The organism is Parahaliea mediterranea (genome assembly GCF_017255185.1).
In the GTDB taxonomy this organism is placed as follows: domain Bacteria; phylum Pseudomonadota; class Gammaproteobacteria; order Pseudomonadales; family Halieaceae; genus JAFKCZ01.
In genome coordinates this window covers 173,015-230,685 of the sequence record NZ_JAFKCZ010000004.1, presented here as the reverse complement: position 1 = coordinate 230,685, position 57,671 = coordinate 173,015, and the positions used below count along the sequence as shown (strand labels likewise).

Sequence of the window (57,671 nt, the reverse complement as noted above, 5' to 3'; positions counted from 1 at the left end):
CCCCTTCCTGGACTACGCCCTGGGCTCCGACACCAACAATCCCCCCGAGGAAATCGTGCCGCAGCTGGAGGAGGACCGCTACTACCGCGTCCTGACCTGGCTCACGGTGCCGATGCACTTCATCGTGCTGATCGCCATCGCCTGGTTCGTCGGCACCCAGTCCCTCACCGTGTGGTCGGTTTTGGCGCTGGCCATTACCGCCGGCAGCTACAGCGGGCTGGGGATCAATACCGCCCACGAACTCGGCCACAAGAAGCCCCTGTTTGAGCGCGTACTCGCGCGGATCGTGCTGGCCGTGCCGGCCTACGGCCACTTCTGCATCGAGCACAACCGCGGCCACCACAAGGACGTGGCAACCCCCGAGGACCCGGCCAGCTCGCGCATGGGCGAGTCCATTTACGCATTCGCCCTGCGCGAAATCCCCGGCGCCTTCCGCCGCGGCTGGGCGGTGGAGCGGGAGCGGCTGGCACGCCTGGGACTGCCGGTGTGGTCGCCGCGCAACGAAATCCTGCAGTCCTACGCCCTCAGCGCCGTGTTGCAGGGCGCACTGATCGTCGCCTTCGGCTGGATCATGCTGCCCTTCCTGCTGGTGCACAATATCTGGGCCTGGTTCCAGCTCACCAGCGCCAACTACATCGAGCACTACGGCCTGCTGCGGCAAAAGGAGGCCAATGGGCGCTATGAGCGCTGCCAACCGCACCACAGCTGGAACGCCAACTACATCTTCAGCAATATCGTGCTGTTCCACCTGGAACGCCACTCCGACCACCACGCCAACCCCACCCGGCGCTACCAGAGCCTGCGCAACTTCGATGACATCCCCGAACTGCCCAACGGCTACTACGGCATGTACCTGCTCGCCTATGTGCCCTGGCTGTGGTACCGGGTGATGGACAGGCGACTACTGGCGCTGCCCCACATCCGGGGTGATCTGTCGAAGGTCAATATCGCCCCCGACAAGCGCGAGGCGATTCTCGCCCGCCATGGCCAGGTCGCCGGCGTGACGGCCTGAGGAGGGATTGCCATGGCGTGCTTTCGCTGCCCCGGCTGCGGCTACACCTACGATGAAAGCCAGGGGGATGCCCATGAGGGCTACCCTCCCGGCACGCCATTCGAGGACTTGCCGGAAGACTTTGTCTGCCCGGATTGCGCGGTGCGGGAAAAGGGGGATTTCGAGCGCGCACGGGAGTAAGGCTCGGATGCGCGGGCACTTCCGGTACGCCGCTAGCGGTGCTCGCCGTCGCGGTAGTACCAGCGGCCACTGATCTTTTCAAAGCGGCTCAACTCCTGCAGGCGGAATCCGCGCCCGCCTTCCTTGCCGCGGGCGACAAACTCCACCAGTCCGGTATCGTCGCCCTCGCCGCCCAGCTCGGTGTGCAGTATCCGCAAGCCGATCCAGCGCTGCGCCGGGTCCAGGCGAACCCGCGAGGGGCGCGTGGAAGGGTGCCAGGTGGCGAGCAGGTAGTCGGACGCCCCCCGGGCAAAGGCCGTGTAGCGCGAGCGCATGAGCCGCTCGGCGGTCGGGGCGGGCTCGTCGCTGTCCAGGTAACGGCCGCAACACGCGGGATAGTCCGCGCCGCTGCCGCAGGGGCAGGCCTCATCCTGCGCAGGCTGTTTGCGAGCCATCACATTTCCCCCGCTAGCGGCCGGCGCATTCGCTCAGCCGACGTTATGGTAGACCTTCTGCACGTCCTCGACGTCGTTCAGCATGTCCATGAATTTCTCGAACATGGCCGCATCGTCGGCGGCAATCGGCGCCACCTCCTTCGGTACGAACTGGATCTCCTCCACGTCGAAGTCGATCTCGCCAAAGGCCTCGTTAAGCGCGCTGCGGGCCTTGGCGAACTCCGTGGGCGGGGTGAACACGGTGATGTTCTCGCCATCCGACTCGATGTCCTCGACCTCGACATCCGCCAGCATCAATGCCTCCAGCACTGCCTCCTCGTCCTCCCCCGGGAATACGAAAATCGCGCAGTGGTCAAAGGAGTGGCTGACGCTACCGGGGGTGCCGAGCTTGCACTTGGTCTTGGTGAAGCACTGGCGCACATCGCCAATGGTGCGGTTGGGGTTGTCGGTCAGGCAGTCCACGATCACCATGCAGCCGCCGGGGCCAAAGCCCTCGTAGCGGGCCGCCGCGAAGTCCTCTCCCGCGCCGCCCTTGGCCTTGTCGATGGCCTTGTCGATAACGTGGGTCGGCACCTGGTCCTTCTTGGCCCGCTCGATGGCGCTGCGCAGGGCCAGATTACCGTCCGGGTCAATCCCGCCCTGCTTGGCGGTGACATAGATCACACGCGCGTGCTTGCTGTAGACCCGGGCCTTCTGGTCCGAGGTCTTGGCCATGGAGTCCTTGCGGTTCTGGTACGCTCTGCCCATAGGTTGATACCCGTAAAATCGGGGATTTTACCCGAAAATCGCGAGCTTGCCATTCCTGGGAGGCGGCATACACGGCATGCCGCTGCTCCGCCGCGGCCAGACTGGGGGCCGTCAACCGGCAACTGGAGGCTATTCCCGGCCCATCGGCGGATATTGCCGACGGGGCCGGGAAACCGGCATCAGTCAGCCTGCCCTACCACTAGCGGCTGCGTCCAGGCCATTTCATAGTCGCCTTCCGCGTGCGGATTGTCGTGCAGCTTGCTTGAGGTGATTCTCGCGCGCACGTACAGCTCGTCGCCAGTGGCCCGATACACCGCGCTGGCGCCTTCGGTAACCTGTAATACCTGTCCAATATCGCGACTCCAGGTGCTCACCGTTTTGTGCAGATGATCGGTACGCGATTGGTGGGCATGGGGAACGACGGCGCTCTTCGGCTCGAGATCGGCGCCACGCATTGTGCCGACAAACTCGATCTTGTACTCAACCCCTTCTTCGGCGTCGATCTCAAGCGCGATGCGCTGCCCGCCGACCTCCAGGGCCTTCAGCTGGACTCCCGTGCTGTTATAGAAATCGCCGCGCTTGACCGCCGAGGTAATCTCGTTCGGCGTGAGCCAGCGCGAACGCACCATCATCCACCCGCGCCCCGGGTTGGAGGCATCCCCGCCCCAGTGGGTGTAATCGTGCGCGTCGTCCGTGGCCACGCCGTAGATTACGCTGCGCCCCAGCTCGCCCAGCCGCTTGGACAGCACGATGTCCCACAGCCGCTCACTGCTCTGGTGCAACGCGTCGCCGTGGCCATTCACGCCGGCATGGCCGTTGTACATCTCGAAGAAGCCCTCTCCCGGCTCGTGGTCGAGATTGAAAAAATCCTCTGCGGTCTGGGCGTAGTGGAAATTGGGGTGGTTGAGGTGCACGACCATGGGCTGGCCGTACTGCTCGCTTTGTGCGACCACGGCATCCAGGTTGTTCTGAATGGTGTCGGCCACGCTGCTGCCGCCCTGCGGCTCGATCACCTCGACAAGGTTCACGCCGCCCATGTGCACGGGGTGGCGCTCGAAGCGGTCGGTAATCTCCTCGCCCTTGATCAAGATAAACTCTCCGGGCTCTTCAAACAATCCACGAAACTCATCCAGGGTTTTCAGCTTTACCTGCAGCTCCCCATCGTGCTCGCGCGATTCCACCCAGGTCTCGCCAAAGCGCTCGAGATAGGTGTCGTAGGCCCTTCTCACTCTCTCGGGAGAACGACGCGGGGAATCGATGGAGTACCAGGTCTCCCCTTGCTGCATGACGTTGTGATCACTGATGACCAGGAAATCGTAGCCCTGGTCCTTGTACCATTCGGTGATCAACTCGGGCGGCATGTCGCCGTCGCTCCACCAGCTGTGGGTGTGGGTATTCCCCCGCCACCATTGCTGGGGCGGATCTTCGGCGGCCACGCCCGATACTGTCGAGACCAGCACGCATGTCACGGCGGCTTTTAGCAGTGTTTTCATAACAACCTCAATTGGCAATCCAAAAACGGCGGACCTGTCCCGCGCCGGCCAAATGCCAGCCCGACTCACCTCGCCCAACTGAAAAATCGATGGGCCCAAATCGCTGATACGAAATCTCCAGACCGCTTGGGTGATGAACAGCGTGTTCCATTCTCATGATGAATTTCACGGCGCGCATACTATCCACTCGAGGGGCGGGCTTGTGTGACTGTTGGGTTAATTATTTATGGCGGCACAATCAGTTGATGACCACGCTCTCCGCTTCGGTTCCCGCCATGCCGGCGACAGTCATACGCTGGAACGACAGGGCCACGGCCCGACGAATTCGCGGTTGGGTTTCGGGGACACCGGTCACCCCATCGGAATGATTCAGCGGGTCTGCCAGGAGTTTCTGTTACACTGTCCCCTTATTCTCCCAACCCAGCTTGGCCCCACGATTGGCAGACCTTCCTTTTTCCAACCTCTCCCTTCCCCGCGCCCAACTCGAAAACCTGGAGCGCCTGGGCTACCGGACAATGACCCCGATTCAGGCCGCCGCACTGCCCCTGGCATTTGCAGGCAGGGACCTGATCGCCCGGGCAAAAACCGGTAGCGGCAAGACAGCGGCATTCAGCCTGCCCCTGCTGGACAAGCTCAACCCCCGGGATTTTGGCACCCAGGCGCTGGTATTGTGCCCAACCCGCGAGCTGGCGACCCAGGTTGCGGATGAGATCCGGCGCCTGGCCCGCTACCGGCAGAATATCAAGGTCGTCACGCTCTGTGGCGGCCAGTCTATCGGTCCGCAGATCGGCTCGCTGGAGCACGGCGCCCACATTGTGGTGGGGACGCCCGGCCGCATTGGCGATCACCTGCGCAAAACGACCCTCAACCTGGCCCGGATCAAGACCCTGGTGCTGGACGAGGCCGACCGGATGCTGGAGATGGGGTTTATCGATGACATCCGCGCCATCGTCGAACACACCCCCGCATCCCGCCAGACACTGCTATTCTCCGCCACCTACCCGGAAGATATTCAAACCCTGAGCCGGCAATTCCAGCGCGAGCCCGAGCAGGTAAGCCTGGAATCGCTGCATGGCGAAGAGCATATCGAGCAACACTTTTTCATTTGCCAGAACAACCGGCAGCTCGAGGGTTTGGTCACCCTGCTTAGCCACTTTCACCCGCAGGCGGCGGTGGTATTTTGCAATACCAAACAGCGGGTTCGCGATGTCACCGCCCACCTCGCGCAGGCGGGCATCAACGCCCTCGCCCTGCACGGCGACATGGAGCAACGCGACCGGGACCAGGTGCTGATCCAGTTCCGGCAACAGAGCTGCAGCGTGCTGGTCGCCACCGACGTAGCCGCCAGGGGCCTGGATATCGACGACCTCCCCGCTGTCATCAATTTCGAGTTGCCGCGCAACGCCGAGGTCTACGTACACCGGGTGGGGCGCACCGGTCGCGCGGGCAAGGCGGGACTGGCGCTCAGCCTGTTCGCCGACACCGAGCGTTACAAACTGGACAGCATTGGCGACTACACCGGGCGAGAGTGCGCATTTGAGGCGATTGACACCCTGGCGGCAGGGGGCGACAGCATGCCCCCACCGCCCTTTGCCACGCTGTGCATCGCCGGCGGACGCAAGCACAAAATTCGCCCGGGCGATATCCTGGGGGCCCTTACCGGCGATGCCGGTATCGCCGGCGCCGCTATAGGCAAAATCCAGGTCACGGATTTCGCCGCCTACGTCGCCGTGGAGCGCGCGGAGGCCGACAAGGCCCTGGGCCGGCTGATCAACGGCAAAATCAAGGGCCGCAAGTTCAAGGTTCGCAGGCTGTAAATGAAGACACCAAAACGCCTGCGGCCGCTGGTGGAGGACGGCCTGATCGACGAAGTGATCTATCCGCTGATGAGCGGCAAGGAGGCCGACGTCTTCGTGGTGCGCTGCGGCGCAAACACCCGTTGCGCCAAGGTCTACAAGGATGCCGTAAAACGCAGTTTTAAAAAGGCGGTGCAATACACAGAGGGTCGCAAGGTTCGCAGCAGCCGACGGGCCAGGGCCATGGAAAAGGGCTCCCGATACGGCCGCAAGCACCAGGAAGAAGTGTGGCAGAACGCGGAAGTCGACGCGCTCTATCGCCTGGATCGTGCCGGTGTTCGGGTCCCGCGGCCCTACGGCTGTGTCGACGGCGTGCTGTTGATGGAGCTGATCACCGACGAGGATGGCGACGCCGCCCCTCGCCTGAACGATGTCACCATGTCCGCGGAACAGGCCCGCGAAGACCACGCACAAATCATGCACGATATTATGCGCATGCTCTGCGCCGGGCTGATCCACGGCGACTTGTCCGAGTTCAACGTACTGGTCGACGCCGGCGGCCCGGTCATCATCGATTTGCCCCAGGCCGTCTTCGCCGCCAACAACAATAACGCCCAGGCCATGCTGGTACGCGACGTGGCGAACATGACCCACTACTACGCCGCCTTTGCCCCGGAACTCAGGGGCAGCCGCTACGCGGAGGAGATTTGGGCACTGTATGAGGCCGGCGAGCTCCACCCCGACCTCCAGTTGACCGGGCAGTTCGAGCTTGAACGCGAAGTCGCCGATGTCGACGCGGTCCTGTTGGAGATCAAGGCCGCACTCGAAGAGGAACAGCTCAGGCAACAACGCCTGCGCGATGCGGACGAGGTGGACTAGCGCACAAGAGCGGCCCGGTCTGCGCACCGTCACAAGCCCCCCAGGCGATCAACCTGCTCCAAAGGCAAACAAACAGTTGCCAATCCCGGTTATAATTGCGTACCAGATAGGACCGAAACACGGCCTGCATTTCCACCCGGCAAGGGCAACTATCAGGGACTTCCATGAAACGCTACGAACAACTGGCCCAGGACATCGCCGATATGATCAAGACCGGCGTCCTGGCCGTAGGCGAGCGGGTACCATCGGTCCGACACGCCAGTAAAACCTACCGGGTCAGCCCTTCCACGGTGTACCAGGCCTATTACCTGCTGGAAAATCGCGGCATGATCCGCTCGAGACCGAGGTCGGGTTACTTCGTGTGCAGCCAGCCGCAACAAGCGGTCCCCAGGTCCAAAAGCTCGCCTCATACCCTGAAATTCACCGACGTCGACGTGAGCGAATTGGTATTCTCGGTTCTCGGCTCTCTTCGCGATCCCGATATCGTCCCCCTGGGGTCCGCCTTCCCGAACCCGACCCTGTTTCCCATGAGCCGTCTGGCCCGCTCCCTCGCCAACGCGACTCGAACAATGGACCTACATTCGGTGGTCGCCCACCTACCCGAAGGCAATCAGGACCTCCGCAGGCACCTGGTCCAGCGCTACGCCATCGCGAATGTCCAGGTGCCGCTTGAGGAAGTCGTTATTACCGATGGCGCCCTCGAGGCGCTAAACCTGTGTTTGCAGGCCATCGCAAAGCCCGGCGACCTTATCGCCATAGAGACGCCCGCTTTCTATGCCAGCCTGCAGGCACTGGAACGCTTGCAACTGAAAGCCATTGAGATCCCCGTTGACCCTCACGACGGCATCGACCTGCAAGTACTCGCCAAGGCATTGAAAAAGCACCCCATCAAGGCCTGCTGGTTTATGACCACCTTTCAGAACCCCATGGGCGCAACGCTAAGCGACGACAAAAAGCGGGAACTTGTGTCACTGCTTACCCGGCACCAGGTGCCGCTGATTGAAGACGATGTTTACAACGAACTGTACTATGGACGACAGCAGCCGAAACCTGCGAAGGCCTTCGACAGCGAGGGCTACGTGATGCACTGCAGCTCGTTCTCGAAGAGCCTGGCGCCCGGATACCGGGTCGGGTGGGTGGCGGCCGGCCGATTTTCGCGGCAAGTGGAGCGGCTCAAGCTGATGACCACGCTCTCTGCCTCCATCCCCGCCCAGCTGGCCGTGGCGGACTATCTGCAGTACGGCGGCTATGACCGCCACTTGAGAAAACTGCGACATACACTGGAAGTGCAGCAAAATCAGATGCGCACCGCGATAGACCACTACTTTCCGAAAGATACCCGCGTAACGCGGCCGGAGGGTGGATACTTCCTGTGGCTTGAACTACCGGAGAACGTCGACTCCCTGGAACTTTTCAACATGGCGCTGCAGGAGGAAATCAGCATCGCGCCAGGACCGATCTTCTCGGCAACCCGGACATTTCGCAACTGCATTAGACTGAACTACGGAAATCCCTGGGATGCCCGGATTGAACGGGCAATGAAAACGCTCGGCAAGCTCGCGAGTTCATTCTGATGCACAGTGCCTTTTCGCCGCCCGGCGAAAAGGCCCGCCGCCATCTGATACGGTAATATTTTCACCAACTGACCCTGCCCACTCCCCCCTGGATCAGCTAGCATCCGCGGAACATGAGCAAGTCCAGCGGGTAACAAAACCAGCCATGCAGAAGTCCTCCGATCAATCCGCGGTGAAACCTACCTTGCGGCAACTGGTGCAGAACATGCTGGCGGCCGGCCTCGGTGTGCAGTCACGACGTCACCGCGAAGCGGCTTTCCAGTCCACCAGCGCCACCCCTTTTATTATTGGCGGGCTCGTTTTCACGGCGGGCTTTGTCGGCACCCTGGCACTCATTGTCGCCATAGTCCTGCGCTGAATGATCACGGGGCAGGTACGCCGCCCTTCGCCGGCGGAACCTTTGCGACGGGGCAGTCGGCGTTGCGGGCGGCGGCGCTACCTACCGGCTTCGCCTGCCAGGCCCGGACGAACTGGCGAACCGCAACCGGCACCAGGCATGGCCTAGCCAGGCCATGCCGAGCAATACGGCGAAGCACACCAGATACAGGCCGGTTTGCGCCTGATCGTCAATAAGGTAGGCGCTGCAAAGGCGGGTGGGCAGGCTCTGGTAGAGAACCCCCGCATACACCAGCATCATCACGCTGTTCCAGACAAAGAACAGCTGGGCAACCAGCCCGGCCACAGGCATCGACACTGCCAGGGCAAACCCCGCCACTACCAGACAAACAGCTTTCAGCGCGTCCACCAGCAAGCTCTCGGTGGCGCTGTCCAGCGCGTTGGGGATCATCCAGGTCATCAGCATTGCGGCTGCAAGCGCCAGGCCGGGAATCCCCTCCCTGTTCCAGGGCAGCAGGCGCGCGTGAAAGCTCCTGGGCAACCCGTACGCAAGAGCCACACCGCCAACAACCAATAACGGGAACATGACCAGCATGTGGCGCGACATGCTCGATTCCAGCAATGTCCTCACGGCCGGCGTTATCAGTACAGCCGGTATGCTTATGCCCGCGAGAATGAGAATGAGCCTAGGCTTCATGCCGACGCCCTCGTGCGGCGCGCAGGGCCGCCAGTGGCTTCGCCAGATCAACAATGGCTTCCAGCTCCCCCCGGGCATTCACGATGTGATAGGCGCTGTTGTGTACAAACCCGCCACGCCCATCGTCGATCACCGTGACTCCGAAGCTTTCCAGCAAGACCGCAAGCTCCTGCCCATCCTGCGCCGCGGCGATCTGCCAGATATTGTCCCGGGCCCGCATGCGTTCACGGTAGTCGCGCAGCACCGCCGCGGTATCCGCCTGGGTATCAAAGCTGATACTGAGCAGCTTTACCCGCCCTTCCAGACCCTCATCCACGATCCGCTGCTGAAGCTGCCTGAAGTCATTTCCCAGGGTAATGCAGATACTCGTACAGCGGCTGTAGAAAAAACCGACAATACTGCGCGCGCCCTCATCGTGCAGCAGGTCCCGCAAGGACTGCCGCGCCCCATTGTCCATCCGCAAGCCGACATCAGGCACCGCCACGGGACGCTCGGAGACCGCAAGGCGGCGGGCCTGTTCGCTGGTCAGGACACGGAAGCCATCCGTCGCCCAGGCCAGCGTCCCGGTAGCGATACAAACAACAAGCAGGGAGGCCAGGGCGGTTCGCATCACCCATCTCCGAACAGGCTTTGCAACTCGCCTACAGACCAGGGCGTCGTGCGTTCTGACTGCGCCGCGCGCTCCGCGGTTACCGCCGATACATTGACCGCACCGGCGTCATTGCTCCAGGCGCCGCGAATATAGCTCGCCAGCGCGGCGATTTCCGCATCGCCCAGACTGTTGCCGAAGGGCGGCATCATGCCGTTATAGGTCACCCCCGCAACGCTGATCTCCCCCGACAGGCCGCGCAGCAGGATCTGCACCACCAGGCGTTCGTCGCCGGTCACCCACTCGGACCGGGCGAGGGGCGGAAAGACGCCGGGGATTCCCGCCCCCGAGGCCTGGTGACAGCTGGCGCAATTGTTATTGTAGAGCTGTTCGCCATCGGCCCCCGCCTCCGCCGCCACCGCGCTCGGCACAAAATCCAGTTGCCGCTGGTAGGGGCTGAACATTATGTAAGTGAAGCCCCAGCACACCAGGACAACCACCATCAGCTGCAAATATCGCGGTATCCCGCCATTCTGCTCGTGGGGCTCCGGCTTCTCCCGCCCCCTGGCGTCGTCATTCCTCGGGTCGATCATACTCTGTCACCTATTGTTGGGGCGCTGGATAGGTACGATCCAGCGCCAGTAGATAATTCACCAGATCCAGTGCTTCCGGCCTTGCAACGACGACACCTGTCCGAGGTGCGGCCCCCTCCGGCAGCGACACAAGACGCTCGCCTTCCCCGGCCTGTGCCTTGTGTTCGAAAAGAAACGGAAAGGCCGGCATGTTACTTCCCGGCACATAGGCGCGCGGCTGATACAGATGGCCAAGGTGCCAGTCGATGCTCGGTTGCCGCGAGCCGATATTGAACAGATCGGGGCCCGTTCGCATGGTGCCAAGCAACGGCGGCGCATCGTGTACATAGTCTTCCGGCACGGAAGGCCTGCCCCAGCCACGGGATCCATCAACGCCACTTTCGGTACCCCTGGGCTGCTGGCTGTGACAGGTCATGCATCCAAGATTGATATATTGCTGCCGGCCCCGAAGCTCGGATGCGCTGTAGGGCTGTAAGCCCTCGGGCGCCTTCAGTCGGTGCACCTCGGTATAGGGCAATACCACCATCGCCGAAGTCGCCAGGGCCATGGTGGTCAGGGCGCCTGCAATCAGTCTGTACGCGTTATCCATGTGGGCTCCTAAATCTCAGAGAGGGGAAGTGGCTTCACGGCACGCCGCCGCGACAGGCCCAGGCGCGCGCCAATCATCAGGCACAAGTGCCAGGCAAACACAAAATGCCCCAGAGTCATCAGCAATCCACCCAGCGAGCGGCCCTGCAGGTAGGGCCAGGTGACCGTCACCGAGTCAATAAAAGGACGTGACGCATCCAGCAAGGCCGTGCCCTGCAACCAGCCGCCGACGCTCAACAACATCAGGTACACCGCAAAACCGCCAACCACCAAATAGAAATGCAGCGATATCAACCGCGGCCTCGGCCACTCCACGTCCAGAACCCGCGGCATAATGAAATAGGCGGCGCCGAACAGCACCATCGCCACAAAGCCATACATGCCGAGGTGGGCGTGCGCCACGGTGAAGTGGGTGAAATGGGTGGTATTGTTGATAAAGCGCAGGGCCTGCATGGAGCCCTGCACCGAGGAAACGGTGTACATAACCGCCCCAAACAGCACAAAACGCAGTACCTGGGAGTGGGCCAGCGCGCCGAAGTGGCCGCGCATGGTCTGGTGTTGATTGACCGAGAACGCGATGACCGGTATCACCATCATGACGCTCTGCACGATTGAAAGCGTCACCAGCCAACTGGGCACGGGACCGCCAATCAGGTGGTGGGCGCCAACCTGCCCGTAAAAGAACGCCAGCGTCCAGAATCCCAGCAGGGACAGGTCATAGGAGCGGATGGGGCGACCGATGACCTTGGGCACCAGGTAATAGACCGCGGCCAGGGCCATGGGCGTGAAAAAGTAGCCCAGCACGTTGTGGCCGTACCACCAGTTCATCGTGGCGTACTCAATGCCGGTATGCAGGCCCGGCATTTTCGCCACCAGGTAGAGAATGGGAAACCAGAATAGCGCGGCGCCGATATACCAAACCGAAACGTAGAGGTGATCGACCCTGGCCCGGGGCAGCATCTTCAGCAACGGCACCCCGATCAATGCGCCCCCGATTGCAAACAGCACGCCGATTCGCCAGGGAATTTCCAGCCACTCCAGGGCCTCGTTACCGGAAGTGGCGATGTAAATCAGGCCGGCGGCCAGCCCGATATTCCACAGCACCGTGCCCAGATAGCTAAATCCAGCGCCGCGCAGAGGCGTGCGCAATAACCGTGGCAACATCCAGGTTGCCGTGGCCAGCGCGGCCATCGCTGTCCAGCCGTAGGCCACGGCATTCAGATGCACGATGCGGGTTCGGCCAAAGGTCAGCCAGGCTTCATTCACCAGCCAGTCCGGATGATGGAGCTTGATCGAGCTGATCAGGCCGAAAATGGACCCAACCAACAACCAGAATGTCGCGCTACCCCACAGCGCCAGGGCCACGCCGCGACTGGAACGATCGCCTTCGATGCGAACACTCATATCAGTCCGCGCATTGGGGTCGGCACCTGTACCGTCCGTCGCCGACAGGGAGTCTTGCAGGGCCCGTCGACCGGGCCTGTCTAGGGAGGGATCCTCCACCGTGCCGATCTCTCCCGGCTCGAAAATCACGTTTCCCCCGTCGGGCCTGGACTGTGTACCTCCCTTGCGCAGTGAAGCGATAAAAACGAAAAGACCCAGTATCGAGATGATGTAGGTACTGGCGAGAATAGCTGGAATACTCATAGAAAATTGCGTCGCTCGGATTCGATGGCGGCCAAACACTGGCCACCCCATGCCGAGGCGAAGAATAGGGTCGCCACCGCGAACAGAACAGATTCAGGTTTTGAATATTTAACCAGATCAGATGAAGAGAGGAGAAGCGGCGCCCCGATGGCCAGACGGCCCCTCGCCAGGCAGGACCCTACCGGCTTGCAGCCACCCGGCCGGTCGCCGGCGCGCGACGCAGCAACACAAAGCTGGCGCCCGCCGATATCAAGGCAATCACAGCTGCGGTTATATATAGCGATTCAAATCCCGCCCTGTAGCTGCGAATGGCGATCTCCGGATCAACCATTCCCCGGGCTTCCGGCGCGACAAAGCGACCGGTCACCGTGGCGCTGGTTATTTCGCGCGAAACGGCACACGCCTCACGCAAGCCGGAACAGAGCTGCGCGTGGAGCTCAACCTCGACACCCTCCGCCAACACGGCCGACAGGGCGGCATATCCAGCGAGCATGGCTACAAAGCGCGAAGTCGTACTCAAGCCCGAAGCCATGCCCCGTCTGGCGCCCGGCGCCGCTGCCATGATCGCTTTTTGTGTTTCCCCGTTAATCAGGCCGCCGCCCGCGCCGAGGACCGCCATCCCCGCGAAGACCGCCGGCAACGATGTCGCTGTTGCAAACCGGGCGAGAATCAGATTTCCCAGTGCAATAATCAACAGACCCAGGCAAAGAATGTGGTGCGACAGAAGCATCCCGGACAGCCTGCGCGCGGCGTATGGAAACAGGAACATGGACAACGCAAAGGGCAACACCGCCGTGCCGGACAAGTGGAACGGTACCCCCTGGCCAATCTGGAGGTAAAGCGGAAGCAGGGCCATCATCACCTGCGCGGCGGCGGAGTAACCGATCATCGCCACCACCGCACCGACAAAGGCCGGTGAACCAAACAGGCGAAGATCCATCATCGGCGCGCGAATCGCCCGTTCGGTGCGCGTAAAAAGCCACAATCCCAGTACACCGATCGCCGCGGCCAACAACGCTGTACTGCTCCACCCGGTGCGGGGTTGCTGGATGAGTAACCAGACCCAGGCGAACATGGAGACAAAGAAGAGCAGGCAACCGCGCCAGTCAAAGTCAGAGTACGCCCTCCGCCGCTCCACCGGGACCAGACGCTTTACCGCCAGAATCAGGCCAACACACAATGGAACAACCACCCGGAAGGCCCAGCGCCACCCCAGAGCGTGCCCCACGAGGGCGCTCAGGAGCGGCGCCAGAATCATCGACAGCCCCATCACCGCTCCCCAGGTTCCCCATGCCCTGGTAGCCTCGTCCGGAGCGAAAAAGGTATCGGCAATGGTCGCCAGCGCCGGGATCAATAGCAGTGCCGCGCCCGCTCCCTGCACGCCACGCATCAGGCACAAGGTGAAAATACTGGAGGCGAAACTACAGGCCAGCGCGCCGCCGCCAAATACCAGCAGCCCCGCCACAAGCAGCGAACGGCGGCCGACACGGTCAGCCAGCGCTCCCGCCGGCAACAGCAATGACGAAAATACCAAAAGAAAACTGCTCATGACCCACACCATTTGTGAGTCACCTTCCCCCATCTCCACCATGATTTGAGGCAGGACAATGGACACCAGGTTGGTATCCAGGATGGTGAGTCCGCAGATGGCGGATGTCGAAAGCAGTAAACCGCGCTGCCTGTTCATCGGCCTGTGCTGTTCCTCATCCGGTTCCGCGTATGAGTAAAAGCCTAGCGATGCCTAGGTGGCGAAAACAGACTCAGAACAGAATAAAAAGACAGGCACAGATTGGCGCCAGGTGGCCGATAAGGGCCTCATTGGCCGGCCAGGCGGTCCCCCGCAACATTCCTGGCCGCCAGGGAATCAAGTTTCAACTGGCGGATGATGCCGGTAATCATGGCCAGCTCCTGTTCCAGCAACGGCATTTTATCCAGGTCATAGGTGGACGCGTCAATATCGGCGCTATCCAGGAGGTCGCCGAAGTAGGACAACATGAACAGGGCCTTGTCGCCGCGGAACTCGCAGGTAATGCCCGAGCCCTTGGCCTGGGAGCGGAACAGGTCATCGAGGCCAATGATCCGCTCCATCATTGCCGGTGACAGGATATAGCGGGAGTACTGCTGGCTGGAGCCGTGAACTTCGTAACGATCCTCGAACTCCGGATTTTCCAGCGCTATCTTGTCGTAGGCCATCGGCGCCGCCAGCAGATTGCCGAGCTTGCCATAGTCCGCCCGGACCCTGGTATAGCCACCGAACTGGAATGGCATGGTAATCAGGAGGGCTCCGCCACGGTGAACGGTGGTAGTGGATTTACTCCCCTTGCGCTCGAGTTTCAGCTCACAAAACTCAAACCGAACGCCCTCCACTTCGCCCTGAATGTGGTCTTCACTGGTGGCGCGCGAGTACGAGGGCACAATATCAAACTTCTGGACGGCATCCAGGTCGATACAACCATCCCTGTTGTACTGGTAGTCGCCAAAGGCGCGCACCAGCACCGGCATCAGCTTTTCCTTGTACTGCCGGCTGTACTGAAGCTCAGGGTAGAATATCCAGACGGCGAAGCCACCGAGTACGAATAGGGAAAAAAACGTCGGCTCTCCCGACACCAGCGCAAGGAGGTCCAGCGCCACCGTCGGCAACCACAGTAACCAGCCGAGGCGCAGAGACCAGGTCTTGCGGCGATTCTTGCTGGCCAGTTTTTCCAGGCGAAACGTTTCCAAGGGCTCCAGCAGCGGCAATACATCGCGTTCGATGGTCTCCCGGAATTCCTCGGACAGGGCCGTGTTCCTCGCCTCGGGCTTTCGGTAGGCGGTCCCGTCGACAAGTTGCCCGATAGCCTCCTTCGCCTGAAAGAGGGACTGCAGGAAGCTCACGGCCTCAGGAAGTCATCGGCGTTAACCGGCGCGCGCTCCGCTTCCGCCACTTCAAAGAAGGGCATCGGCTCCAGTCCCATCAGCGCGGCAATCAGCGAGCCCGGGAAGATCTGGATGGCATCCCTGAAACGGCGTCCCGCGGCGTTGTAACTGCGCCTGGCCGCGGAAATATGCTCCTCGACATCCGCATATACCCGCTGGGCCTCCAGCATATTGGCGTGGGATTTCAAATCCGGGTAGTTTTCCACCGCCACCATCAATCCCGACAGCTTGTTCTCCAGCGCGGCCTCCAACTCAAACCGCTTCCCGGCGCCAGCGCTGCCACCTGCCTCCGCCGCTTTCATCACCTCGGTACGCAGCTGGGTAATTTCGCTGAGCAGGCTTTTTTCGTGCTCCATGAAACGGGCGGCGATTTTGAGGATGTTGGGAATCAGGTCAGTGCGCTTCTTCAACTGAACGTCAATTCCGGAGAAGGCTTCCTGGGCGGCGTTGCGGCGGGAAACAATGGCGGCATACCAGAAATACAGGAACAGCAAGATAACTACTGCAGCCACGACAAACCAATTCATAGCAACGCTCCTTGTAGCGCATGGACGGCGGCGCGCAGGTTATGGCTTTCGCCAAAACAGGTCAACCTTTAAGCTCAAAACGTCGCGAACTTCCGTTTCCTGTGGGCGACCCTAGCCTACCAGCGGCAACAACACCAGGATCAGGAAATTGGCCACCACGTAGCCGAGGACTCCGCACAACATGCCGGGGGCCACAAGGTGGTTCCAGCCGCGACTCGAAGCCACCGCCGCGGCGGTGGGCGGTCCGAGGATGCAGGCGTTGGATATAATGAGCAGGTCGGGCATGGACTGCCGGAACAGCCTGCCGATCAGAAAAAACAACAGCGCGTGCCCCGTGACAATAAACGCCGCCAGCCCGAGCACGCCGAGCATCAAGCCTCCCAGTGCGGACACCTGCGTGCTGGCGCCGATCACCGCGAAGAACAGGTACATTCCCGCCAAACCCAGACCCGGGGCAAGACTCAGCCGGCTGAAAAACCCGGGCCAGAGATTCGCGGCGGCCACCGCAATGCCGATCAGATACAGGTAAAACAGGCTCGACTGACCGCTGACGGCAACCAGGCCGTGGGCCGCGGCTACCGCCAGGACCGCAAACAGCACGCAATACAATAGCGAGAGCGGCACACCGAAAGCCGGCGCGGCCTTGTGGGCCGCGGATGCCGGCGCGGCGGCTTCGCTCTCGTCGGGCGCGGCGACAAACCCGCCATATATGGCGAGCAGCGCCAGGTAGCTGACACCCACTATGGCATCGGCCGCGAGCGCGGCGGCCACCAAATTCGGGGAGGACTCGGCCAGCGACTGGGACGCCGCCAGGAAATTGACCGAGCCGCCGATATAGGTGGCGACAAACACCGGCGCAATCGCCCTGAGTTCCGCGTCGTCACCGAGCGCCAGCATGGCGACCGCCCCCACCAGCAAAGTGGCTCCCGCCGCCAGCGCGAACATTGGCAGCAGGTGCCTGCTGGTCTGCCACAAACTGCGCAAATTGGCTTGCACCAACAGCAGCGCGATCGCGCCCGGCACCAGGTAGCCCATGACGCCCGCGCCCACCTGTGCTTCCACGCTCAACAACCCGAGATTGGACGCCAATAGGGACAGGATAATGATCACCACCGGCGCGGACAGGTAACGCCCCCAGCCCCGGCGGGACAGCCATTCGCCGGCCAGGCAAATCAATACCAGGCCGGCGATGGAAGCCAATGTGGCAGTAGTGATAGCTCTCTCCTCGCGCAGGTGCGCTGCTAGAACTGCGTGCTCAAGGTCAGGCCGATGGTCCGTGGGCGTATGGTGATAAACCGCTCCGGCGCGGAGGAGGACTCAGCCCCCGCATAGACCTTGCCGTCGCTATCGGCCGCGTTCTTCACGAACAGCGCGATTTCCGCCGGCGTGTTGGGTATCCGCAGTCCGGCGCGCAAATCCAGCACATGGTAGTCGCCGAAGCTGCGATTGACAGCCGCCGCGGTGTCAAAACGCGTGTCGCTCTCACCGGTGTAGCGATAGTCCATGCGCAAATAGGCATCGTCATACTGGAACAGCTCGAAACCGTAGCGCATGCCCGCGCTCACCTGCAGCGCCGGCACGCCCGGCGCGCGATCCCCTTTCTCCCAGTCGCTAAACATGACGTCTTCCTTCAGGCGGGCGTCGGTCAAACCCAGGCTGCCGTACACTTCCAGCGCGTCGGTGGCGGCGAAGCGGGATTCGAGTTCCAGGCCCATGCTGCGCGCGGATCCGGCGTTGGTACGGAAGGAGAACGAACAGCCCGGCAGCGACAGGGTCGTCTGCATGTCCTCCCAGTCGACATAGTAGACGCTGCCGTTCACTGTCAGGCGACGATCCATGAATTCGTTCTTGCTGCCGATCTCGTAGTTCCACACCGAGTCAGAGGCGAAGTCATCCGGGTTGGTCCCCTCCCCCAGCGCGGCGAGGTCCGCGGCACAGAGGTCGGTCGGCACGGTGGTGTTGACACCGCCAAGGCGGAAACCCTCGGCCACCTGGAGGTAGACCAGGCTGTCGTCATTGACCGCGTAGGACAGGTTGAATTTGGGCGTGACCCCATCTTCCTTCAGGCTGCCGTCGCTGCTATCGGCGCCGTTGTTGAAGACACCGGACGAGTAGGTGTCGTAGTCTTCCTCGAACTCGAAGTACCGCAGACCGATGGTGGCGGTCAGCGATGGCAGGAACTCGTAGCTGATTTCACCGAATACCGCGCGCTGCTCCTGCTCGATGTTCTGGGTGCCGTAGAAAGCCATGTCCGCGCCGGGCGCCCCGAGGGCGGTCGCCGGAACACCCAGGTAATCATCGATGCCGGGGACCGCGCCCAACTGGGTATAGTCGCGGGAACGATCCTGGTAGAACACACCCGCCACCCAGTTAAGCGGGCCTCCGCCGGCGGACGCCACCCGCAATTCCTGGGAGAAATCCTGTACCTCGGTGGTGTCCTCCAGCACCGCATCCGACTCGTAGCCCAGCGCCTGCGACAGCAGGTGTTCCAGGGAATTCCGGTTGACGGTTTCCTTGTCGAGGTAAGACGTCGACGAGGTGAGCGTGGCGCCGTCGAAGGCGTAGTTCAAAGTCAGGTTAAAGATATTGTTCTCGTCATCCAGGCCGTCGAAGGCCCGGGTGGCGAAGCTGTAGTCGCCGGTCTGCTCGGAGCGCGCGCCGGTTTCCAGCTGGTGCAGCATGTAGCTCAGGTTCAGGTCGAGGCGGTCGGTGATCTGCGCGCCCAGTTGCAGGCGGGCGCCTTCTGTAAGCTGGGTGTTAGCATTGTCCTTGCCGGTGGCGGTGTTGTCGAGGTAGCCATCGTAATCGCTGCGGTAGGCGACGGCACGCAGGGCCACGCGATCATCCACCAGCGGCAGGTTGATCGCGCCCTTCAGCCCGGAGTTGGCGCCCCCCTCCCTGGTATGGGAACCCGTCAGCTCGGCGGAACCTTCAAGCGTGTCGAAATTCGGTTTGTTGGTGATGATGCGAATCGTACCGCCCAGCGAACCGGAGCCGTACAGCGTGCCCTGGGGCCCCCGCAGCACTTCCACGCGCTGGATGTCGTAGAGGCCGAGGTCCGGATTGAAGCCGTTGATGGCAATGGGGGTTTCATCGATGTACACCCCCACGGTCTCTTTGTTCTGCGGCTCGTCATTGCGCACACCGCCGGTGGTAATGCCGCGAATGGCCAGGGTCGAAAGGCCGGGGCCCTGCTCCACCATGGTCAGGCTCGGTACCGAGCTGAAATAGTCGGCAAAACTGTCGGTGCCGGTTTCAGCCAGGTCCGCGCCGGACAGGGCGGCGATCGAAGCGGACACATCCTGCATGCCCTGGCTGCGTTTCTGGGCCGTTACCACGACCTCCTCCAACTGCGCCGCCACTACAGCCTGGGCGGCGATGCCCAGGCCGGATGCGGTGGCCAGCGCCAACAATGTCTTGCGCGATGACAGGGATGCTTTGTGAATTGCCATTATGAACTCTCCCAACGAGGCCTCAGCCCCAGACCGATGAATTGAACAGGTGGAGCCGGGCTCCGTCGTGATGCACATAATCGTCGCCCTGGCGACGGGCGATCAGCGGCACGTCGAGGTCCACGACCTCGCAGCGCGTGCCCAGAATGTAGGCCGGCGCCATGGCGATGCCCGAACCGAGCATGCAGCCCACCATGCAACGGAAACCCGCCGCGTCGGCGGCTTCCGCCAGGGCCAGGGCCTCGGTCAGCCCGCCGGTTTTGTCCAGCTTGATATTGACGTAGGCGAAGCGTCCGGCCAGACGCGGCAAATCGCCGCGATCGTGACAGGATTCATCCGCGCACAACGGCACGGGGCCGGTGTAGCCATCCAGTTCCGCATCCTGCTCCGGTGGCAGCGGCTGCTCGATCATAAACACGCCCAGCTCTTGCAGGCGCGGCGCGTATTCGTTCAGTTGCGCCAGATTCCAGCCGCAGTTCACATCCACGAACAGCGGCATATCCGGCAGCTCGGCGCGTACCGCGGCCACGCAGTCCAGGTCGTGCTCGCCACCGAGCTTGAGCTTGATGCAGGAAGCTTCGCGCAAGTCGGCGGCCCGGGCGGCCATGTCCCGCGGCGTGTCGATACCGAGTGAGACGTCCGACTCCAGGGTCTCCCGGGGCGGCAGGCCCGCCACTTCCCAGGCACTGACACCGCGGCGCTTGGCCTCGAGATCCCACAGGGCACAATCGAGCGCGTTGCGCGCCGAGGACGGTGGCATCAGGGTCTGCAGCGCGGCGCGATCGATCTCGCCGACTTCGATCGCGGGAGTCACCGCCGCGATGTCCGCCAGCGTGCTGTCCGCGGTCTGCTTGTAGATACTCATGGGGCAGCACTGGCCCCGCCCCGTGTAATCGCCATCGGACACTTCCACATCGATGACGTCGAGCCCGGTCAGGGTACCGAAGGTCACACGGAAGGGTTGATTGAGTTCGATAAAGCGCCGGCTGGCGGTCAGTTTCACCAGGGAATCTCCTGTCGGCTGATAGCTATGACGACAGGAGTTTGCATTTATTGCAATTTTTTGTCAAATATTGCTTTTACTGCAAATTATGGCTATTCCTCTAACGCGTCCCACTGTTCGGAAGTAAAGAAGCGGGTCTCGAAAGTCCCGGGGTCGCCACTGGCCAGGTACACGGTGAAAACGCGGGCGGGCAGGCCATTGGCGGCCACCGTGGAATGCCAGACGCTGCCATCCATAAACAGCGCGTCGCCGGTTTCCAGCAGCTGCGGACAGCGGCCCTGCGCATAGATGATCAGGTCACCCTCTATCACGTAGAGGGTTTTCTCGCCGGGGTGCTTGACGAACTCCGAGTCCCAGATGGAAACCGGATCGATCTCGAAATAGATAGTCTCCAGCCGGCTGTCCTTGAGCTCCTGGAACAAGTGAAACTGGTGCACCTCGCCGGCGCTGGTCGGATGGCGAAGGCGGCGCCGGTCGATCACCAGCCGCGCCTCGCCGCCACGGGCGACCGTCTCGGGAGCGTCGCGCGATTCGCCGCTGAAAAACGTTTCCGGCGGCACGCCGAGCGCCGCGGCCAGGGCCTGGATTTTCTCAACATTGAGCGACAGCCGCGTATTCTCAATGCGCGACAGCGAGGACACGGAGATTCCCGTCTTCGCCGACAGCGCCTCCAGCGTCAGCTTGCGCTCCTTGCGCAGCTCCCGCAGGCGATCCCCCACGCGATCCCCGGCCGGCCCGCCGGCGTTATCCACCGGGATTTCAGGAGGCATCGGCGGGCACCTTTTCCAGGTCCAGGTCGTGAAAGTCAAAGGACGGGTCGGTATGTGAGGACTCTGCCTCCATTGCCGCCCCCACCACGTCGCCAGCACCGTTGACTCGAAACATTACGTAGGCATCCGCGCGCAGTCCCCGGTTCGCCCAACGGGCAATAAATCGATCGCCGTCCACGGGCTCGAGTACGCCGGTGAGATCCGCGGAGCCGAGATCCATGTGCAGCGCCCCGTCGACCACCCTGACATCGACATCACCAAACCAGGCATCGGTATACCGGCCCGCGTAGCGCGCCAGCGGCAGGGCCGGCCGCGGCGCCGCGGCCGATTCAACCCCGGCGTCTTCGCCCACCACCGCCTCGCCAGCGCCCGCGGGGCCCTGTGCGAGCGCGGCGATAATGTCCCGCGGCTGCTCGGTAAAGGCCTGCTCGGCAATCTGCATGGCAACGGCCCGGGCGGCACCGGAGCTGCGATTGGTCATAACCATCACACCGAGCCCGGCCTCGGGATACAGGCTAAGGTAGCTCACCATGCCCGGCAGGCCGCCGCCGTGCTGCGCGTTGAGCGTGCCATAGCTGTCGCTCACGAACCAACCCAGGCCATAGGCGCTAAAGCTGCTGCCGCCATAGGTCCGCAGATGGGGCGCGACCGGTATTGGCGTCACCGGACGCCACAACTCCTCGACGCTATCGCGGCTCAGCACGTCGGCGGCGTCGGCGCCCGACACCCCCAAGTTGAAGCGCACCCACCGCGCCATGCCCGAGGCATTACAAAATATACCACCGGCCGCCTCGGTCACTGGCGGCAGCGGGAAATCCACCACGCTCAATTTCCCGTCGGCCAGATCGTGCGCCGCGGCACGCTCGGCGCCGTCGGGTACACGCTCGACACTGGGTTCACAATCCGACATGCCCAGCGGTTCCAGCAAGTGCCGCGCCACGTAGTCTCCCCAGCTCAGGCCGGACAGTCGCTCCAGCAGATCTCCGGCGACCACGTAGAGCAGGTTGTCGTAGGCGAATTCGGTGCGAAAGCTGCTGGCGGCGGGAAAGTTCGCCAGCGCGCGGTAAATCGCCTCACGGTTGGCTTTTTCCTCGCTGAGTATCACCAGGTCGCCCGCGTAGGGCGGCAGGCCCGAGCGATGAGTGACCAGGTCCCGGACCTGGAACTGCCGTGTCACCCAGGGATCATTCATGCGGAACTCGGGCAGGTGATCCACCACCCGGTCGTCCCAGGACAGCTTTCCCTGTTCCACCAACTGCGCCAGCGCCGCGGTAGTAAAGGCCTTGGAGATCGAGCCGATACCGAACAGGGTCTGCGCGCCCACCTCCCCCGCCTGGTCGTATACCCGCCTGCCGTAGCCCCGGGTCATGGCGGGTTGCGACGGCTGGATGACGGCAACCGCCATGCCCGGCACACCGAAATCCTCCAGGGCCTGCTCGGCGATGAGGTCCACCTGTGCCGGTGTCAACGGCGCCGGCGGGCGAGCCGCCACCGGCAGGCTGGCCGCGGTGACGGCGAGAAAGATCAGCAGGGAGCGCTTCACGGTTTTTTTCCTCTCCAGTTTTTTAGATGGCGTGCTCCGGCATTATCTTGCATTTTTTGCAAGTTTTAAATCCCCCGGTCGAACTGGAGCAAAACCCCGCACGCGGGACCGCGCGCACAAAAAACCGGCCCGGAGGCCGGAGCCGGGTAAACCGCCCCCAGGGCCGCCTCCCCGACCCCGACCCCGCCCCCGACCCCGACCCCGACCCCGACCCCGCCCCAATATCGTGGCGAACACTACGCGCCAACACACAACGCTTGCCCGGTTCCCACAAGCCATATATGATATGTTGTAACATTTCTTGCTTTGGGCGACCGGTATCCGTCGGGCCTGCCCGCATGTCATTGCACCGCACCACCAACGACCACCCCTGGGTTTAGGCCAAGCGGGAAGAGAGGGAATAGCACTATGGCGAACGCCGCTCAAAAACTACCGGTCACCGTCCTGTCCGGCTTTCTCGGCGCGGGCAAAACCACGGTACTGAGTCATGTGCTGAACAACCGGGAAGGCCGTCGGGTGGCGGTCATCGTCAACGATATGAGCGAAATCAATATCGACGCCAGCGCCGTGCAAAACGAAGTACAACTGAACCGCAGCGAAGAAAAACTGGTGGAGATGAGCAACGGCTGTATCTGCTGCACCCTGCGGGAGGATCTGCTGCTGGAGGTGCGCCGGCTGGCCGGCGAGGGGCGCTTTGACTACCTGCTGATCGAATCCACCGGTATTTCCGAACCCCTGCCGGTGGCGGAAACCTTTACCTTTGCCGACGAAGACGGGGGTAGCCTGTCCGATGTAGCCACGCTTGACACCATGGTCACCGTGGTGGATGCGTTGAATTTTCTTGGCGATTACGACGAGGCGAAATTTCTCCAGGAAACCGGCGAACACCTTGGCGAAGAAGACGAACGCAGCGTGGCCGACCTGCTGGTGGACCAGGTGGAGTTCGCCGACGTCATCCTGGTCAGCAAAACCGACCTGGTGGACGAGGCCACACTGCATCGCCTCATCGCCGTGCTCAAAACCCTGAATACCGAGGCGGCCATCGTGCCCATCCAACAGGGACAGGTGGCTATCGACCAGGTGCTGGGTACCGGGAAATTCAGCTTCGAGCGGGCCCAGCAGGCCCCGGGATGGCTCAAGGAAATGCGCGGCGAACACGTGCCGGAAACCGAGGAGTACGGCATCGGCAGCTTTACCTACACCGCCCGGCGGCCGTTTCACCCCCAGAAATTCTATGACTTCCTGCACGGCAGGGACATCCAGGGCAAGCTCATTCGCTCCAAGGGCTATTTCTGGCTGGCCAGCCGCCCGGAATTCGCCGGGCAGTGGAGCCAGGCCGGCGGCATGGCGCGCCATGGCTTCGCCGGCATGTTCTGGAAAGCCGTGCCCAAAGCGCGCTGGCCGGAAGATGAAGACTACCTGGCGGCCATTCGGTCAAATTGGCAGGAGCCCTTTGGGGACATGCGCCAGGAACTGGTGTTTATTGGCCAAAACCTGGACCGGGACCAGTTCGTGCGCGCGCTGGACAATTGCCTGCTGAGCGAGGATGAACTGCTGGCCGGGCGTGAATACTGGCAGGGCCTACCCGATCCCTTCCCGGCGTGGGGGAGTGAAGCATGACCGCCACCGCGCCGACAACCGTGCCGACAATCGTGCCGACAATCGTGCCGAACACGGTACACGCCGGGGTTGGCGACGATCCCGATGCCCTGGCGGGGATCTATCGGGACGAGGTCAATCTGGCGGTCTGGCAGCGCCAACCCGACCCGTCCCTGGCGGCGGAGGCCCGGTGGCTGCTTGCGGACCAGGGGTTCAACGGCCTCAAGCTGACACTGCCCACTGCCCGACTGGCGTCATTCGACCGGTTCCTTCCCGGGCTGGAGAGCTGCCCGCGACTCAGGGCTGATCTTCACTTGCTGTCGGACATGTTCAGCTGTCTGTTCGATCTCCAGTGCGTCGGCCTGCGCCTGGGCGCGCTGACCAGCGCCATGTGCCCGAAATTCCATGTTGACCGGGTGACCTGTCGACTGATTTGCACCTACACCGGCGCGGGCACCGAGTGGTTGCCAAACCACAGTGTGGACCGCGGCAAACTCGGCGTCGCCAGTGGCGGCCTGGATGATGCTGCAAGTGGCCTGTACCCCTCGCCCCGCGCCATTCAACAACTGGCGGCCGGGGATGTGGCGCTGCTCAAGGGTGAAGCCTGGCAAGGCAACGAGGGCGCCGGCCTGGTGCACCGCTCCCCCGCGGTCGAGACCGGCCAACCGCGACTCCTGCTCACCCTCGATGCCATGTGAATCGCACGGTGGATATCTTCGACTTTACACAACACGCAATAAGGACCCATTGATGAAACGCGCAGCGAGCCTTCTTACACTACTGACCTGCTCCGGCCTGGCCAACGCCCTGTCGGGGCAGGTCACCGACACAACCGGCCGGGCCATTGGCGGCGCCACGGTTAGTGTCGTCGGCTCACGGGAAGTCGGCCGCAGCAATCCCGAAGGCCGCTTTAACCTGGACACCGGCACCTCGGAGGCGGTTGAACTTCACATCACCGCGCCCGGCTACAGTCACAAGGCCCTGCGCCTGGAACCGGGGCAGCGGGAAGCCCTGTCCATTGTGCTGGCGGCATCGGCTATCGAGAACATCGATGTTATCGGCACACCGCTGCACACCTCGACCATGGAGTCGGCACAGCCGGTAACGGTGGTGGCTGGCGAAGATTTACGTCGCAAGCAGGCCCCGACCCTCGGGGAGACCCTGAAGAACGAGGTCGGGGTGCACTCCAGCTACTTCGGGCCGGTGGCCAGCAGCCCGATTATCCGCGGCCTGAACGGCCCCAGGGTACTGATCACCCAGAACGGCCTGGATGCGAGCGACGCCTCCCGGGTGGGTCCCGACCATTTTGTGGCCACCGAGGCCACCACCGCCCGGCAGATCGAAATCCTGCGCGGGCCGGCCACCCTGCTTTACGGCTCGGGCGCCATCGGAGGTGTTGTCAATATCGTGGATGATCGGGTGCCCTCCTCGAGTGAAAGCCGGGGCGCATTCCTGCTTGAGCGCGACACCGTTAACGACGGCGATCAGGCTGCTCTGGAATACAACGGCGGGAGCGATCGGCTCGCCCTTCATATCGATGGCTTCTGGCGCGATGGCGATGACTACGAGATTCCCGGCGCCGCGGAGGCCGAAGCCGCTCACGGTGACGACCATGATCATGAGGATGAAGAGCACGGGACGTCTGAAGACGGGGTGTTGAGCGACAGCGCCGCGGAAGGCAAGGGCCTCAACCTCGGCGCCAGCTGGCTACTGGACAACGGCTACGTCGGCCTGTCTTACGGGCGCCTGGAGCAGGAGTACGGCATTCCCGGCCATAGTCACGGCCATGAGGAAGAACACGGGGAGGATCTTCACGACGAGGATCACGGTGAAGAAGAGCACCATGACGACGACAGGCATGAAGCCGAGGGCCAGGGGGTCTATGCGTAATTAAAGCAGGACCGCTGGCAAATGATCAGTGAGTTGGCAATCGACAATGCCTGGCTGAGTGGCCTGAACACCCGCCTCGGCTATACCGACTACGAACACACCGAAATCGAAAATGGCGAGGCCGGCACCACCTTCAGCAACGAAACCATCCAGGCCCGTGTCGACCTGCTGCTGCAGGATATGGCCGGTTGGCGAGGAGCACTGTCCCTGGAGGCGGAAACCACCGATTTCGCGGCGACGGGCGAAGAGGCCTTCACCCCGCCCAGCACCACCGACAGTTTTGCCGTGGCGCTGATGGGCGAGAAACACCTCGGCGATTTTTTGTGGCAACTGGGGGCGCGTGTCGAGCGAGTCACCATCGACGCGGACCCCATTGAATGGGAAGAACACCACCATGGGGAGGAGGAAGAAGGCGGGGACCACGAGCACTCCCTGCTGCACTTCGACGAGATGGAATTCACGCCGCTCAGCCTCTCCGCGGGGATGGTCTGGGATTTTGCCGAACAATACAACGCCGGCATTTCACTGAGCCACGCCCAGCGAGCCCCCAGCGCCGCCGAACTGTTTTCCTTCGGCCCCCACATTGGCAGCGGCGCTTTTGAAGTGGGCGCGCTTTTTTTCCTGCACGCCTCGGATGACCCGCATTTCCACTACATCGACAACGTGGAAGAGGAGGTCTCCAACAATATCGACCTGACCCTGCGCAAGCATTCCGGCGATATCGGCTGGGTGGTCAATCTGTTCTACAACCAGATTGACGATTACTACTACGAGCGCAATACCGGCCTGGACAGCGAAGACATCCTGGGGCACGACCACGGGGACGGTGAAGCCGAGGAACACGGGCATGATCACCGTGCGCTACCGGTCTATGTTTTTGAGCAAGTGGACGCCACGTTCTACGGTCTTGAGACCCAGCTCGGCTGGCAGATCGCCGCACCGTTCACCCTCAACCTGTGGGGTGACAGCGTGCGCGGCAAACTGGATGAGGGCGGCAACCTGCCGCGAATTCCGCCGGTGCGGATCGGTACTGAGCTGATCTACCAGAGCAAGGGCTGGGAAGTGGAGCTGGCAGTCGCCCACCATTTCGAGCAGGACGAAGTGGCGGATCTGGAGACCACCACGGATGCCTACACCCTGGTCGACGCGGAGCTGGCCTACACCTTCAGCGGCGATCTCGGCGGCATGACGGTTTACCTCAAAGGCATGAACCTGACCGATGAGGAAGCGCGGGTGCACACGTCTTTCCTGAAGGACCAGGCGCCACTTCCCGGCCGCGGCTTCCGCTTTGGCTTGCGCGGGACGTTCTAGCCGTTCGCGCCGTGAGGACTGGACCATGTCGCCCTTCATACTACTGATACCCGTGACGTTGGGTATCGCGGCGGACGCGGGTATCGCCGCTGCCCAGGGCCGCCATGGAGACCGCGCGAAGACCCCGGTACCGACAATGTCCGCCGCTGTCAGCCAGGAAGCCCATGCCCATGGCAGCGCCGGGTTGTTGGTGGCTCTCGAGGGAGAGCAACTGGAAATCGAGTTGCTCTCCCCGGCGGTCAACCTCCTGGGATTTGAAGGCGCGGCCAGCAGCCCCGAGCAGCAAAGCGCAATCCTCAATGCGAGGGACAAACTACAGGACACCAAAAAACTCTTTCAGACCGGCGCGGCACAGTGCCGGCTGAAGGGGCACCATGTGGATTTCGGCGAATCGATCACAGGCAGCGAGGTAGACAGGGGAAATCGCGCCGCCGAAGAAAACGGCGGCAAACACCATGACCAGCACCACCAGGCCCGGCCGCACAGCGATATCCGCGCAAGCTACCGCTACCGTTGCGAACGGCCGCAGGAGCTGGATTCGATGTGGATCCAACTCCAGGGCCGCTTCCCCGGCATCCAGTCATTGCAGGTGCAATGGATAGTGAACGGTCGACAGGGCATGGCAACACTGGACGATGCCCGGACCCACCTTGTCTTCAAGTGACCCCCCATGAGCAGAGCCACCACCGCTCCGAGCCGTGCAAAGGAAAACGGCCATTACAAGGAGACCATGTGATTTCCCTTCCTCTGAACGTCGACAAGGCGGCCATCGGACTTTCGCTGGTCTGCGCCATTCACTGCCTGCTGCTTCCTATCGCAGTGATCATGTTGCCCGCCCTGGCCGGCACCGCCGTTGGCGACGAGCGCTTCCACCAGTGGATGCTACTGGCGGTGATCCCCTCCAGCCTGTTCGCCCTGACCTTGGGGTGCCGGCGGCACCGCCATCTGAGTGTGTTGATACCCGGCTTGCCGGGGCTTGCCTTGCTTACCCTGGCGGTACTCTTTGGCCACGACCTGCTGGGAGAAGCCGGAGAGAAGATCGCCTCGCTGTCAGGGGCGTCACTGGTCGCCATCAGCCACCTGCGGAACCATGCCCTGTGCGGAAGCGCGCAGTGCGACGACTGCGATACCGGCGACCCATAGCACAGTGCAGCCAACTGCCCTTTACAGAGAGCGGTCGCCGTATCAGGTGATCGGCGACCCGGAGAATCTTCCCCGCTGTAAAAGAGCGCGTAGCCCATGAAACACGAATTTGACGCCAATACCCAGCGTCGAGGGAGATTTTCTTGAGGTGCGAACGACCCCCTACGTCTTATACATATAACAGATAAGCGCTATGTCACTTATTCCAGATTCTTTTTAAAAAGGTCCACACATGCACCCGACACGAACCGCCCTAGGGCTTCTGGCACTGCTCGCCTTCAGCATCAGCCCCACCCTCCATGCCACCGACAGGCAAAGCGGGCCGGAAAAGTTCGCCCAACTCGACTACCTGCTGGACACCCCGACCGAGACCCGCCTGGCGTCCGGCGCGCCGGGGCCGGTCTACTGGCAGCAGCGCGCCGACTACGACATCGAAGTGACCATTGACGACCGCGCCCAGCGCCTGATCGGCCGCGAGACCATCACCTACCACAACCAGAGCCCGCACAGCCTGCGCTATATCTGGCTGCAGCTCGACCAGAACCGCTTCCGGCCCGACTCGGATGACATGCTGACCAAGACCGCGCCGGACTTCGAGCAATTCCCCTACAAGACCCTGGCCAACCTGCTGACACGCCAGGATTTTGAGGGCGGCGTGGACCTGAAAGCCATAGAGGACGCCAACGGCAAGGCCCTAAACTACACCGTCAACAAGACCATGCTGCGTATCGATCTGGCCGAAGCCCTGGCGCCCGGCGAGCAATTCCGCTTCTCCGTGGCCTGGGAGCACAACATCATCGACGCCACGGCGGTCGGCGCCCGCGGCGGCTACGAGTACTTCGAGGCGGATGAGAACTACCTCTACGAAATCGCCCAGTGGTACCCCCGCGTGGCGGCCTATACCGACTACCAGGGCTGGCAAAACAAGCAGTTCCTCGGCAATGGCGAGTTCACCCTGGAACTGGGCACCTTCGAGGTGGCCATAACCGTGCCGGCCGACCATATCGTGGCCGCCACCGGCGTGCTGCAAAACCCCGGCGACGTTCTGAGCCGCAAACAGCGCCAGCGCTACGAAAAGGCCCAGACCTCCACCGAGCAACGTTTTATCGTGACGCCAGAGGAAGCAAAGCAAAACGAGAGCAGCCGCGCCTCGGTGAAAAAAACCTGGCGCTTCCGCGCCGAGAATGTGCGCGACTTCGCCTTCGCCAGCTCGCGCAAGTTCATCTGGGACGCGCGAATGGCAAAGAGCGGCTCCCGCGACGTGCTCGCCATGTCCTTCTACCCCAACGAAGCCGAACCCCTGTGGAGCCAGTATTCCACGCCCGCGGTTGCCCACACCATCGACGTCTACAGCCGCTTTACCTTCGAGTACCCCTATCCGGTGTCCATCTCGGTGAACGGACCGGTGGGCGGCATGGAGTACCCGATGATCACCTTCAACAAACCGCGCCCCTATAAAGACGGCACCTACTGGGATGTCAGGCAGAAGCCCGACGACAAGACCTGGGAGCGCAGCAAATACGGCCTGATTTCCGTCATCATCCATGAGGTGGGACACAACTACTTCCCGATGATCGTCAACTCCGACGAGCGCCAGTGGACCTGGATGGACGAGGGCTTGAACACCTTCCTGCAGTTCGTGACCGAGCAGGCCTGGGAGGAGGAATACCCGTCCCGCCGCGGCGAACCCGAAAAGATCGTGGAGTATATGATCAGCGCACCGCAGGTGCCGATCATGACCAACTCCGAATCCATTTACCAGTTTGGCAGCAACGCCTACGCCAAGCCCGCCACGGCACTGAACATCTTGCGCGAATCCATTATGGGACGGGAGCTGTTCGATCACGCTTTCCGCGAGTACGCCACCCGCTGGAAGTTCAAGCGCCCCACGCCGGCTGATTTCTTCCGCAGCATGGAAGACGCCTCCGCGGTGGATTTGGACTGGTTCTGGCGCGGCTGGTTCTACGGCACCGAGTATGTGGACGTAGCCGTGGACAATATCGCCCTGTACCAGCTCGACACCGGCAATCCCGAGGTGGAAAAAGCCTGGCAGAAAACGCAGAAGGACGAACGGGAACCCACTCTCGGCCAGCAGCGCAACGCGGAGGCTGAAACCCTGCTGCAACGCTACCCCCAGCTGCGGGACTTCTACACCGAGAGCGACGAATTCTCCGTGACACCCTGGGACTATGCCCAATACGAGCAGCTGCAACAGTCCCTCACGGACCGTGAGAAGGCCCTGCTGAGCGTCGACAAGAACTTCTACGCGGTGACCTTCCGCAACATCGGCGGCCTGGTAACCCCCCTGCCCCTGCGCATTACCTATGGCGACGGCGAAGTGGAAGAGCTGCAGATTCCCGCGGAAATCTGGCGCCGCAATGCGAACGAGGTCACCAAGCTGTTTATTACCGACAGGGAAATCACCGGCATTGAATTCGACCCCTATCGCAGTACCGCCGACGCCGACACGGCCAATAACGCCTGGCCGCGCAAGCCCGAAACCAGCCGCTTCAAGCTGTTCAAGGAGAAGGAAGAACCGAACCCGATGCGCCGGGATGAGCAGGAGAAGTGGGAACAGCCCATTTATTGAGAATTTGCCATGAACCGACTGTCTTTGATCATTTTCCTGGCACTTCTTGTCGGCGCGCCCGGGGCGCTCGCCCACCCCTGGCACACCAGTTTCGCCGAGCTCGGCTGGAACGATGACGGCGACACCCTGGAAGTATCCCTGCGGGTGCTGCCAGAGGACCTGGAAACCGCCCTTACCTGGCGCAGGGGTGAGACAGTGGTGCTGGCGGACAACCCGGATGTCCGCAGCCAAACCCTCGCGTACCTGGCCGAGCGTTTCCTGCTGCACAGCGAGTCCGGGGAAGTCTTCCGCCCGGGCAGACTGCTGGGCATGGAGATCGGCCACGATGCAGCCTGGCTCTATTTCACAATTGCCGCCGACACCGGGCTTCGCCTCAGCCTGTACAACGCCGTGCTGATGGACGTTGAAGGCACCCAGACCAATCGCGCGCGTCCGCTGTGGCTGGCGCCGCGGGACACGCTGCTTTTCACCGCTGCCCGTCCCGAGCAAAGCCTGTGGCAGGGGCGCTAGGCCGCCGGCCCGGGCTTCTCCCTGAAACTCTAGTATTGTCGAATAGTCGCCATGTCAAAACTGAAAGCCATCCCCACCAATGTCATTACCGGCTTCCTGGGCGTCGGCAAATCCACCGCCATCCTGAACTTGCTCAAGCAAAAGCCCGCTGACGAGCGCTGGGCGGTGCTGGTCAACGAATTTGGCGAGGTGGGCATCGACGGCGGCCTGATCACCGGGCAGGAAACCGAGGAATCGGGTATTTTTGTTCGCGAGGTACCCGGTGGATGCATGTGTTGCGCCGCCGGACTGCCCATGCAGATTGCCCTGAACAGGCTACTTGCCCGCGCCAGGCCACACCGCCTGCTGATCGAACCCACCGGCCTCGGCCATCCCCGGGAAGTACTGGCCGTGCTGGGCACTGACTACTACCGGGAACTCCTGGACCTGCGGGCCACCATCACGCTGATCGATGCCCGCAAGGTGCACGAGGATCGCTATACCAGCCACCCCACCTTCAACCAGCAGCTAGCCATTGCCGACGTGATTGTCGCCAACAAGGCCGACCGCTACCAAAGCGCGGACTTTCCCGCGCTACTGGACTTTTTGGAGCGCACGGCGAATCTCGGGGACAAATCGGTCTTCCAGGTAAGCCAGGGGGCATTGCGGCTCGACTGGCTGGCGGCACCGGCCGGCCACCATGCCCCCCTGCATCCTCACGACGAACACCGCGATAGCGAACGGAAGACCTCGTCATCGATCCTGGAAACGCCCGAGATCCCCGAGACGGGCTACCTGTGTATTGAGAATAAGGGGGAAGGCTTTTTCAGTCGGGGCTGGATATTCAACCCCGGGTGGACCTTCGACGCGCGCAAGCTCTACGCCCTGCTACTTGGCGTCGATGCGGAGCGGGTCAAAGGGGTATTTATCACCGACCAGGGCATTACCGCCTACAACAAGGCCGACAACGTGCTGACCGCGGTCGAACTGGACGACTGCGTGGACAGCCGTGTCGAGTGTATCAGTAGCGACGCGTATTCATTCGAAACCCTGGAAGCGGAACTGCTCGAGTGTGTGCTGGCCAATAGCCCTTACTCTTCGGTGTAGGGCTCGACCCGCTCCACCGCGATGGCATAGGCGGCGGTGGCGAGCTCGTTCTCGGTGGTCGTCGTGCTGAGCTGGCCCGACAGCCAAAACGGTTCGTAAACCGACTGTAGCTGGAAACCTTCATCGTACTCAGCATAAACGATTTGGTTGGGCGGCGGTGGCGGCATATGGATGCACGCGCCAAAATACGGTACCAGGAAAAACTTGGTGACCCGCTGTTCTTCACCAAACTCCAGGGGTACGATAAAACCCGGCAGCCGTATTGCCTGGCCATCAAACGTCGACACTACCCGGGTCGATATCAATGCCTGCTGATAGCGGCTGTCACTGGCTTGCTCGATGGCCAATTGCATTTGGCTGGCGATCTGGTCCTCTGCCGAGCCATCGGCAATGTTGTTCAATGATTCGGGCGGATTGAGCAGAGCGTCCAGGTCGTCCTCCGGCATCAAATCGATCCATTCGATGGTGCGGTAGCCATCGCCCTCCGTCGCCTTTTCCTCCTGGGCCTGCGCGAAACCCGCACACAGCGACAATAGTGGCAGCAAAGTCAGGACACTGGCGAACCGCGTCAAAAAAGATAGTTGCGACTGTAGCAAAACGCCTTCCTCTTCCGGATGTCACAAAAAAGCCAAACAGCGGGCCCGTCGTTATGGTAAGTTATATCGTATCCCAACACCATTCGCGATACTGTTACGGGAGCCCGGGCCTTGGTGGTATCTGTACAAAACCTCCGTTTTCACTACGACAAAGCGCCAATACTGGATATCCCCCGATGGACCGTCGAAACCGGCGAGCGGATCTTCCTCCACGGCCCGTCGGGAGCCGGCAAATCCACCCTGCTGAACCTGCTCGCGGGCATCCTGCTACCGGACAGCGGAACCATCGAGGTGCAGGGTAAGGCGATCAACACGCTCGGAGCCCGGCAACGCGACAAGTGGCGCGCCCGCCATATCGGGGTGGTGTTCCAGCAGTTCAACCTCATCCCCTACCTGGGCGCCGTGGACAATATTCGCCTGGCAGCGGGGTTTGCCGGCGCCACCGGGGCCAGCGGCCGGGCCAGGGAACTGCTGCTCGCACTGGGGCTTGCCGAGGAGCAACACCACCAGAGCGCCTCGCGCCTCAGCATCGGCCAGCAACAGCGGGTGGCGATCGCCCGGGCCCTGGTCAATCGTCCCGCCTTGTTGATAGCGGATGAACCCACCTCGGCGCTGGACCGGGAAAATCGCGATGCTTTCCTGTCGCTGCTGCTGAACCAGGCCGGGGAGTGTCGCACCGCGCTGGTGTTTGTCAGCCACGACCTGGCACTGGCGGATCGCTTTTCCAGAACCGAGGCCCTGGCGGATATCAACCGGGCGGAAGGCTGTCACTGATGTTTTTCCGCCTCGCGCTATCCAGCCTGTGGAACCGCCGGGGTTCCGCCGTACTCACCTTCCTGGCGATCGCGGTCAGTGTTTTTGTACTTCTGGGCGTGGAACAGATCCGCCACCAGGCCAGGAGCAGTTTCGGCAATACCGTCTCCGGGATCGACCTGGTCGTCGGCGCCCGCACTGGCGACATCAATCTCCTTCTCTACTCGGTATTCCGGCTGGGCAACGCCACCAACAATCTCGCCTGGCAGAGCTACCGGGATATCGCGGCGGACCCGAATGTTGCCTGGACCATTCCCATTTCCCTGGGAGATTCCCACCAGGGCTACCGGGTGATGGGAACGACCACCGACTACTTCACCCACTTTCGCTTCGGCCAGGGCAGATCACTGGCGCTGGCGATGGGGTCGCCCTTCTCCGATCTGTTCGATGTGGTGCTCGGCAGCGAGGTAGCGCGAACTCTCGGCTACCGGCTTGGCGACGAGTTGACCCTCGCCCACGGCCTGGGCAGCACCAGTTTCAGCCGGCACGACGCCAACCCCTTCCGAGTCGCCGGCATCCTCGAACCCACCGGCACGCCGGTGGACCAGACCCTGCACGTCAGCCTGGAGGGTATCGAAGCCATCCATATCGGCTGGCAGGGCGGAGTGAAGCTGCCTGGCCTGCCGGCTACGGTGGAAAACATAAAGGAGCAAGACCTGACGCCGGAAAGCATCACCGCCTTCATGGTCGGCCTGAAATCCCGGCTCGCGACCTTCCGCCTGCAGCGGCAGATCAACACCTACCCGGGGGAACCCCTGACGGCCATCCTGCCCGGCGTGACCCTTACCCAGCTGTGGCAGATGATGGCGGTGATGGAAAACACCCTGCGACTGATCTCCGCGCTGGTGCTGCTCGCCTCCCTGCTGGGGCTTGCCGCCATGCTGCTGGCCTCGATTCGCGAGCGCCAGCGGGAGATCGCGGTCATGCGCGCCATCGGTGCCTCGCCCTGGTTTCTACTGGCCCTGGTGGAGGCCGAGGCCCTGCTGATTACAGTCGGCGCGACACTGGCCGCCGTGGCATTACTGGCCCTGGCCACCAGCGCTTCCAGGGATGCTCTGGCCGAGCGTTTCAGTCTGTTTTTCGACAGTAGCCTGATCACCCCGGATTCGTTGGTCTATCTACTGGCGATTGTTGCCGGTGCACTGGCCATTGGGTTGATACCGGGTATCACGGCATATCGACGCGCCTTGCAGCAGCAGCTCGGCTAGTCGCGGCATGTATAGAAGCGGGATTACCGGAAAGCCATCTGCGCGACGATCTGCATGTCTCCTCCGTCCTCAGCGACCAGCGCGGGGCGATCTCAACGCTGTCCACGCCGTGTAACGGCGTGGGCCTGTGGAGGCTCGCGTCGTAGACCACCGACAGGCGATTGTCGGACAAATGTCAACGCCTCCCTCTCCATTGTGAGGGTGTACAGCCTACGACGCGTCGAAACGCCGCGGAAAACTTTCCCGGATTCTGGTAACCAACACAGAGCGCCGTATCAATCACATTCTTGCCGTCATCCAGCATTCTCTTGGCCTCAATCATGCGCAAACCGACCAAATAACTATATGGCGCAACGCCGGTCGCCGCGCGCAAGGCTCGTGAGAAACGCCTCGGCTCCATACCAAGCGCCGCCGCCAACTCGGGAACCCGGATATCGTGGGCAATCCGGCCTAGTACATACTCCCTGACCCGACCGATCTGTCTTTGATTCAACGCCCGAACATTACCAGCGGGGGCGAGCTGGCCCCGCTGCGTCGTTACCCGCCGCAGAATAATATCGATGCCTTCATCGATAAACGCAGAACTGGGTCCGTGATACTCCGCGCATGTCCAAATGGCTACCAGAACGGACCGTATAACTTCATCCCTCACAACGCGAGAGGGAATATTGTCGAGCTCTTCGAGAGCACAACAAATGCCCTCCCTCGAACCGGCGGCGCTCGGTTCAATCGCCAGACCCAGCATATCGACATCGGGTGAGGCGAATTCCGTGCCGCGCAGTGGTGTCCGCACCAAAAAATCCCCCGGATGCCAATTCAATGTCGAAAGTCGACCGCGGGCGTTGTATTTAACCGTACCGCCGCCGGATATGCAGAGCCCCATCTTCAAATGCGCTCCGAAGTCCTCGACACCTTCGGTTGCGGGAAAGAACGATCGAACCAGCACTACGGATCGTTCTGCATTGGTAATAATTGACGCTGCCGGTGCCTGCGACGACAGCGAGCTCACAATACGGTCACCGGGATCCATCTGGCCGCGCTCCCATTTTTAGTTACAACATATCATATCAGTACTGGCGAAAATGGAGCAATTGTCCGTTCCGGAGCTGAGCGACGCGCAACTATGGATTACGTTGTTCTCGCTTTAATACCCACCTCTTCTGGAACGCAATTCTGTATGATTTCGAAAGCCCGTTTCTCAGCCCTATCGGTCATTCCGCTTGGAATAACCGTACTGTCACTGCAATCCACCGCAGCCGAACAAGTCGGCAACGATGACTCCCCTCATATCGAAGAAACGATCGTGACCGGTAGCAAACGCGATACCACCTTGATCGAATCCGACCTCTCGGCAACGATCATCGACAGTAATATGATCGATGAGGTTAGACTGCGAGACTTCCGTCGTATTGACGATTTGGCCCCCAATGTCCAGTTTAGTGAATCCGGGCAACGCGGCAGTATCTACATTACCGTCCGGGGTGTGGAATCCAATCCTTTCATTATCAACCGTGCGGCGATATATATTGATGGCATTCCCTTTCGCGAACTCAGCAATTCGGTTTTGAACCAGACCCAGTCCATCGAGGTGCTCCGCGGCCCCCAGGCCACACTCTATGGCGCGAACACTGAATCCGGGCTGATCATCGTTAGCACCAAGCAACCCTCGGAAGAAGTCAGTGCTGAACTGCGTTTGACGGGTATCGACTTCGAGTCCGGCAATGGCCTCGAGACTGATGGTTTTATATCCGGCCCGATTATCAGGGACAAACTCGCCGGGTCCATTGCATTCAATGTCGCGGAAGAAGATGCCTATGTGAAGAATCTCGGGACTTCGACCGGCGAGACCGGAAAAATCGACGAGACCTTTCTCCAGGGAAGGCTGCGTTGGACACCAACTGACACGCTCACGGTGAACGCCACGGCCTATTGGCTCGACATGGACGCGCCGGGCCTGTTTGACCAGCAGTATATGCCGCTGGACATCGATCGCTACAATGCGCTGTACGCCGATTATGCCAATGGCGGCCGCAGGGCGGACGGATGGACGACTTTTGAGGACGCGCCAAAATTAACGACGGAAGAGGAATGGGTAATAGGCATCAGTGCCACCCAAGCTCTCGACTACGGCTCACTCGATCTTGCAGCCTCCTATCGTAAGCTCGAAGAGAATGCCATGGGCCTTGATTTCGACCTAACGGCTTCGCCGCTGGTCTCGGCATCTGAAAAAGAGCAAGAAGCCTTTACCAACCTGGAAGCGCGTTTTTCATCGCCTGAAGTCGATGTCATCGACTATATTATTGGCGTTTCTTACTACCAGGATTATGAAGAAAACGCCAAGGCAAGCTTTATCGGCACCGGCGGGCTTGACTCCTATATCGCGGCACCCGCCCAACGCAAGGAAAGCGAAGACTATGGCGTTTTCGGATCAGTCAATTGGTACCTCACGCCAAAGTTGAGGCTGAGCGGCGGGCTCAGGTACGACAATGCCACACGCAGTACACAGCAGAAACAGGGCCAGCTTGATCTCGGATACGGATCGATCGTGTACTATGTTGACGCAGACCTTACCGAGACCTACGAGGCTTTCCTACCAAGGCTTGCCGCACACTATACGGTGAGCAACAATTTTTCCGTGCATGCGACGTTGGCCAAAGGCTATATCCCCGGCGGCTTCAACCTTGTGGCGGTTCAACAGGGCTATAGCGACCCGGATATCATATCCTATGACAGCGAAGCGCTGTGGAGCCGGGAAATCGGATTCAAATGGCGTTCCGCCGACCGGCGCATGCGTGCCTCGGGCGCAGTTTTCCACATCACCTCCGACAGCTGGCAGGAAGTGCAGATTGCAACCGACGAAACAGGCAGGCCCGTCAGTTCGGATTTTATCAGTTCCGATGCCTCAATCCGCAGTCAGGGCGCGGAGCTTGAAGGCCATTGGCAGGTTACGGACGCGCTCTCGGTCGATGCACATATCGGTTATGTCGACGCGGAATATCGCGACCTACAACTCGATGATACGACCAATGTAAAAGGCCAATCAATCCAGCTGGTACCCGAATATGATGGTGGCCTGGCGCTGCGATATGAATGGCCGAACGGCTTCTTTGTGCGCGGCGAAGCCGGTTTTACTGGAAAAATGGCGCTGCGCGCCCGCGGTGACGCCATTCAGGACGCGGTGGAGACCTTTGGACTACAGGCAGGTTACAAATCCGGCCGTTGGGCGGTGCGGATCTTTGGCGATAACCTTAGCGACGAACGCCGAGGCAGTGGCTTGGCCATTGAAAATCTTGCGTTCGGTACGGATGGCTTGTTTTACTCCCCCCTCGACGCCCCCCGGATTATTGGTGTCGAATTGGAGGCCTGGTATTAAGGCTGGTTTTTTCTCCCAACAGCGCTGCAGACGGCCGGGGCTCTTTCCATCAGCCCCGGCCATGGCAGCGGATAGGGCCGACAGGAGCTGGCCTCTGCAGCATGACTCATGTTCAAACCTGAGACGATGTCCGGGATCGCGGCCTTGGTATCCTCGCGCCATAGAAAGGCCTGGAATATCTTGGCAACAACTGCCGGTTGGGCGGCTTATTTGAATCCCAGCTCCGCCAGGGCGCTGTCCATGCGCTTGCGCTGCACGGGGTCGCGGATCGGAAACGAACGGAAGAAGTCTGCCTGCGTCAACGCGGGCACTCGCCGCCTGACATCCGCTGCCCACTCTCGGGCCCGCGCCTTCTTTCCCGCCAATTGACAGGCCACCGCGGCAATCAGCGCAATCAACACATGGGCTCCCGGTGCGCGAGCGCCCCGGTCCGCCCAGTCGGATGCCTGCTCGTCCTGTCCCAGCGTAATGTGGGTAAGCCCGCGCGCCGCCAGCATGGCGTAGTAAAGCGGGTCCAAGGGGCTCAGGCGCATCGACAGGTCCAGGTGGCCCATGGCATCCGCGGCGGCCCCGGCCATGGACTCGGTCCAGGCTCTGGCATAAATGCCCTGGGCGTAGTTCGGGCACAGCGAGGTGGCGCGCTCGAGCCACGCGGCGGCGCGTTCCAGGTCGGACTCGAGCCAGTAGGTGCGCCCCATGGTGAAATTGACAAAGGGATCGAGCGGATCGAGGTCTACGCCCTGCTGCGCGCAGGCTCGCGCCCGTACCACCTCGGCGTCGATATCGCCTGTCTGGCCCATGAACGCGTTCTGGAAATGCACGAAGGAAAGCCCGGCATGGGCACGGGCGAACCCCGGGTCCCGCGCGACCGCCTGGCCAAACAACTCCGCGGCGGCGGCATTGTCCTTGCGGTTAAAGCGGTAGATGTGCTGCAAGCCGAGATGGTAGGCGGACCAGGCATCGAGGTTACCCGGCGCTTTGAGGCGGGCGTGGGCAGCTTCATGCTGCGGGATCTGGACTTCCAGCTGGCCCAAGACGGTCGCGCAGATCTGCTCGCGCATGGCGTGCACGTCCCGTACCCCTCCACTGTACCTGTCCGCCCAGATCACCTCTCCAGCACCGGTATGCGCGAGCTCGCAGGTCACCGCAAGTCTTTTCCCGGACACCTCCACGGTCCCCGAGAGACAGTACTGAACCCCCAGCAGCCGGCGCACCTCGGCCAAATCGACGGTGTCGCCGCGCAAGCGGAACGATGAGGCCCTCGCCACCACGAACAGCCAGCGCAGCCGTGAAAGCTCCGCTATCAATTCGTGCGGAAGACCATCCGCTATCGCGCGCCACTCCACGGCGTCCCCAAGCGAGTGAAAGGGCAACACCGCAATGGACGGCCTGGCATCCGCCTGTGGCGCGGTGGCCGCTGCCCCATTGTCGTTGACCGCGGCAGCCGGTTCGACGAACGGCGCCCGCAGGATGCGCGCGCTGGCGACAAAGCGCAGGCCCTTGCCATGCACGGTGCGGATATAACACTGGGCCCTGCCATCGTCCCCCAGCGCTTTGCGCGCGGATTTTATCCTGCTGGCAAGGGCCGAATCGCTGACAATGCGGCCATCCCAGATCCGTTCGAAGATTTCCTCCCGGGTGACCAGCCGGTCGCGCTGCTCGACCAGCAGCGCAATCAGTGCGAAGACCTGCGGTTCAACGGCGCACAACTCCCCCGCACGACGCAGCTCGGCGCGCCCGAGATCGAGTTGAAAGTCGTCGAATGCGTAGATCACTCACACAGAATAGCCCAGCGGGACGGGTGCCGTGAGCGAAAATTCCACGAAATCTCCATGACTTCTCCAAGTTCCACCTCCGGTTTTTAGCAACAATGCACCTGTCGGCGTCCTGAGGGACGCGTCACAAGCGACTTACCCGAAACCTAGAGGAAGACAACGATGCCACTCGTCACCATTGATGTTATCAAGCATGTTTTCACCCCCGACCAGAAAGAGGCCCTGATCGAGAAGGTCACCGAAGCCATGATTGCCGTGGAAGGTGAGAATATGCGGCCCGTCACCTGGGTTCGCATCCAGGAATTTGAAGGCGGTGATTGGGCAATCGGCGGCAACCGGCTAGCCGCTGCCGATGTCCACGCCCTGCAAAAGGGCAACGCCGCTTGAGGTGGATATAGCAGTGCTCGCCATCACCCGCCCCAGGGGGTGGCGAGCCCGACAGATCCTTCATTGCCAGGGTGATGCCCGGGAAGGCCCTACCCTATCCCGGCCCGTTCGATGGCGCCGCGCAGGGTCGGGTTACTGCCCGGATCAAGCCCGCCGGGCATCGAGGCGACATGGATGAGTCGCGCGTGCTTCAATCCCCACTGACCACGTATCGATTGCGGCCGCCAGCTTTGGCCTCGTAAAGCGCGGTATCGGCAGCCTCGACAAGCGAGCCATCATCGTGTTCCCGATTGCCGACCGCGACCCCCAGACTGATGGTCACCGGTATCGCAGTCTCCCGGTAGTGAATTTCAGCGCGCTCGATTGCGCTCCGCAGACGTTCCGCCACCTCGCCAGCTCCGGCCCGGCCGGTATCGGGCAAAAGGGCGGTGAATTCCTCGCCCCCGGTACGAAACAGCCGGTCGTAAGGCCTCAAAACCCGCTGCATAGTCGTCGCCGCCGCCTTTAATACCTGGTCTCCCGCAGCGTGACCGTAGGTGTCATTAACCGCTTTAAAATGATCAATATCGATTGCCAGAATAGACCACCGCTCACCAAAACGGTCGAGGCGGGAGCGCATTTCCGTCAAGGCCTCGTCAAACTCCCGCCGATTGGGCAGCCCCGTTAGGGGATCTCTGCGGGCCAGCTCAGCGAGCTTTGACTCGGATGCGCGAACCCGATCGATCATTATGTTGAATTCATTTGCGACACGCCCCAGTTCGGGCGGGACGTCCACTTCGATGCGGTGGTCCCGCTCGCCATCGGCAAACTTAAGGGCACCTTCAACCAGGCGATCGACGCTGCCGGACAGCATCTCGCTGATCAAGCGCACACTGAATATTATCGTCAACAGGGAAACGAACGCGGCGATAGCCAGCACCCACAAGGAACGTTCATAGAACAGGCTGGCGACCCCGTAGTCACTTTCAACAATGCTGTCCAATTTCCGGTATACCGCTGCGAGTTTGTCAATCGCCGATTCGACCCGGCCATGATACTGGAGCAACAGCTCGACCAACCGTGGGTCCCCGTGGGGATGGGCAGTATGCAACAGCGTGTTCGCCGCTTGATCCGCCTCGGTCCAGTCGTCGAGTGAACGCCTTGCCAATCCAGCGATTTGGCTATCATCCCCCAACGCCTCAAGCAAATTGGCAAACTCGCCTTCTATTTCGGCTCGCAGCATACGGTAGGCATTGGCATGCTGTGGATTCCTGTCCTCCAGGTACTCGTCGACCGGCACGACAGAGCCCTGGATGTGTAGCCGCAATAGCTGAACCGGCGCAATCTGGTGGCGCATTCGATACGAAACATCCGCATACGACGCGATTACGCCCCGGTCAAGCAGCTGAAAGGTCAATGCGGCGAACACAGCCAGCGGCGCCAATGCCAACAACAGGGAAAAGGCGACCCAGGACCGCATGGACCGGGTTCGCAACATCCGCTTTATCATATGTGACTCCAACACCACTGAAGGCGCGCTCAGTGGGCCAAAAGGCGGCAACGATACCCCAATTCATCGTCCCCCTCCATACTGGGTTTGCGGCGTACGGGATCATGCCTGCCCGGGAACGGCCAATTCCGCCAGATGAATAACGCCACAAAAGCCGCGTCTGAAATCAAAATTTGGTAAACTGCCCGCGAATTCCAACGACGACAAAGGGGATACGGCCAAACGAGGCCCGATCCTATGGTGATATGTGAGTTACGAACTGAGCGGCAAGATTAAGCTGATCCAGGAACCGCAAACATTCAATAGCGGTTTCACCAAGCGAGAGATGGTGGTTATCGTGGAGGATGGCAAGTATCCCCAGGAGATCAACCTGGAGTTTGTGCAGGACAAAGTGTCACTGCTCGACAGCCTGCAGCCCGGACAAGAGGTCAAGGTCAATTTCGATATTCGCGGTCGCGAGTACAACGGCCGCTACTTCAACAACCTCCAGGGTTGGCGGGTGGAAGTGCTTGGCGGTGCCGCGGCCGCACCGTCCGCGCCCGCGGGCTTCGGCGGCGAGGAGCCACCACCCTACTCAGACGACGATATTCCTTTCTAACAGTACTCTGCCTGGACACGGTTTGCCGCGGCACACAGCATGCTCCCGCTTGCCCCGATACTTGCCGGCATCGGCCGGGCAGTATCTCGGCCGGCGGTGTCCAGGCCCCTTTAAAACGCCGCGGGCTCTCGACTGAATGCGCGCCCACAGTCCATCTCACGCGCACTACAAGCGCCACGGAACCAACCACCGCCAGGGTTACGCACCTTCTCCGGCACGCAGATCACAGCCAACCAGCAGAGCGGCCGCGTTTCCAGCCTCTCGCACATAGGCCGGATCATGATGGACCAGCATCGTAGACAGCGCTCCCTCCAGCAGGAGTAAAACATGACGGGCTGTCACTTCGGCATTCGCGAGATTGTAGCGGTGAAATTCCCCAGCCAACCACTGCTCAACATTCTTCTTGTGTGAAGAGGCAACTTTGATGGCCGGGTGGCCTGGCTTGTTGGCAAGCTCTCCCTCGGTGCGCTGAAACCCGCACCCCCGCCACTTCGGGTGGCTTGTGGCTTTCGAAATACCATCAAACACGGCGCGAATTTTGTCGGTAACCTCGCCTTCCTGCCCGTCAAACCACTTCTGATAGGTATGGAGGTTTACCTGATCCCTGGTATTGAGGTACGCGGCAATCAGGTCGTCCTTGCTCTGAAAGTGGTAGTAAAGCGTACGCTTGGTTATACCGGCTTTTTCAGCAATCGCATCGACGCTCGTGGCTCTGATTCCCGCCATGTAAAACAGCTTGTTGGCTGCCTCAACAATGCGCCGCTTGGTATCGGTCTTCCTGGCCACCATTGATGTATACCGTATAGTGAGTGTACAAAATTCTAATGCACACATACGATTTTCCTCAACAAACAATATCCAACGAGGATTACGTGATGAAACAGCTGGTTCTAACCGAACGAAAAGGCGGCATAGCCCTGCTGACCTTGAATCGACCGGAAAAGCTAAACGCCCTGAATTACGCCACCAATGACCGCCTGCTTGAGCTGCTGGACGAGATTGAAAATGACCCGGCCATTCGCGCTGTAATATTGACGGGTGCGGGAGAAAAGGCTTTCTCCGCGGGGGGCGATATCCACGAATTTACTGAGAGCATCAAGCAGGGTCAGGATATCGCGGTCAGGGAATTTGTGCGTCGAGGGCAACAAATGACATCCCGGATCGAGTTTTTTCCAAAACCGGTTATTGTCGCGGTAAACGGCATGGCGTTTGGTGGCGGCTGCGAAATTACCGAGGCCGCGCATTTGGCCGTCGCCAGTGAAAGGGCAATCTTTGCAAAGCCTGAAATCAACATTGGAATTCCTCCCACGTTTGGTGGAACCCAACGCCTGCCCCGACTGGCCGGGCGAAAGCGCGCCCTGGAACTACTGCTGACAGGGGATCGTTTTTCACCCGAGCGCGCCCATGCCATGGGCTTGATCAATCAAATCGTTCCACATGAAGAGCTGATACCCGCCGCTATTCAGCTGGCTAACCGCATCTTGCGGCACTCCCCCTTGGCTACCGCACGTATTATTTCAGCCGTTACTCGAGGCCTGAACACGACTATTGGTGAAGGGCTTGAGATTGAGAAAGAGCAGTTCGCTCGCATGGCTCAAACCGAGGACGCCATCGCGGGCCTTGAGGCCTGGATCGAGCGCCGAAAGCCCGTCTACAACGGCCGCTAAAAGGCCCACTGGCCACGGGAGAGGTCGCACTTCCGGTGGCGGACGCGCGCGTCGTCGCCCAGCGTATCCAATATGCTACCCCGACGGGCGCTCCGCACTCCGCGAATGTCGTGCTATGGCGGAGCGCGGCTACCCGTGCCTATTTTTTTGGCACCCGCCCTTGGTGGCGTTAATCCACATCGGTTCGTAGACGCGCATTTCCTGTCGCCTCGACGCAGATGATGCCCGCCGGGCGAATCCGCGGATTCACCCTGGCGAGGGAAGCCAACTCGAGAACGGTCATCCCGACCAGGCCGAACGGCGGATGACGCTGCAGAAATTACCGCCATGGAAATGCGGCTCCTTATCGGCGATCACATCGGCTTTCACATTGCCGAAGGTGGTGCCCGGTTTATGCTTGATACCGTCATAAAACAACTGAATGATGTCCTCTTTAAAGTTGGGGCTGCGCGGGAAGGCTTTGACGATAAACTCCCTGGCCTCATCGCTATACTGCTGGTAGGTAAGACCAAGAACGTCCATCTCCACACCCGCGGTGACAAGCGCCACGACGGGATGCATATGAACCGGTACGCCCGGCGTGGTATGCAGGGCGATGGCCGTCCAGACGGTGTAAACGTCTTCTTCGGCAATACCGTGGCTACGCAAAAAGTCGCGCGCGGCATTGGCGCCATCGACCTCGAACCGCTCGTCTTCGCTACTGTGGCTCGGCATCAGGCCAATGTCGTGAAACATCGCGCCCGCGTAAAGCAACTCGCGATCAAACTCCAGCCCCCGCTGTAAGCCAGCGAGCGCACCAAAGCAGTAGACCCGGCTCGAATGGTTGAACAGCAATTCCGTCTCCGTATCACGGATGTATTCGGTCACCGCCTGGGCGAGCCTGGAATCGGGAATAAAAGCGTCTTTGCTGAACCGTGGCATGTGCATCTCCTATCAGGTTTACGTAGAAAAAGGATAGAGGCGACACACCATGTCCTCAATAAACTTAACACGTCTGTAAAGGACATTTTAGGGCTTTGCAAGACGCAGGGCATGGGACTGAAAAAAACTGCTTGCCGGCGTCGCGAGGCCTGCGGTTTCTCGACGCGCTTGATCCCCGAATGCAGCATTGAGAATGATGGTTCAAGCTAGATGCCCGGACTGACCACCCCCTCTTCGATTTATATCTACACCCCGAACAACGGACATCCAAACCCGGGCATCACCGTTACCCAAAAGATAGCGCACCCTCGATGGAAAACAGGAAGCGTGTCCTCGGCACAAAAAACACGGTCAATCGCTGATGATTTCCCCCGCGACGTTGTCTACCACAAGAGGTGTATCGAGATAGGTTATCTCCGGCTGCGAGCCGTATTTTTCGAGAACGAACGCTTTCCAGCTATCCGTGTAAACGGCCTCGGCATCTTCACGGGATCGCCAAAGATAGATGCCACCTACGGTACGGCCATCATCGGAGAGGACATAGCATTTACGAAAGAGTCCCGGCACATTTTGATACTTGTGTGCCGTAGTCAGAAAAATGCTCTTCGCCTGCTCCGGGGAAACCGGTTGTGGCAATGCAAATCTGGTAATCGCTGTAATCATTGATCCTCCTCAGGCTCAACATCAACTCATTTTGCAGGCTATTGAAAATCGCCAGGGGCTTCCGCAAGCGACGGCGTAACCCCCCGCCGTATCCCAGAACGCCCACTTCCGCCATCCGCTCCAACGGCCGCGGCCTGCAGAGCTCCAGTCACGATGACGTGTACAGACAGGATAGAGGCGGGATACCATGTCCTCAAGAGTCACCATACGTCCACAAAGGACATATTCCGACCACCTGGGTCGCGCATCGCATGAAGACAAAAACCATTGTTATCGTGGCCGTGCCCGGCGTACAGCTACTCGACGTGTCCGGCCCCTTGGATGTCTTCGCCGAGGCGAACGTTCAAGCCGGGCGCCAGGCATACCGACTCCTTGTCGCGGCTGAAGATCCGGGGCCGGTCCGCAGCTCATCAGGGGTGAGCCTCGTGCCAGACCTGGTCATTTCCCGGGATACCCGGACATCGATTGATACGCTGCTGGTTGCGGGCTGCCCAAACGCGGCGGCAACTGGCGCCGGCACGGCGACAACCAACTGGCTCAAGCGGAAAATCCCCAGGGTCAGGCGTTACGGCTCCGTCTGTAGCGGTGCATTTTTCCTTGCGGCCACGGGCCTGCTCCGCGGGCGCCGGGTTACCACCCACTGGGCAGTGGCTGAACAGCTTGCCGAACGGCACCCGGACTTAGTCGTGGAACAGGATGCCATACATATCAGCGACGGCCCCTTGCGTACCGCGGCGGGCGTCACGGCGGGGCTCGATCTCGCGCTTTCCCTGGTGGAGGAAGATCTCGGACGCGATATCGCAAAGCGCGTCGCAAGCCAGCTGGTGATGTTCTTCAAGCGTCCCGGCGGCCAGATGCAGTTTAGCCGCAACCGCGAAACCGCCTTGGCGGGGCGCGCGGCCCTTCAGGAGCTGCAACGCTGGATCGCGGCCAACCCGCAGCTCGACCATAGCATCTCCAACCTTGCCCAGCGCCTGCATCTGAGCCCGCGTCACTTTTCACGGATGTTTCGCAGCGAAGTCGGCGTCACCCCGGCAACATGGATCAAGGAGGCGCGAGTCGACGCCGCGCGCCGGCTGCTTGAGCAGGGCCAGCTCGCCCCCAAACAAGTCGCGGCGCTTTGCGGTTTTGCTGATGCGGATACGCTCAGGCGCGCTTTTGTCGGCCTTGTGGGGGTCACACCCGCGGAATATCGCAAGCGTTTTGCCTCGATACCGGCCGAGTAGCCCCTAGCCCGGCAAACCCCGATCCAAGAATCACTTTCAGTTCCGAGGGCTTTCACGCTCCGGGCGCGAGGAACTGCAGGTGCGTGCCATCGCAACGACCATCCCGGCAGCAACGGCGTGGCGGCCACCTGGCGACGCGCGGCCTCCTCCCACGCCCTGGAATCGTCCGGCGAACCTTTCAAATGGCGGTATCGGGAAAGCCGTCTATTCGATTGCCTTCGCTCCATAGCGGGAGCTCTTTCACCATCAAAGAAATTATCATACGATACATATTTATCAATTGATAAAAATAATTGGAGCGGTCGCCCCATGACAAAGCTGCAGCCTCCCCTCTACCCTGACGCCGTTCTGGCGCAGAAAACCGACATTCCCTCGATCTATGGCAATGTCGACTTTTCCATACTGCCGGAACGTTATGTCAGCGACGTGGACATCGGTAGCCAGCGCTCCTCGCGGTTCAAACGCTACGCCGGGAGCGCGTTGTCCGACCCCGCGCGGGTCGAGAACATCCGCAACTACACGATGACCGGCGACAGGGTGGCGGACGCCTATGCCGCCCTGATTCCCCGGTACGGATTCCGCGCGCTGGTGAGCATGCTGGAAGACGCCTGTGACAATGGCCTGGAGGCCGTGCCCGACGCGCCGCCGGAACTGGTCGCGTTCATTCGCGCCATGGAGACAATACCGGAGTGGATCGATCTGGGCATGGTGGAGGAAGGCGCCCGGCAGGAGCGGGTCCCCATCGCCACCCTCTCTCCCTTCGCGATAAGGGGGGCGTTCATCGCCACCTTTATGAACAAGTACACCGCATTGCCGATGACAATGACGGGCACCCTCTCGGATGCGAAATCCGCCAGGCGCGTGTTCGAAACCGCCAGTTTTTTCACCGCCACGGTAATGCCCGGCGCGCTGCAACGCTTTGGCAAGGGTTTCAAGGCGGCCGCCAAGGTCCGCCTGATGCATTCGATGGTGCGTTTCAATATCATGCGTTCGGGCAGGTGGGATGTCGCCACCTACGGCATCCCCATACCCCAGGTGGACCAGATGCCCGCGGGGCTAATCGGCATCTTCCTGCTGTCCTTCGAGATACTGGCAAAGGGGCGCACCCAATTCACGCCCGGCGAGCGGGCGCGGGTGGAGCTCTCCCGCTACCGCTGCTACTTGCTGGGCCTGCCGCGGGAGTTGCTCGGGGAGACGCCGCAGGAAATTGTCGACCTGATGACGGCGCGGAGGCTGTCCCTGAAGGAAGAATACGACGACCAGGTCTGCGGCGAACTGGTGCGGGGCACGATGGACGCGGAGCTGTTTACCGACCCCTCCCTGCGCGGCCGGCTGCACCGCTGGATGGAGCGCGGGTTCTCCAAGTTTTTTTTCATCCACAGCTTCTGCGAAGGCAAGGCAGGCGACGCCAGGACGATCGGAATCCAGTACAGCCTGCAAGACAAACTCGCTTCCGTATTGACGCTAATCGTGGTCACCGGCAGCGCCAAGCTCTATAAACTCGGCATGCGCATCCCCGGTCTGCGTACGCGGGTTGACCGACACCTGGTAAAGCGGGTCGCCTCGCTACTGGACACTTACGGCCACGCCGATTTCATCACCGACGCCACACAGTACAAACTGGCGACTACCGACGAAACATAGGAAGGCAGGCTTCATGGCCACAAAAGCGAATACCCGGCAGGTGTACCGGCAGTCGAACACCGGCTATTCCAAGAGCGCGGACACGCGCAAGGCGATCCTGCGCGCCGCCATCGTGGCATTCGGCCGGGCCGGGTACAGCGCGGCGACCACCCGCCAGATCGCCGATGCCGCCGGCGTTAACCAACCGGCAATCAACTATTACTTCGGCGGCAAGGACGGCCTCTACCAGGCCTGCGCCCAGGAAATACTCGACAATTTCAAAGGCCCTCTGGAGCAGGTATCGCTGCGCGCGCTGGAAGCGATAGGCGCCGGGCTGGATCGCAAGGGGGCGGCGCGCCAGTTGCAGGAACTGCTATCGGCGCTGGCGGAGGTGATGATCCTCTCCGAAGAAGTCTCCGAGGCGGCGGGCTTCGTCGGCCGCGAGATGCGCGAGCCGGGGCTTGCGTACCAGATGCTCTACCGCAACCTGTGGGCGCCGGGGATCGAGCTGGCGGCCGCCCTGATTGCGATCGTGAAAGGACGGGCGGAGGTCGAACCCGCCGACCGGGTGGATGCGATCATGATGATTTCCGGCATTTCCGCGTTCGCGCCCGGGCACTCTGTTTCCATGCAGGTGATGCAGTGGCAGGCAGCCGGCAAAGACGGCAAGGCCCTGGTGCTGGAGCGGCTGGAGGCGCAGATTCTCGGGTGGGCCAGGACCCCCGCACCTGGCGGATAGGACCTTGCGCTGGCTAGCACTGACAGCCGTACCGCGGCACGCCGGCAACCTCGTTGATTCAGCAGCCCGTTGGGCACGCGGCGTACCCAACGGCTGCTTTTTCGGCAACTCCCGGGTTACACCAATGACGCCAAACAGGACTTGTCATACGCTTTCAGCGCCGACAGCTGCCCATCGCGAACCTGGTTGGACCAATCGGGATTGGCGATCAAGGCACGGCCAACCGCAACCAGGTCAAACTCCTTGCGATCCAGTCGTTGCAGCAGGTTGTCGAGACTGGCCGGCTCCGCCGCCTGGAAGTCCGCCGAACCGGAACCCGGTTCCGGCAGGAACTCCGCATTCAAGCCCACACTGCCGACGGTGATACAGGGCTTGCCCGTGAGCTTGCGGGTCCAGCCGGCCAGGTTCAGATCACTGCCTTCGAACTCCGGCTCCCAAAAACGGCGTGTGGAACAGTGGAAGATATCCACGCCGGCATCGACCAGCGGCTTCAGGAAACCCTCCAGGGCTTCCGGCGTGTCTACCAGGCGAGCGGTATAATCCTGCTGCTTCCACTGGGACCAGCGCAGAATAACCGGGAAATCCGGCCCCACCGCTTCACGTATGGCGGCAATGATTTCGATGGCAAAGCGGGAGCGCTGCGCCAGATCGCCGCCGTATTCGTCGTCACGCTGGTTGGTGCCCTCCCAGAAAAACTGGTCCAGCAAATAGCCGTGCGCGCCGTGAATTTCCACCGCGTCAAAGCCGATGGCTTTGGCATCCCTGGCGGCCTGCGCAAACGCCGCGACCACCTCGTCAATATCCGCCTTGGTCATCGCGTGGCCGGTCACCTTGTTCGGCACCGCCATGCCCGAGGGGCCGTAGCCCGGTGCATCACCACCCGGCTCCACCCCCGGACGGCGAATCGCACCCACGTGCCACAACTGCGGAGCAATCTTGCCGCCCTCGGCATGGACCGCGTCGACCACCTTTTTCCAGCCCGCCAACGCGTCTTCACCGGCAATCAATGGCACATCGGGGTAGCCGGAGGCCGCCTTGTGGCCCACGCAGGTCCCCTCGGTGATAATCAGGCCGACACCACCCGCGGCGCGGCGGCGGTAGTATTCCACCACCTCGTCACCCGGCACATTCCCCGGCGACATGGAACGCGTCATGGGCGCCATCACCACCCGGTTGGACAGCTCCAGATTACCCAGCGTAAAAGGCTGGAACAGACTGCTGACGTTACTCATCAATACATCTCCTTGATCAATCACCGCCCACTAACCTACTAGTAGGATGGTTAACAAAGCGTGTTTTTGATCCGCCGGATACCCGACGGATCGAAATGAACGCGAAATTTATTGCCCCAGAAGCTGGGCCTTCATTTGTGCCATGGCGGCATCGAAGACTTCACTGCCGTGCACACGGGAATACTGCAAGGCGCCCTTGCAAGTCAGCACAAACAGAATCGCCTGATCGCGCGCCGAACCGGAGAACTTGAACTCCCCGCTCTCCCGGCCCGCATCCAACAACTCGGCGATGAAATCCAGCTCGTGATCGTCCAGGCGCTTCAGCGCCGGGCGCATCGCTTCCGGCAGTGATGCAATATCCGCCTGCAAACTGCTCAGCGGGCAGATCTTGGTATCACCGCAGGCGAACTTCAGCGTCCCCCGCACATACAAATCCAGCTTCTCCTGGGCGCTGCCGGAGAAACTGCGAGTACGGGCAAACTCACGTTCATGCCACTCCTGGATCGCCTGGCACAGCGCCACGCCCAGATCCGCCTTCTTCGGGAAATGGTGATGGATACTGGCCTTGGTGATCCCCAGCTGCCCCGCCAGATCCCGATAGCTGAAATTCTCGAACCCGTGGGTTTGCAGTAATTCCAACGCCAGATCGACGATTTGCTGCTTGCGGTTTTTGGGGCGTGCTTGCATGGCGAAAATACTAACCTACTAGTAGGTTAGTTAGCAAGACAGCGCTCTTAGAACATTTTGATCCAATCTTAGATAGCCGTATGGAGAGAGGACTGGACGAGCAGTCGCTCGCCCCTGCCAAACCCTGGAGGGCCTCCCTGCTTCGGTAGGGACAACCGGCGTTCGCCCTGCTCCCTCAAACGCCGGGAGCTATTCCCACTCGATTGTAAATAAGCCTTTTTTATCTTTGAAATTCAATAGCTTATTTTCCTGCTAAACGGCAATACCATGAAAAATACCATGCTCAGAAAATCCTTCAAAATGCTCGAAAAAATTGCCGATCGAACTCTGATACACAGCACCTTAGGCAACCTTCCAAGCTTTGACTTCTAAGTGCATCCCCTCCTGCTCCTGCAGATAGTGGATCACCGCGCCAAGCGCCCACATATGGCTAATTGGTAATAACATTGACAATTAGCCACTATCTCGCATAATTCAGGCATGTAAAGCAATCAGAAGCCACCATGACCTACATCCCCCGAAACGCAGAATCGAGGCTTCAACACTTCGCCAGCGGCTATCCAGTGGTTGTGGTCACCGGCCCTCGCCAGTCGGGCAAGTCCACCTTGGTGAAACATGCCTTTCCCGATCACCATTATGTATCGCTTGAAGATCTCGACCAAAGGGAATTTGCTGAAACGGACCCGCGTGGTTTTTTGAACCAATTCAGTGGGGGCGCCATCCTGGACGAGGCGCAACGCTGCCCTGCCCTGTTTTCTTATCTCCAAACATGCGTCGATGAACGGCAACAACCCGGAGAATTTATCCTGACGGGATCCCAGCAGTTTGGCCTGTTGTCTGGCATCACGCAGAGTCTGGCCGGCAGAGCCGCATTGTTAACACTGCTACCCATGACCTACGGCGAATTAGAACGTTCAGGAAAAATCGGCAGGAACCTCGACAAGATACTCTTTGATGGAGCGTACCCCCCCATCTTCGACCGCGGACTCGAACCACACCCGTGGCAGGGTAACTATGTGCGCACTTATCTCGAACGCGACGTCCGGCAATTGATCAAGGTACAGGATCTGGGCACATTTCAACGCTTCCTGAAATTGTGCGCGGGCCGGACCGGTCAACTCCTGAACCTTTCCTCACTCGCAAATGACGCTGGTATTACACATAACACGGCCAAGGCCTGGATATCCGTGTTGGAAGCCAGTTACATCGTGCATCTGCTGCCGCCGCACCACCAGAATTTCAGTAAGCGTCTGGTCAAAACACCCAAGCTCTATTTCCTGGATACCGGCCTTGCTACCTGGTTGCTCGGCATTCAAAACAGCGAACAACTGACCGCCCATGTTCATCGAGGCGCCTTATTCGAAACCTGGGTTATCAGCGAATTGCTGAAAGCCCGTTACAACTCGGGTGAAATCTCAAACCTTTACTTCTGGCGTGATCGTTCGGGGCATGAGGTGGACCTGCTGATTGACCATGGAACCCATCTGTCACCGCTGGAAATCAAATCCGGGCAAACCATCAACAAAGATTACTTCAAGGGGCTGGAGTTCTGGCAAAAGCTGGCAGGTGAAACTGCCGGAAAGGCGTGGCTGGTTTATGGCGGTGACACCCGGCAGATACGCTCCAATGTCACTGTTCTTCCGTGGCTTGAAATCAACGCTGAGCAGATTGTAGATGAAAACACCGGCCTTCGATCGCAATAACCCCTGCCCCTGCGGCAGTGGAAAGAAATTCAAGCACTGCTGCCTGGGTAAGGGTAACGGCGCGGCATCCACTCACGGGGCAACCAGCGCGTCTGAGACTTTGCGCAATGCCCTTAAAGGCCAGCAATTCGAGTCGCTGGAAGAAGCCCAGGCATTTGTCACTCGACATGCCCAAACGCAAAATCAGCGACCGCGAGATGAATTCTACGGCCTGTCACCCGAGCAAATGCATCGATTACTGAACCAGCCGTTCAAGAGCTGGTACGCTTCCCGGAATTACCCGATGCACAACCGACCGCGCCGATTCTGCGGCTGTTCGGCTTATTGACGGATGCCATTGGCGAGCAGGGCTTGAAACCGACCGCCAAGGGCAACCTGCCGCGCAACTTCTGCCGCGAGGCCGCTCAGGTCTACTGGGGGGAGGATGCCTACCAGGAACGCACCCGTTTTGGCAATATCAATCGCGAGGACGACTTCTACGACCTGCATATCACACGCCTGATGGCCGAACTATCGGGCCTGATCCGCAAATACAAAGGGAAGTTTATTCTCAGCCGGGATTGCCGCCAGCTACTGGCCGAGGGCGGCCTGGCAGCGGTGTATCCCAGACTGTTCAGAGCCTATGTCGAACAGTTCAATTGGGCCTACCGGGACGGCCATGTGGAGTTACCCTTTATCCAGCAGTCGTTTGTATTCACTCTGTACCTGCTAACTCGCTACGGAAATACCTCACGACCACATACATTTTATGAGGAGGCATTTTTGCAGGCATTCCCGATAGTTTTGGATGACATCCCACCAAGCCCGATATTTTCTCCCGAAGAGGAACTGCGCCGCTGCTATACCTGGCGCGCACTGGTAGATTTCACAGGGTTTCTCGGGCTTGCTGAAGTAGAAAAAGTCTCCGACGAACTCCTGTGTCGCGAGTACCGGGTAAAGTCCTTACCACTGCTGGGCCGGATCGTTCAATTTCAACTCCCAAAGTAAAACTTCATGGCGAAAAAACGCAAACAGGATGACCCTTTGGCTGCCTTGCTTGAAGCCGCACCGAAAGCAAAGCTGGTTGACCTGGTCGTCCGCGTGGCCAGCACACGCCCCGCAGTCCGGCATGAATGCCTCGACTACCTGAACCGGCACACCACCCTGTCACCCAGCCAAAAGAAGCAGTCCGAGGGTGAAAAACTGCTGGCCCTGTGGAGCGAACTCGCGCCAGATCTGGAAGAACTGGATGCCTACGGCGGTGGCGACTATGGCGCAGACTTCCGTGTTTCCAGTCTGCTGCATGACATTGCGCAGGTGCTTTCCCGGAAACAAATCGATGCAGGCTACAGGCAAAAACTTCTCGACAATGCCCTGCCCTATATCAAAAGCGGTAATGCCGGCCTTGACGACGATCTCTACGATGTGGCCTATGACGCCTGTTACAGCGACGACGATTGGCGGGCACTGGCAGAAGCCTTCGAGTCCATGGGCGGGGACTGGCGACTCGACCATGCTCGGCGCATTTATCGCCAACTCGGCGATCAGGATAAATATCTCGAGCTCCGCCAGCGTAAACTGGCCACCGGCGCCGACTATCACGACCTGGCGGACTTCCACTGGAAGGCCGGTGAAAAGCAAAAGGCCATGGAAGTCGCGGAAGAAGGGCTGCGCCAGGGAAGTGGCCGCATGGATGACTTGCGTCAGTTCGTTGCCAAGCACGCCAAATCCGCCGGCAATCGCGAACGCTACCTGGAACTGCAGTTCGATCAGGCGGTCGATCATCTGACCTGCGACAAGTACAAGGCATTTAAGAAACTGTGCACTACCGGCGAGTGGAAAAGTTACGAAGAGAAAATCCTTGCGCAGTTGGAGAACGCCTGGGACACGGAGCAACTCCGTATCCGCATGCACCGCAAAGAGTACGAGGAAGCGGTGGCCGTGCTAACCCGGAGCCGCTATCCCGTCTACGCCTGGGACAGCGACTATGAACTGCAGACCGCCAGACGCCTCGAAGGCAGGTTTCCCGAAGCGATTCTCAAATACTATATATCAGGACTGGGCAACCTCAAGACCAATGCCCCACGCAAGGAATACATCCGCAAGGCACAGATAATGAAAAAAGCCTATCATGTGTTGGTTGATGTGTTGCGTGATCCGCCTCGCTGGCGGGACTTCGCACTTAAAGTCAAACAGGACAACATCAACCGTCCGGCTTTTCAGGAAGAATTCACCAAAACCATACCTGGTTGGCAGGCGCTGAAATAACACGAGGACACGCTTTTCGGCAATGGGAGTAGGCATGGTGATCAACGGTGCCCACCAGCACAATCACGCCGCGGCCGTTCAAAAGGCGATTTCTAAGCGCCGACCGCTGATACCATGATTACGCCAACCTTACACTCATGGTATTGCTGCTTTTCTTCACAAACGCAGCTGAAAATACCATGAAAAATACCATTGATGATACAGACTACATTATCAATTTTGATATTTTTACTGTTGAAAATCAATTAGTTACGAATTCCAGTCACTCCCACTCAATCGTCGCCGGCGGCTTGCTGCTCACATCGTAGGTAACCCGCGACACGCCGGAAATCTCATTGATGATGCGGTTGGAAACGGTCTCCAGCAGCTCGTAGGGCAGGTGCGCCCAGCGGGCGGTCATGAAGTCCACGGTCTCCACCGCACGCAGGGCGATGACGTACTCGTAGCGGCGGCCGTCGCCCACCACGCCGACGGACTTGACCGGCAGGAACACGGCGAAGGCCTGGCTGGTCTTGTGATACCAGTCGGCGGCGTGCAGTTCCTCGATGAAAATGGCGTCGGCGCGGCGCAGCAGGTCGGCGTAGGGTTTCTTGACCTCGCCGAGGATGCGCACGCCCAGGCCGGGGCCCGGGAAGGGGTGGCGGTAGACCATGTCGTAGGGCAGGCCCAGTTCGAGGCCGATGCGGCGCACCTCGTCCTTGAACAGCTCGCGCAGGGGCTCCACCAGCTCCAGGGCCATGTCCTCGGGCAGGCCGCCCACGTTGTGATGGGACTTGATCACATGGGCCTTGCCGGTCTTGGCGCCGGCGGACTCGATCACGTCGGGGTAGATGGTGCCCTGGGCCAGCCACTTCACGTCGCGGATGGTCGCGGCTTCCTCGTCGAATACCTCGATGAAAGTGTTGCCGATGATCTTGCGCTTCTGCTCGGGGTCGTTGACGCCGGCCAGCTTGCCCAGGAACAGCTCTTCCCTGTCGGCGCGGATGACCTTCACCCCCATGTTGTTGGCGAACATCTCCATCACCTGGTCGCCCTCGTGCAGGCGCAACAGGCCGTTGTCGACGAACACGCAGGTGAGCTGGTCGCCGATGGCTTTGTGCAGCAGCGCCGCCACCACCGAGGAATCCACGCCGCCGGACAGGCCCAGCAGCACCTTGTCGCCGCCCACCTGCTCGCGCACCCGCTCGATGGCGTCCTCGACGATGTTGGCCGGGTTCCACAGGGCTTCACAGCCGCACTGCTCCAGCACGAAATGCTCGAAGATGCGCACACCCTGCAGGGTGTGGGTCACCTCCGGGTGGAACTGGATGCCGAAGAAGGGCTTTGATTCATGCGCCATGCCGGCGATGGGGCAGGAATCGGTCTCGGCGATCACCTGGAAGCCCGGCGGCAGCTCCACCACCTTGTCGCCGTGGCTCATCCACACGTCCAGCAGGGCGGTGCCGTTGTCGGCGATGTGATCGCGGATATCGTGTAGCAGGCCGCCGTTGCCCACCTGGCGGATCTGGGCGTAGCCGAACTCGCTGGTGGGGGACGGCGACACGCCGCCGCCGAACTGCTCGGCCATGGTCTGCATGCCGTAGCAGATGCCCAGCACCGGCACGTCCAGCTCGAACACCAGCTGCGGGGCGCGGGGTGAATTCGCCGCCGCCACCGATTCCGGGCCGCCGGAGAGAATGACGCCGCTGGGCGCGAATTCACGGATCTCCTCGTCGCTCATGTCCCAGGCGCGGATTTCGCTGTACACCCCCACTTCCCGCACCCGGCGGGCGATCAGCTGGGTGTACTGGGAACCGAAGTCGAGGATGAGGATTCTGCT

The 57,671-nt window shown here is 60.8% G+C and carries 54 protein-coding genes (2 of these 54 running past the window's edge); 28 read left to right on the top strand and 26 right to left on the bottom strand.

The annotated features are described in order from the left end of the window. Positions 1-1,012, top strand: the 3' portion of a protein-coding gene (locus tag JYP50_RS05895; protein WP_206559555.1) for an alkane 1-monooxygenase. The gene continues 182 nt to the left of window position 1, outside the view; 1,012 of the gene's 1,194 nt are visible here — the last part of the coding sequence; the start codon falls outside the window, past its left edge; the stop codon is at positions 1,010-1,012. A gap of 12 nt (positions 1,013-1,024) precedes the next feature. Next, positions 1,025-1,192: a rubredoxin gene (locus JYP50_RS05890; RefSeq protein ID WP_206559554.1), complete on the top strand. Its 168-nt coding sequence runs from the start codon at positions 1,025-1,027 to the stop codon at positions 1,190-1,192. A 32-nt stretch (positions 1,193-1,224) separates the two neighbouring features. Here JYP50_RS05890 and JYP50_RS05885 read toward each other — a convergent pair whose 3' ends face one another. The 3 genes from JYP50_RS05885 to JYP50_RS05875 form a co-directional block, all read right to left on the bottom strand. Further along, positions 1,225-1,626: a YchJ family protein gene (locus JYP50_RS05885; protein ID WP_241262868.1), complete on the bottom strand. Its 402-nt coding sequence runs from the start codon at positions 1,624-1,626 to the stop codon at positions 1,225-1,227. Between the two features lie 33 nt (positions 1,627-1,659). Further along, the gene (locus tag JYP50_RS05880) at positions 1,660-2,373 is read right to left on the bottom strand and encodes a YebC/PmpR family DNA-binding transcriptional regulator (protein WP_206559553.1); all 714 of its coding nucleotides are present in this window, start codon (positions 2,371-2,373) and stop codon (positions 1,660-1,662) included. Positions 2,374-2,552: 179 nt separating this feature from the next. Then, on the bottom strand, positions 2,553-3,866 hold the full coding sequence (locus JYP50_RS05875; RefSeq protein ID WP_206559552.1) for a PHP domain-containing protein: 1,314 nt from the start codon (positions 3,864-3,866) through the stop codon (positions 2,553-2,555). A gap of 437 nt (positions 3,867-4,303) precedes the next feature. Between JYP50_RS05875 and dbpA the strand changes: the two genes are divergently transcribed. The 4 genes from dbpA to JYP50_RS05855 all read left to right on the top strand — a co-directional run bounded on the left by dbpA (position 4,304) and on the right by JYP50_RS05855 (position 8,473). Continuing rightward, positions 4,304-5,683, top strand: coding sequence for an ATP-dependent RNA helicase DbpA (gene dbpA, locus JYP50_RS05870; protein WP_206559551.1), 1,380 nt, complete (start codon positions 4,304-4,306; stop codon positions 5,681-5,683). Beyond that, positions 5,684-6,541 carry a PA4780 family RIO1-like protein kinase gene (locus JYP50_RS05865; protein WP_206559550.1) on the top strand — a complete coding sequence of 286 codons (858 nt, stop codon included), beginning with the start codon at positions 5,684-5,686 and terminating at the stop codon, positions 6,539-6,541. A 164-nt stretch (positions 6,542-6,705) separates the two neighbouring features. Further along, complete coding sequence (locus tag JYP50_RS05860) at positions 6,706-8,115, top strand: PLP-dependent aminotransferase family protein (protein ID WP_206559549.1); 1,410 nt, start codon at positions 6,706-6,708, stop codon at positions 8,113-8,115. Between the two features lie 145 nt (positions 8,116-8,260). Continuing rightward, positions 8,261-8,473, top strand: a complete 213-nt coding sequence (locus tag JYP50_RS05855) for a DUF2970 domain-containing protein (protein ID WP_206559548.1) — start codon at positions 8,261-8,263, stop codon at positions 8,471-8,473. Positions 8,474-8,554: 81 nt separating this feature from the next. Here JYP50_RS05855 and JYP50_RS05850 read toward each other — a convergent pair whose 3' ends face one another. From JYP50_RS05850 to JYP50_RS05790, 13 genes are all read right to left on the bottom strand, one after another. Next, on the bottom strand, positions 8,555-9,058 hold the full coding sequence (locus tag JYP50_RS05850; RefSeq protein ID WP_206559547.1) for a hypothetical protein: 504 nt from the start codon (positions 9,056-9,058) through the stop codon (positions 8,555-8,557). 79 nt (positions 9,059-9,137) lie between these two features. Then, positions 9,138-9,758, bottom strand: coding sequence for an SCO family protein (locus JYP50_RS05845; RefSeq protein ID WP_206559546.1), 621 nt, complete (start codon positions 9,756-9,758; stop codon positions 9,138-9,140). Continuing rightward, positions 9,758-10,330, bottom strand: coding sequence for a c-type cytochrome (locus tag JYP50_RS05840; RefSeq protein ID WP_206559545.1), 573 nt, complete (start codon positions 10,328-10,330; stop codon positions 9,758-9,760). Before JYP50_RS05840 ends, JYP50_RS05845 begins: the two co-directional genes overlap by 1 nt. Before the next feature lie 10 nt (positions 10,331-10,340). After that, positions 10,341-10,919 (bottom strand): cbb3-type cytochrome c oxidase subunit II, encoded by a 579-nt coding sequence (locus JYP50_RS05835; protein WP_206559544.1) that lies wholly within the window; start codon positions 10,917-10,919, stop codon positions 10,341-10,343. Positions 10,920-10,927: 8 nt separating this feature from the next. Beyond that, a complete protein-coding gene (locus JYP50_RS05830) occupies positions 10,928-12,565 on the bottom strand; it encodes a cbb3-type cytochrome c oxidase subunit I (RefSeq protein WP_241262867.1) in 1,638 nt (545 codons plus the stop codon). 178 nt (positions 12,566-12,743) lie between these two features. Then, complete coding sequence (locus tag JYP50_RS05825) at positions 12,744-14,252, bottom strand: MFS transporter (RefSeq protein ID WP_206559542.1); 1,509 nt, start codon at positions 14,250-14,252, stop codon at positions 12,744-12,746. 128 nt (positions 14,253-14,380) lie between these two features. Continuing rightward, positions 14,381-15,439 (bottom strand): DUF3137 domain-containing protein, encoded by a 1,059-nt coding sequence (locus JYP50_RS05820; protein WP_206559541.1) that lies wholly within the window; start codon positions 15,437-15,439, stop codon positions 14,381-14,383. Beyond that, on the bottom strand, positions 15,436-16,008 hold the full coding sequence (locus JYP50_RS05815) for a LemA family protein (RefSeq protein ID WP_206559540.1): 573 nt from the start codon (positions 16,006-16,008) through the stop codon (positions 15,436-15,438). The genes JYP50_RS05820 and JYP50_RS05815 overlap by 4 nt, the downstream gene beginning before the upstream one ends. Positions 16,009-16,119: 111 nt before the next feature. Next, positions 16,120-17,208 (bottom strand): DUF819 family protein, encoded by a 1,089-nt coding sequence (locus JYP50_RS05810; protein ID WP_206559539.1) that lies wholly within the window; start codon positions 17,206-17,208, stop codon positions 16,120-16,122. Positions 17,209-17,249: 41 nt separating this feature from the next. Next, positions 17,250-19,460: a TonB-dependent receptor gene (locus JYP50_RS05805; RefSeq protein ID WP_206559538.1), complete on the bottom strand. Its 2,211-nt coding sequence runs from the start codon at positions 19,458-19,460 to the stop codon at positions 17,250-17,252. Between the two features lie 22 nt (positions 19,461-19,482). Then, on the bottom strand, positions 19,483-20,463 hold the full coding sequence (locus JYP50_RS05800; RefSeq protein ID WP_206559537.1) for an enolase C-terminal domain-like protein: 981 nt from the start codon (positions 20,461-20,463) through the stop codon (positions 19,483-19,485). A gap of 92 nt (positions 20,464-20,555) precedes the next feature. Further along, positions 20,556-21,233 carry a helix-turn-helix domain-containing protein gene (locus tag JYP50_RS05795; protein ID WP_206559536.1) on the bottom strand — a complete coding sequence of 226 codons (678 nt, stop codon included), beginning with the start codon at positions 21,231-21,233 and terminating at the stop codon, positions 20,556-20,558. After that, the gene (locus tag JYP50_RS05790; protein ID WP_206559535.1) at positions 21,223-22,776 is read right to left on the bottom strand and encodes a serine hydrolase; all 1,554 of its coding nucleotides are present in this window, start codon (positions 22,774-22,776) and stop codon (positions 21,223-21,225) included. Before JYP50_RS05790 ends, JYP50_RS05795 begins: the two co-directional genes overlap by 11 nt. A gap of 408 nt (positions 22,777-23,184) precedes the next feature. On the opposite strand from JYP50_RS05790, the gene zigA reads away from it, so the two are divergent. From zigA to JYP50_RS05750, 9 genes are all read left to right on the top strand, one after another. Beyond that, the gene (gene zigA, locus JYP50_RS05785; RefSeq protein ID WP_206559534.1) at positions 23,185-24,396 is read left to right on the top strand and encodes a zinc metallochaperone GTPase ZigA; all 1,212 of its coding nucleotides are present in this window, start codon (positions 23,185-23,187) and stop codon (positions 24,394-24,396) included. Further along, positions 24,393-25,073, top strand: a complete 681-nt coding sequence (locus JYP50_RS05780) for a DUF1826 domain-containing protein (protein ID WP_206559533.1) — start codon at positions 24,393-24,395, stop codon at positions 25,071-25,073. Before zigA ends, JYP50_RS05780 begins: the two co-directional genes overlap by 4 nt. A 52-nt stretch (positions 25,074-25,125) precedes the next feature. Continuing rightward, positions 25,126-26,265 carry a TonB-dependent receptor plug domain-containing protein gene (locus JYP50_RS22090; RefSeq protein WP_347136731.1) on the top strand — a complete coding sequence of 380 codons (1,140 nt, stop codon included), beginning with the start codon at positions 25,126-25,128 and terminating at the stop codon, positions 26,263-26,265. A 21-nt stretch (positions 26,266-26,286) separates the two neighbouring features. Beyond that, positions 26,287-27,576, top strand: coding sequence for a TonB-dependent receptor (locus tag JYP50_RS22085; protein ID WP_347136730.1), 1,290 nt, complete (start codon positions 26,287-26,289; stop codon positions 27,574-27,576). Between the two features lie 52 nt (positions 27,577-27,628). Beyond that, positions 27,629-28,240 carry a DUF2796 domain-containing protein gene (locus tag JYP50_RS05770; RefSeq protein ID WP_347136729.1) on the top strand — a complete coding sequence of 204 codons (612 nt, stop codon included), beginning with the start codon at positions 27,629-27,631 and terminating at the stop codon, positions 28,238-28,240. 68 nt (positions 28,241-28,308) lie between these two features. After that, a complete protein-coding gene (locus JYP50_RS05765) occupies positions 28,309-28,719 on the top strand; it encodes a MerC domain-containing protein (protein WP_347136728.1) in 411 nt (136 codons plus the stop codon). A gap of 232 nt (positions 28,720-28,951) precedes the next feature. Further along, positions 28,952-31,309, top strand: a complete 2,358-nt coding sequence (locus tag JYP50_RS05760; protein ID WP_206559530.1) for a M1 family metallopeptidase — start codon at positions 28,952-28,954, stop codon at positions 31,307-31,309. A 9-nt stretch (positions 31,310-31,318) separates the two neighbouring features. Further along, positions 31,319-31,819, top strand: a complete 501-nt coding sequence (locus JYP50_RS05755; RefSeq protein ID WP_206559529.1) for a DUF6702 family protein — start codon at positions 31,319-31,321, stop codon at positions 31,817-31,819. A 51-nt stretch (positions 31,820-31,870) separates the two neighbouring features. Beyond that, on the top strand, positions 31,871-32,905 hold the full coding sequence (locus JYP50_RS05750) for a CobW family GTP-binding protein (protein ID WP_206559528.1): 1,035 nt from the start codon (positions 31,871-31,873) through the stop codon (positions 32,903-32,905). Here JYP50_RS05750 and JYP50_RS05745 read toward each other — a convergent pair. Next, entirely contained in the window at positions 32,890-33,450 is a 561-nt protein-coding gene (locus JYP50_RS05745; protein WP_241262866.1) for a DUF3299 domain-containing protein, read from the bottom strand. The two genes, JYP50_RS05750 and JYP50_RS05745, sit on opposite strands and share 16 nt — an antisense overlap. Positions 33,451-33,615: 165 nt before the next feature. Between JYP50_RS05745 and JYP50_RS05740 the strand changes: the two genes are divergently transcribed. Beyond that, positions 33,616-34,275, top strand: coding sequence for an ABC transporter ATP-binding protein (locus JYP50_RS05740; protein WP_347136727.1), 660 nt, complete (start codon positions 33,616-33,618; stop codon positions 34,273-34,275). Further along, a complete protein-coding gene (locus JYP50_RS05735) occupies positions 34,275-35,522 on the top strand; it encodes an ABC transporter permease (RefSeq protein ID WP_206559526.1) in 1,248 nt (415 codons plus the stop codon). Before JYP50_RS05740 ends, JYP50_RS05735 begins: the two co-directional genes overlap by 1 nt. A 175-nt stretch (positions 35,523-35,697) precedes the next feature. Here the strand turns inward: JYP50_RS05735 and JYP50_RS05730 are convergent, their stop codons facing one another. After that, a complete protein-coding gene (locus JYP50_RS05730; RefSeq protein WP_206559525.1) occupies positions 35,698-36,552 on the bottom strand; it encodes a helix-turn-helix domain-containing protein in 855 nt (284 codons plus the stop codon). 147 nt (positions 36,553-36,699) lie between these two features. Between JYP50_RS05730 and JYP50_RS05725 the strand changes: the two genes are divergently transcribed. Then, the gene (locus tag JYP50_RS05725) at positions 36,700-38,895 is read left to right on the top strand and encodes a TonB-dependent receptor (protein WP_206559524.1); all 2,196 of its coding nucleotides are present in this window, start codon (positions 36,700-36,702) and stop codon (positions 38,893-38,895) included. Between the two features lie 206 nt (positions 38,896-39,101). On the opposite strand, the gene JYP50_RS05720 is transcribed toward JYP50_RS05725, so the two are convergent. Further along, positions 39,102-40,670: a winged helix-turn-helix domain-containing protein gene (locus JYP50_RS05720; protein ID WP_206559523.1), complete on the bottom strand. Its 1,569-nt coding sequence runs from the start codon at positions 40,668-40,670 to the stop codon at positions 39,102-39,104. A 162-nt stretch (positions 40,671-40,832) separates the two neighbouring features. Between JYP50_RS05720 and JYP50_RS05715 the strand changes: the two genes are divergently transcribed. Next, positions 40,833-41,057 carry a tautomerase family protein gene (locus JYP50_RS05715; RefSeq protein WP_206559522.1) on the top strand — a complete coding sequence of 75 codons (225 nt, stop codon included), beginning with the start codon at positions 40,833-40,835 and terminating at the stop codon, positions 41,055-41,057. Positions 41,058-41,247: 190 nt separating this feature from the next. Here JYP50_RS05715 and JYP50_RS05710 read toward each other — a convergent pair whose 3' ends face one another. After that, a complete protein-coding gene (locus JYP50_RS05710) occupies positions 41,248-42,546 on the bottom strand; it encodes a GGDEF domain-containing protein (RefSeq protein ID WP_206559521.1) in 1,299 nt (432 codons plus the stop codon). Between the two features lie 247 nt (positions 42,547-42,793). Between JYP50_RS05710 and JYP50_RS05705 the strand changes: the two genes are divergently transcribed. Next, the gene (locus tag JYP50_RS05705) at positions 42,794-43,144 is read left to right on the top strand and encodes a DUF3127 domain-containing protein (protein WP_206559520.1); all 351 of its coding nucleotides are present in this window, start codon (positions 42,794-42,796) and stop codon (positions 43,142-43,144) included. 198 nt (positions 43,145-43,342) lie between these two features. On the opposite strand, the gene JYP50_RS05700 is transcribed toward JYP50_RS05705, so the two are convergent. Then, positions 43,343-43,933, bottom strand: a complete 591-nt coding sequence (locus tag JYP50_RS05700; RefSeq protein ID WP_206559519.1) for a TetR/AcrR family transcriptional regulator — start codon at positions 43,931-43,933, stop codon at positions 43,343-43,345. An 86-nt stretch (positions 43,934-44,019) separates the two neighbouring features. Here JYP50_RS05700 and JYP50_RS05695 point away from each other — a divergent pair, with 86 nt between their 5' ends. Further along, positions 44,020-44,811 carry a crotonase/enoyl-CoA hydratase family protein gene (locus JYP50_RS05695; RefSeq protein WP_206559518.1) on the top strand — a complete coding sequence of 264 codons (792 nt, stop codon included), beginning with the start codon at positions 44,020-44,022 and terminating at the stop codon, positions 44,809-44,811. 279 nt (positions 44,812-45,090) lie between these two features. On the opposite strand, the gene JYP50_RS05690 is transcribed toward JYP50_RS05695, so the two are convergent. Both JYP50_RS05690 and JYP50_RS05685 read right to left on the bottom strand, forming a co-directional pair. Further along, entirely contained in the window at positions 45,091-45,732 is a 642-nt protein-coding gene (locus JYP50_RS05690; protein ID WP_206559517.1) for an HD domain-containing protein, read from the bottom strand. 351 nt (positions 45,733-46,083) lie between these two features. After that, positions 46,084-46,395, bottom strand: coding sequence for a YdhR family protein (locus JYP50_RS05685; RefSeq protein ID WP_206559516.1), 312 nt, complete (start codon positions 46,393-46,395; stop codon positions 46,084-46,086). Between the two features lie 251 nt (positions 46,396-46,646). Here JYP50_RS05685 and JYP50_RS05680 point away from each other — a divergent pair, with 251 nt between their 5' ends. The 3 genes from JYP50_RS05680 (at position 46,647) to JYP50_RS05670 (ending at position 49,983) form a co-directional block, all read left to right on the top strand. After that, positions 46,647-47,621, top strand: a complete 975-nt coding sequence (locus JYP50_RS05680) for a GlxA family transcriptional regulator (RefSeq protein WP_206559515.1) — start codon at positions 46,647-46,649, stop codon at positions 47,619-47,621. A gap of 309 nt (positions 47,622-47,930) precedes the next feature. Further along, a complete protein-coding gene (locus tag JYP50_RS05675; RefSeq protein WP_206559514.1) occupies positions 47,931-49,265 on the top strand; it encodes an oxygenase MpaB family protein in 1,335 nt (444 codons plus the stop codon). 13 nt (positions 49,266-49,278) lie between these two features. After that, positions 49,279-49,983 (top strand): CerR family C-terminal domain-containing protein, encoded by a 705-nt coding sequence (locus JYP50_RS05670; RefSeq protein ID WP_206559513.1) that lies wholly within the window; start codon positions 49,279-49,281, stop codon positions 49,981-49,983. A gap of 116 nt (positions 49,984-50,099) precedes the next feature. Here JYP50_RS05670 and JYP50_RS05665 read toward each other — a convergent pair whose 3' ends face one another. Beyond that, a complete protein-coding gene (locus JYP50_RS05665) occupies positions 50,100-51,215 on the bottom strand; it encodes an NADH:flavin oxidoreductase (protein ID WP_206559512.1) in 1,116 nt (371 codons plus the stop codon). Between the two features lie 108 nt (positions 51,216-51,323). Beyond that, positions 51,324-51,902 carry a TetR/AcrR family transcriptional regulator gene (locus JYP50_RS05660; RefSeq protein ID WP_206559511.1) on the bottom strand — a complete coding sequence of 193 codons (579 nt, stop codon included), beginning with the start codon at positions 51,900-51,902 and terminating at the stop codon, positions 51,324-51,326. A gap of 503 nt (positions 51,903-52,405) precedes the next feature. Here JYP50_RS05660 and JYP50_RS05655 point away from each other — a divergent pair. The 4 genes from JYP50_RS05655 to JYP50_RS05640 are packed head-to-tail and all read left to right on the top strand — an operon-like array spanning position 52,406 to position 55,852. Then, positions 52,406-53,605: an ATP-binding protein gene (locus JYP50_RS05655; protein ID WP_206559510.1), complete on the top strand. Its 1,200-nt coding sequence runs from the start codon at positions 52,406-52,408 to the stop codon at positions 53,603-53,605. Further along, positions 53,577-53,933, top strand: a complete 357-nt coding sequence (locus tag JYP50_RS05650) for an SEC-C metal-binding domain-containing protein (RefSeq protein WP_206559509.1) — start codon at positions 53,577-53,579, stop codon at positions 53,931-53,933. Before JYP50_RS05655 ends, JYP50_RS05650 begins: the two co-directional genes overlap by 29 nt. Positions 53,934-53,956: 23 nt before the next feature. Next, entirely contained in the window at positions 53,957-54,592 is a 636-nt protein-coding gene (locus JYP50_RS05645) for a hypothetical protein (RefSeq protein ID WP_206559508.1), read from the top strand. A 6-nt stretch (positions 54,593-54,598) separates the two neighbouring features. Further along, positions 54,599-55,852 carry a hypothetical protein gene (locus tag JYP50_RS05640; protein WP_206559507.1) on the top strand — a complete coding sequence of 418 codons (1,254 nt, stop codon included), beginning with the start codon at positions 54,599-54,601 and terminating at the stop codon, positions 55,850-55,852. A 262-nt stretch (positions 55,853-56,114) separates the two neighbouring features. On the opposite strand, the gene guaA is transcribed toward JYP50_RS05640, so the two are convergent. After that, on the bottom strand, positions 56,115-57,671 hold the 3' portion of the coding sequence (gene guaA / locus JYP50_RS05635; RefSeq protein ID WP_206559506.1) for a glutamine-hydrolyzing GMP synthase. Its footprint extends 21 nt past the window's final position; 1,557 of the gene's 1,578 nt are visible here — the last part of the coding sequence; its start codon lies beyond the right edge, outside the window; it ends in the stop codon at positions 56,115-56,117.

Bases quoted from the DNA above. Each gene is read 5' to 3' on its own strand.
- JYP50_RS05685 (WP_206559516.1), bottom strand. From the start codon at position 46,395: ATGATTACAGCGATTACCAGATTTGCATTGCCACAACCGGTTTCCCCG.
- JYP50_RS05730 (WP_206559525.1), bottom strand. From the start codon at position 36,552: ATGGATCCCGGTGACCGTATTGTGAGCTCGCTGTCGTCGCAGGCACCG.
- JYP50_RS05665 (WP_206559512.1), bottom strand. From the start codon at position 51,215: ATGAGTAACGTCAGCAGTCTGTTCCAGCCTTTTACGCTGGGTAATCTG.
- JYP50_RS05825 (WP_206559542.1), bottom strand. From the start codon at position 14,252: ATGAACAGGCAGCGCGGTTTACTGCTTTCGACATCCGCCATCTGCGGA.
- JYP50_RS05735 (WP_206559526.1), top strand. From the start codon at position 34,275: ATGTTTTTCCGCCTCGCGCTATCCAGCCTGTGGAACCGCCGGGGTTCC.
- JYP50_RS05680 (WP_206559515.1), top strand. From the start codon at position 46,647: ATGAAGACAAAAACCATTGTTATCGTGGCCGTGCCCGGCGTACAGCTA.
- JYP50_RS05815 (WP_206559540.1), bottom strand. From the start codon at position 16,008: ATGAATTGGTTTGTCGTGGCTGCAGTAGTTATCTTGCTGTTCCTGTAT.
- JYP50_RS05850 (WP_206559547.1), bottom strand. From the start codon at position 9,058: ATGTCGCGCCACATGCTGGTCATGTTCCCGTTATTGGTTGTTGGCGGT.
- JYP50_RS05845 (WP_206559546.1), bottom strand. From the start codon at position 9,758: ATGCGAACCGCCCTGGCCTCCCTGCTTGTTGTTTGTATCGCTACCGGG.
- JYP50_RS05725 (WP_206559524.1), top strand. From the start codon at position 36,700: ATGATTTCGAAAGCCCGTTTCTCAGCCCTATCGGTCATTCCGCTTGGA.
- JYP50_RS05690 (WP_206559517.1), bottom strand. From the start codon at position 45,732: ATGCCACGGTTCAGCAAAGACGCTTTTATTCCCGATTCCAGGCTCGCC.
- JYP50_RS05805 (WP_206559538.1), bottom strand. From the start codon at position 19,460: ATGGCAATTCACAAAGCATCCCTGTCATCGCGCAAGACATTGTTGGCG.
- JYP50_RS05780 (WP_206559533.1), top strand. From the start codon at position 24,393: ATGACCGCCACCGCGCCGACAACCGTGCCGACAATCGTGCCGACAATC.
- JYP50_RS05860 (WP_206559549.1), top strand. From the start codon at position 6,706: ATGAAACGCTACGAACAACTGGCCCAGGACATCGCCGATATGATCAAG.
- JYP50_RS05865 (WP_206559550.1), top strand. From the start codon at position 5,684: ATGAAGACACCAAAACGCCTGCGGCCGCTGGTGGAGGACGGCCTGATC.
- JYP50_RS05750 (WP_206559528.1), top strand. From the start codon at position 31,871: ATGTCAAAACTGAAAGCCATCCCCACCAATGTCATTACCGGCTTCCTG.
- JYP50_RS05835 (WP_206559544.1), bottom strand. From the start codon at position 10,919: ATGGATAACGCGTACAGACTGATTGCAGGCGCCCTGACCACCATGGCC.
- JYP50_RS05885 (WP_241262868.1), bottom strand. From the start codon at position 1,626: ATGGCTCGCAAACAGCCTGCGCAGGATGAGGCCTGCCCCTGCGGCAGC.
- JYP50_RS05660 (WP_206559511.1), bottom strand. From the start codon at position 51,902: ATGCAAGCACGCCCCAAAAACCGCAAGCAGCAAATCGTCGATCTGGCG.
- JYP50_RS05855 (WP_206559548.1), top strand. From the start codon at position 8,261: ATGCAGAAGTCCTCCGATCAATCCGCGGTGAAACCTACCTTGCGGCAA.
- JYP50_RS05840 (WP_206559545.1), bottom strand. From the start codon at position 10,330: ATGATCGACCCGAGGAATGACGACGCCAGGGGGCGGGAGAAGCCGGAG.
- JYP50_RS22090 (WP_347136731.1), top strand. From the start codon at position 25,126: ATGAAACGCGCAGCGAGCCTTCTTACACTACTGACCTGCTCCGGCCTG.
- JYP50_RS05650 (WP_206559509.1), top strand. From the start codon at position 53,577: ATGAAAACACCGGCCTTCGATCGCAATAACCCCTGCCCCTGCGGCAGT.
- JYP50_RS05760 (WP_206559530.1), top strand. From the start codon at position 28,952: ATGCACCCGACACGAACCGCCCTAGGGCTTCTGGCACTGCTCGCCTTC.
- JYP50_RS05755 (WP_206559529.1), top strand. From the start codon at position 31,319: ATGAACCGACTGTCTTTGATCATTTTCCTGGCACTTCTTGTCGGCGCG.
- JYP50_RS05695 (WP_206559518.1), top strand. From the start codon at position 44,020: ATGAAACAGCTGGTTCTAACCGAACGAAAAGGCGGCATAGCCCTGCTG.
- JYP50_RS05710 (WP_206559521.1), bottom strand. From the start codon at position 42,546: ATGATAAAGCGGATGTTGCGAACCCGGTCCATGCGGTCCTGGGTCGCC.
- JYP50_RS05890 (WP_206559554.1), top strand. From the start codon at position 1,025: ATGGCGTGCTTTCGCTGCCCCGGCTGCGGCTACACCTACGATGAAAGC.
- JYP50_RS05880 (WP_206559553.1), bottom strand. From the start codon at position 2,373: ATGGGCAGAGCGTACCAGAACCGCAAGGACTCCATGGCCAAGACCTCG.
- JYP50_RS05875 (WP_206559552.1), bottom strand. From the start codon at position 3,866: ATGAAAACACTGCTAAAAGCCGCCGTGACATGCGTGCTGGTCTCGACA.
- JYP50_RS05675 (WP_206559514.1), top strand. From the start codon at position 47,931: ATGACAAAGCTGCAGCCTCCCCTCTACCCTGACGCCGTTCTGGCGCAG.
- JYP50_RS05700 (WP_206559519.1), bottom strand. From the start codon at position 43,933: ATGGTGGCCAGGAAGACCGATACCAAGCGGCGCATTGTTGAGGCAGCC.
- JYP50_RS05715 (WP_206559522.1), top strand. From the start codon at position 40,833: ATGCCACTCGTCACCATTGATGTTATCAAGCATGTTTTCACCCCCGAC.
- JYP50_RS22085 (WP_347136730.1), top strand. From the start codon at position 26,287: ATGATCAGTGAGTTGGCAATCGACAATGCCTGGCTGAGTGGCCTGAAC.
- zigA (WP_206559534.1), top strand. From the start codon at position 23,185: ATGGCGAACGCCGCTCAAAAACTACCGGTCACCGTCCTGTCCGGCTTT.
- JYP50_RS05640 (WP_206559507.1), top strand. From the start codon at position 54,599: ATGGCGAAAAAACGCAAACAGGATGACCCTTTGGCTGCCTTGCTTGAA.
- JYP50_RS05670 (WP_206559513.1), top strand. From the start codon at position 49,279: ATGGCCACAAAAGCGAATACCCGGCAGGTGTACCGGCAGTCGAACACC.
- JYP50_RS05655 (WP_206559510.1), top strand. From the start codon at position 52,406: ATGACCTACATCCCCCGAAACGCAGAATCGAGGCTTCAACACTTCGCC.
- JYP50_RS05795 (WP_206559536.1), bottom strand. From the start codon at position 21,233: ATGCCTCCTGAAATCCCGGTGGATAACGCCGGCGGGCCGGCCGGGGAT.
- JYP50_RS05830 (WP_241262867.1), bottom strand. From the start codon at position 12,565: ATGAGTATTCCAGCTATTCTCGCCAGTACCTACATCATCTCGATACTG.